Annotated in this window: 51 protein-coding genes (2 of these 51 running past the window's edge); 30 read left to right on the top strand and 21 right to left on the bottom strand. The window is 61.0% G+C overall.

Annotated elements, in window-relative coordinates; translation table 11 throughout:
* Positions 1 to 774 carry the 3' portion of an MFS transporter gene (locus HU730_RS05970; RefSeq protein WP_186526574.1) on the top strand. The gene continues 573 nt to the left of window position 1, outside the view, so only the last 774 of its 1347 coding nucleotides appear in the window; the start codon falls outside the window, past its left edge; it ends in the stop codon at positions 772 to 774.
* Positions 775 to 949: 175 nt separating this feature from the next.
* Here the strand turns inward: HU730_RS05970 and rapA are convergent, their stop codons facing one another.
* A complete protein-coding gene (rapA, locus tag HU730_RS05965; RefSeq protein WP_034125960.1) occupies positions 950 to 3796 on the bottom strand; it encodes an RNA polymerase-associated protein RapA in 2847 nt (948 codons plus the stop codon).
* A gap of 219 nt (positions 3797 to 4015) precedes the next feature.
* Here rapA and HU730_RS05960 point away from each other — a divergent pair, with 219 nt between their 5' ends.
* Entirely contained in the window at positions 4016 to 4357 is a 342-nt protein-coding gene (locus HU730_RS05960; RefSeq protein ID WP_014717286.1) for a hypothetical protein, read from the top strand.
* Here HU730_RS05960 and HU730_RS05955 read toward each other — a convergent pair.
* The 3 genes from HU730_RS05955 to HU730_RS05945 form a co-directional block, all read right to left on the bottom strand.
* Positions 4354 to 5535, bottom strand: coding sequence for an aminotransferase class V-fold PLP-dependent enzyme (locus HU730_RS05955; RefSeq protein WP_186526575.1), 1182 nt, complete (start codon positions 5533 to 5535; stop codon positions 4354 to 4356). The two genes, HU730_RS05960 and HU730_RS05955, sit on opposite strands and share 4 nt — an antisense overlap.
* The gene (locus tag HU730_RS05950; RefSeq protein ID WP_034125962.1) at positions 5532 to 6002 is read right to left on the bottom strand and encodes a RidA family protein; all 471 of its coding nucleotides are present in this window, start codon (positions 6000 to 6002) and stop codon (positions 5532 to 5534) included. Before HU730_RS05950 ends, HU730_RS05955 begins: the two co-directional genes overlap by 4 nt.
* 91 nt (positions 6003 to 6093) lie before the next feature.
* Positions 6094 to 6966 carry a LysR substrate-binding domain-containing protein gene (locus HU730_RS05945; protein WP_057975633.1) on the bottom strand — a complete coding sequence of 291 codons (873 nt, stop codon included), beginning with the start codon at positions 6964 to 6966 and terminating at the stop codon, positions 6094 to 6096.
* A gap of 133 nt (positions 6967 to 7099) precedes the next feature.
* On the opposite strand from HU730_RS05945, the gene HU730_RS05940 reads away from it, so the two are divergent.
* Positions 7100 to 7261: a hypothetical protein gene (locus HU730_RS05940; RefSeq protein WP_005785860.1), complete on the top strand. Its 162-nt coding sequence runs from the start codon at positions 7100 to 7102 to the stop codon at positions 7259 to 7261.
* 143 nt (positions 7262 to 7404) lie between these two features.
* Positions 7405 to 7521 (top strand): cytochrome c oxidase subunit CcoM, encoded by a 117-nt coding sequence (gene ccoM, locus HU730_RS26885; protein ID WP_019817835.1) that lies wholly within the window; start codon positions 7405 to 7407, stop codon positions 7519 to 7521.
* 234 nt (positions 7522 to 7755) lie between these two features.
* Here the strand turns inward: ccoM and HU730_RS05935 are convergent, their stop codons facing one another.
* Both HU730_RS05935 and HU730_RS05930 read right to left on the bottom strand, forming a co-directional pair.
* Positions 7756 to 9231, bottom strand: a complete 1476-nt coding sequence (locus HU730_RS05935) for an inorganic phosphate transporter (RefSeq protein WP_003189291.1) — start codon at positions 9229 to 9231, stop codon at positions 7756 to 7758.
* 315 nt (positions 9232 to 9546) lie between these two features.
* Positions 9547 to 9747 (bottom strand): hypothetical protein, encoded by a 201-nt coding sequence (locus tag HU730_RS05930; RefSeq protein WP_003189295.1) that lies wholly within the window; start codon positions 9745 to 9747, stop codon positions 9547 to 9549.
* A 561-nt stretch (positions 9748 to 10308) separates the two neighbouring features.
* Between HU730_RS05930 and pcaR the strand changes: the two genes are divergently transcribed.
* The 11 genes from pcaR to pcaC all read left to right on the top strand — a co-directional run bounded on the left by pcaR (position 10309) and on the right by pcaC (position 21115).
* On the top strand, positions 10309 to 11151 hold the full coding sequence (gene pcaR / locus HU730_RS05925) for a pca regulon transcriptional regulator PcaR (protein ID WP_003189296.1): 843 nt from the start codon (positions 10309 to 10311) through the stop codon (positions 11149 to 11151).
* A 145-nt stretch (positions 11152 to 11296) separates the two neighbouring features.
* On the top strand, positions 11297 to 12637 hold the full coding sequence (locus HU730_RS05920; protein ID WP_186526576.1) for an MFS transporter: 1341 nt from the start codon (positions 11297 to 11299) through the stop codon (positions 12635 to 12637).
* 248 nt (positions 12638 to 12885) lie between these two features.
* A complete protein-coding gene (locus HU730_RS05915; RefSeq protein ID WP_003189300.1) occupies positions 12886 to 13743 on the top strand; it encodes a CoA transferase subunit A in 858 nt (285 codons plus the stop codon).
* Positions 13743 to 14522: a CoA-transferase subunit beta gene (locus tag HU730_RS05910; RefSeq protein ID WP_034125965.1), complete on the top strand. Its 780-nt coding sequence runs from the start codon at positions 13743 to 13745 to the stop codon at positions 14520 to 14522. Before HU730_RS05915 ends, HU730_RS05910 begins: the two co-directional genes overlap by 1 nt.
* Positions 14519 to 15721 carry a 3-oxoadipyl-CoA thiolase gene (gene pcaF / locus HU730_RS05905; protein WP_173647467.1) on the top strand — a complete coding sequence of 401 codons (1203 nt, stop codon included), beginning with the start codon at positions 14519 to 14521 and terminating at the stop codon, positions 15719 to 15721. The genes HU730_RS05910 and pcaF overlap by 4 nt, the downstream gene beginning before the upstream one ends.
* Before the next feature lie 21 nt (positions 15722 to 15742).
* Positions 15743 to 16447, top strand: a complete 705-nt coding sequence (gene pcaH / locus HU730_RS05900; protein ID WP_019817832.1) for a protocatechuate 3,4-dioxygenase subunit beta — start codon at positions 15743 to 15745, stop codon at positions 16445 to 16447.
* Between the two features lies 1 nt (position 16448).
* Entirely contained in the window at positions 16449 to 17015 is a 567-nt protein-coding gene (gene pcaG, locus HU730_RS05895; protein WP_057975635.1) for a protocatechuate 3,4-dioxygenase subunit alpha, read from the top strand.
* 218 nt (positions 17016 to 17233) lie between these two features.
* On the top strand, positions 17234 to 18529 hold the full coding sequence (locus tag HU730_RS05890) for an MFS family transporter (RefSeq protein WP_032893116.1): 1296 nt from the start codon (positions 17234 to 17236) through the stop codon (positions 18527 to 18529).
* Between the two features lie 10 nt (positions 18530 to 18539).
* A complete protein-coding gene (locus HU730_RS05885) occupies positions 18540 to 19904 on the top strand; it encodes a 3-carboxy-cis,cis-muconate cycloisomerase (protein WP_186526577.1) in 1365 nt (454 codons plus the stop codon).
* A gap of 10 nt (positions 19905 to 19914) precedes the next feature.
* Positions 19915 to 20706, top strand: a complete 792-nt coding sequence (pcaD, locus tag HU730_RS05880; RefSeq protein WP_186526578.1) for a 3-oxoadipate enol-lactonase — start codon at positions 19915 to 19917, stop codon at positions 20704 to 20706.
* Positions 20707 to 20716: 10 nt separating this feature from the next.
* Positions 20717 to 21115 carry a 4-carboxymuconolactone decarboxylase gene (pcaC, locus tag HU730_RS05875; protein WP_034125971.1) on the top strand — a complete coding sequence of 133 codons (399 nt, stop codon included), beginning with the start codon at positions 20717 to 20719 and terminating at the stop codon, positions 21113 to 21115.
* A gap of 18 nt (positions 21116 to 21133) precedes the next feature.
* Here pcaC and HU730_RS05870 read toward each other — a convergent pair whose 3' ends face one another.
* From HU730_RS05870 to HU730_RS05860, 3 genes are all read right to left on the bottom strand, one after another.
* Positions 21134 to 22795, bottom strand: a complete 1662-nt coding sequence (locus HU730_RS05870; protein ID WP_186526579.1) for a M91 family zinc metallopeptidase — start codon at positions 22793 to 22795, stop codon at positions 21134 to 21136.
* 400 nt (positions 22796 to 23195) lie between these two features.
* Positions 23196 to 24095, bottom strand: a complete 900-nt coding sequence (locus HU730_RS05865; protein WP_186526580.1) for a polysaccharide deacetylase family protein — start codon at positions 24093 to 24095, stop codon at positions 23196 to 23198.
* 82 nt (positions 24096 to 24177) lie between these two features.
* Positions 24178 to 25428: an OprD family porin gene (locus tag HU730_RS05860; RefSeq protein WP_186526581.1), complete on the bottom strand. Its 1251-nt coding sequence runs from the start codon at positions 25426 to 25428 to the stop codon at positions 24178 to 24180.
* Positions 25429 to 25677: 249 nt separating this feature from the next.
* On the opposite strand from HU730_RS05860, the gene HU730_RS05855 reads away from it, so the two are divergent.
* Positions 25678 to 26133, top strand: coding sequence for a hypothetical protein (locus tag HU730_RS05855; protein WP_186526582.1), 456 nt, complete (start codon positions 25678 to 25680; stop codon positions 26131 to 26133).
* Between the two features lie 78 nt (positions 26134 to 26211).
* Here the strand turns inward: HU730_RS05855 and adeC are convergent, their stop codons facing one another.
* From adeC to HU730_RS05840, 3 genes are read right to left on the bottom strand one after another with little or no spacing between them, the layout of a single operon-like run.
* On the bottom strand, positions 26212 to 27669 hold the full coding sequence (gene adeC / locus HU730_RS05850) for an AdeC/AdeK/OprM family multidrug efflux complex outer membrane factor (protein ID WP_186526583.1): 1458 nt from the start codon (positions 27667 to 27669) through the stop codon (positions 26212 to 26214).
* Positions 27666 to 30827 (bottom strand): efflux RND transporter permease subunit, encoded by a 3162-nt coding sequence (locus HU730_RS05845; protein ID WP_034125973.1) that lies wholly within the window; start codon positions 30825 to 30827, stop codon positions 27666 to 27668. Before HU730_RS05845 ends, adeC begins: the two co-directional genes overlap by 4 nt.
* A 3-nt stretch (positions 30828 to 30830) precedes the next feature.
* The gene (locus HU730_RS05840; RefSeq protein WP_014717303.1) at positions 30831 to 31979 is read right to left on the bottom strand and encodes an efflux RND transporter periplasmic adaptor subunit; all 1149 of its coding nucleotides are present in this window, start codon (positions 31977 to 31979) and stop codon (positions 30831 to 30833) included.
* Positions 31980 to 32244: 265 nt separating this feature from the next.
* Here HU730_RS05840 and HU730_RS05835 point away from each other — a divergent pair, with 265 nt between their 5' ends.
* Entirely contained in the window at positions 32245 to 32877 is a 633-nt protein-coding gene (locus HU730_RS05835; RefSeq protein WP_034125975.1) for a TetR family transcriptional regulator, read from the top strand.
* A 344-nt stretch (positions 32878 to 33221) separates the two neighbouring features.
* On the opposite strand, the gene HU730_RS05830 is transcribed toward HU730_RS05835, so the two are convergent.
* The 3 genes from HU730_RS05830 to HU730_RS05820 are packed head-to-tail and all read right to left on the bottom strand — an operon-like array spanning position 33222 to position 35801.
* Positions 33222 to 34277 (bottom strand): alkene reductase, encoded by a 1056-nt coding sequence (locus HU730_RS05830; protein WP_034125976.1) that lies wholly within the window; start codon positions 34275 to 34277, stop codon positions 33222 to 33224.
* A gap of 28 nt (positions 34278 to 34305) precedes the next feature.
* The gene (locus HU730_RS05825; protein ID WP_034125977.1) at positions 34306 to 35472 is read right to left on the bottom strand and encodes an MFS transporter; all 1167 of its coding nucleotides are present in this window, start codon (positions 35470 to 35472) and stop codon (positions 34306 to 34308) included.
* Positions 35473 to 35489: 17 nt separating this feature from the next.
* Entirely contained in the window at positions 35490 to 35801 is a 312-nt protein-coding gene (locus tag HU730_RS05820) for a helix-turn-helix transcriptional regulator (RefSeq protein WP_034125978.1), read from the bottom strand.
* A 155-nt stretch (positions 35802 to 35956) separates the two neighbouring features.
* Here HU730_RS05820 and HU730_RS05815 point away from each other — a divergent pair, with 155 nt between their 5' ends.
* On the top strand, positions 35957 to 36541 hold the full coding sequence (locus HU730_RS05815; protein WP_034125979.1) for an ACP phosphodiesterase: 585 nt from the start codon (positions 35957 to 35959) through the stop codon (positions 36539 to 36541).
* A 112-nt stretch (positions 36542 to 36653) separates the two neighbouring features.
* Here HU730_RS05815 and HU730_RS05810 read toward each other — a convergent pair whose 3' ends face one another.
* Both HU730_RS05810 and olsB read right to left on the bottom strand, forming a co-directional pair.
* Positions 36654 to 37445, bottom strand: coding sequence for a lysophospholipid acyltransferase family protein (locus tag HU730_RS05810; protein ID WP_032893104.1), 792 nt, complete (start codon positions 37443 to 37445; stop codon positions 36654 to 36656).
* Positions 37445 to 38200, bottom strand: a complete 756-nt coding sequence (olsB, locus tag HU730_RS05805) for an L-ornithine N(alpha)-acyltransferase (protein ID WP_003189352.1) — start codon at positions 38198 to 38200, stop codon at positions 37445 to 37447. Before olsB ends, HU730_RS05810 begins: the two co-directional genes overlap by 1 nt.
* A 184-nt stretch (positions 38201 to 38384) precedes the next feature.
* On the opposite strand from olsB, the gene HU730_RS05800 reads away from it, so the two are divergent.
* From HU730_RS05800 to HU730_RS05765, 8 genes are all read left to right on the top strand, one after another.
* The gene (locus HU730_RS05800; RefSeq protein ID WP_034125980.1) at positions 38385 to 39458 is read left to right on the top strand and encodes a serine hydrolase; all 1074 of its coding nucleotides are present in this window, start codon (positions 38385 to 38387) and stop codon (positions 39456 to 39458) included.
* Positions 39455 to 39769 carry a hypothetical protein gene (locus HU730_RS05795; RefSeq protein ID WP_034125981.1) on the top strand — a complete coding sequence of 105 codons (315 nt, stop codon included), beginning with the start codon at positions 39455 to 39457 and terminating at the stop codon, positions 39767 to 39769. Before HU730_RS05800 ends, HU730_RS05795 begins: the two co-directional genes overlap by 4 nt.
* A 256-nt stretch (positions 39770 to 40025) precedes the next feature.
* A complete protein-coding gene (locus HU730_RS05790) occupies positions 40026 to 41204 on the top strand; it encodes a M20 aminoacylase family protein (RefSeq protein ID WP_186526584.1) in 1179 nt (392 codons plus the stop codon).
* Between the two features lie 170 nt (positions 41205 to 41374).
* The gene (locus HU730_RS05785; RefSeq protein WP_034125986.1) at positions 41375 to 42685 is read left to right on the top strand and encodes a citrate-proton symporter; all 1311 of its coding nucleotides are present in this window, start codon (positions 41375 to 41377) and stop codon (positions 42683 to 42685) included.
* Positions 42682 to 44124, top strand: a complete 1443-nt coding sequence (locus tag HU730_RS05780) for an amidase (RefSeq protein WP_186526585.1) — start codon at positions 42682 to 42684, stop codon at positions 44122 to 44124. The genes HU730_RS05785 and HU730_RS05780 overlap by 4 nt, the downstream gene beginning before the upstream one ends.
* A 64-nt stretch (positions 44125 to 44188) precedes the next feature.
* Positions 44189 to 44947, top strand: a complete 759-nt coding sequence (locus HU730_RS05775; protein WP_186526586.1) for a helix-turn-helix domain-containing protein — start codon at positions 44189 to 44191, stop codon at positions 44945 to 44947.
* A 212-nt stretch (positions 44948 to 45159) separates the two neighbouring features.
* Positions 45160 to 45741, top strand: coding sequence for a YceI family protein (locus tag HU730_RS05770; RefSeq protein WP_054898725.1), 582 nt, complete (start codon positions 45160 to 45162; stop codon positions 45739 to 45741).
* Between the two features lies 1 nt (position 45742).
* Complete coding sequence (locus HU730_RS05765) at positions 45743 to 46900, top strand: phosphatidylserine/phosphatidylglycerophosphate/cardiolipin synthase family protein (RefSeq protein WP_034126534.1); 1158 nt, start codon at positions 45743 to 45745, stop codon at positions 46898 to 46900.
* Positions 46901 to 47045: 145 nt separating this feature from the next.
* On the opposite strand, the gene bglX is transcribed toward HU730_RS05765, so the two are convergent.
* Positions 47046 to 49337 (bottom strand): beta-glucosidase BglX, encoded by a 2292-nt coding sequence (bglX, locus tag HU730_RS05760; RefSeq protein ID WP_186526587.1) that lies wholly within the window; start codon positions 49335 to 49337, stop codon positions 47046 to 47048.
* A gap of 241 nt (positions 49338 to 49578) precedes the next feature.
* Here bglX and HU730_RS05755 point away from each other — a divergent pair, with 241 nt between their 5' ends.
* The 4 genes from HU730_RS05755 (at position 49579) to HU730_RS05740 (ending at position 53024) form a co-directional block, all read left to right on the top strand.
* On the top strand, positions 49579 to 50190 hold the full coding sequence (locus HU730_RS05755) for a LemA family protein (RefSeq protein ID WP_014717327.1): 612 nt from the start codon (positions 49579 to 49581) through the stop codon (positions 50188 to 50190).
* Between the two features lie 18 nt (positions 50191 to 50208).
* Positions 50209 to 50937, top strand: coding sequence for a TPM domain-containing protein (locus tag HU730_RS26880; RefSeq protein WP_034126536.1), 729 nt, complete (start codon positions 50209 to 50211; stop codon positions 50935 to 50937).
* Positions 50938 to 50968: 31 nt separating this feature from the next.
* A complete protein-coding gene (locus tag HU730_RS05745) occupies positions 50969 to 51586 on the top strand; it encodes a TPM domain-containing protein (protein WP_034126537.1) in 618 nt (205 codons plus the stop codon).
* Between the two features lie 220 nt (positions 51587 to 51806).
* The gene (locus HU730_RS05740) at positions 51807 to 53024 is read left to right on the top strand and encodes an SAM-dependent methyltransferase (RefSeq protein ID WP_186526588.1); all 1218 of its coding nucleotides are present in this window, start codon (positions 51807 to 51809) and stop codon (positions 53022 to 53024) included.
* A gap of 106 nt (positions 53025 to 53130) precedes the next feature.
* Here HU730_RS05740 and HU730_RS05735 read toward each other — a convergent pair whose 3' ends face one another.
* The 3 genes from HU730_RS05735 to HU730_RS05725 all read right to left on the bottom strand — a co-directional run.
* Positions 53131 to 55689: a TonB-dependent receptor gene (locus tag HU730_RS05735; protein WP_186526589.1), complete on the bottom strand. Its 2559-nt coding sequence runs from the start codon at positions 55687 to 55689 to the stop codon at positions 53131 to 53133.
* Positions 55690 to 55816: 127 nt separating this feature from the next.
* Positions 55817 to 56785, bottom strand: coding sequence for a FecR domain-containing protein (locus HU730_RS05730; protein ID WP_186526590.1), 969 nt, complete (start codon positions 56783 to 56785; stop codon positions 55817 to 55819).
* Positions 56782 to 57065: the 3' portion of an RNA polymerase sigma factor gene (locus HU730_RS05725; RefSeq protein WP_034126541.1), read on the bottom strand. It continues 256 nt past the right edge of the window; 284 of the gene's 540 nt are visible here — the last part of the coding sequence; the start codon falls outside the window, past its right edge — the gene reads right to left on this strand; the stop codon is at positions 56782 to 56784. Before HU730_RS05725 ends, HU730_RS05730 begins: the two co-directional genes overlap by 4 nt.

Below are 57065 nucleotides of genomic sequence, written 5' to 3'. Positions count from 1 at the left end.
CGTGGTGCGGCGGAAACCGTGCAAGTCTCCCAAGAGCGCGTCGACCGCCCGATCCGTCGCGTGCTGGCTGTGCCGACCTTTCTGTGGCTGGTGCTGGCCGGGTTGTGCTTTAACTTTGCCACCTATGCGTGCAACTCGTTCCTGGTGCCGATGCTGCAGCGCTATTTCCTCATGCCGTTGCAGGACGCGGCCGTCGCGACGGGTGTCATCGTCGGCCTGACCGGTTTGGTGGGCTTGACGCTGGGGGGCTGGATTGCCGACAAGATTCATCAGCGGGTCGCCAATGGCCGACTGTTGTTCGCCGCCTTCAGCTTGATCATCTCCACGGTCACCACCGCCTGGGCATTGCATGCCGGGCGTGTCGAAATCGGGGTGTTTGTCGCGCTGTTCAGTGTGGGCTGGCTGTTTGCCTACAACTTCTATACCTGCGTGTATACCGCGATCCAGGACGTGGTCGAACCACGCTTGCGCGCAACGGCGATGGCGCTGTTCTTTGCCGGGCTGTATCTGCTCGGCGGTGGCATGGGGCCGGTGGTGGTCGGGGCGTTGTCCGATCACTTTGCCCATTCAGCGATGTATGCGGCTGGGGTGCAGCAGATGACAGAGGCTTATAAAGCGGTAGGCTTGCATGACGCCATGTACCTGATTCCAGTGGCGTTGTTCTTGACCATGCTGTTTCTGTTCCAGGCCTCGCGCAGTTTTGTGCGTGATGCCAAGCGGATGAAGGAAGGGTTGAGTGCGGTTGAGGTGCCGGCAGCGGCGGCAACGGCGTGAGACCGAGTGATCGTTCCCATGCTCTGCGTGGGAACGCCGCTCTGGACGCTCTGCGTCCGCTTAAAAGTCGTGACGCAGAGCGTCACATGATGCATTCCCACGCCGAGCGGGGGAACGATCTCTAAGGCTAATAAAAAGGCCCGCATTGCGCGGGCCTTTTACGTTCAGCGGATTATCAACCCGCCACCAACACCCGAATCGCTTCCAGTCGCAGTGCCGCTTTATCAAGCATGGCCAGGCCTTGCTCGCGCTGGTTGCGCAAGGCAACCAGCTCGCTGTCACGTACGGTCGGGTTGACCGCTTGCAGCGCGGTCAGGCGCGCCAGCTCTTCGTCGGTGTCTGCCGCCAGGCGACGCTTGGCTTCGGCTACACGCTCGGCGTGACGCGGGGCGATCTTCTCTTCACCGGCGTTGATGCGCGGTGTGAGTTGGTCGCGCTGCGCCTGTACGAATTTGTTCGCGCTGGCCCGTGGCACGCTTTCCAGCTGGTCATTCAAGGTTACGAACGACACGCGGCCCGACAGGTCATTACCGTTGGCATCCAGCAGGCAGCGCAAGGCGGCCGGTGGCAGGTAGCGACCCAGTTGCAGGGAGCGCGGGGCGACCACTTCGCTGACATACAGCAGTTCAAGCAATACGGTGCCTGGCTTGAGCGCCTTGTTCTTGATCAGTGCCACGGCGGTGTTGCCCATGGAACCGGACAGCACCAGGTCCATGCCGCCTTGCACCATCGGGTGCTCCCAGGTGATGAACTGCATGTCTTCGCGCGACAGCGCCTGGTTACGGTCGTAGGTGATGGTTACACCCTCGTCGTCGCCCAGGGGGAAGCTGGCGTCGAGCATTTTTTCGCTGGGCTTGAGGATCAGCGCGTTTTCCGAATGGTCTTCGCTGTCGATGCCGAATGCGTCGAACAGGGTTTCCATATAGATCGGCAGGGCGAACTGGTCGTCTTGTTCGAGGATGTCCTCGACCAGTGCATCGCCTTCGCCAGCGCCGCCTGAATTGAGTTCGAGCAAGCGGTCGCGACCGGTGTGCAGCTCCTGCTCCAGGCGCTCGCGCTCGGCACGGGCTTCGTCGATCAGGGCTTGCCACTCGCCGTCGTCGGCGGCTTCCAGCAAGGGCAGCAGGCGTGGGCCGAACTGATGCTGCAAGGCGTTGCCGGTCGGGCAGGTGTTGAGGAAGGCATTGAGCGCCTCGTGGTACCACTGGAACAGGCGCTCTTGCGGGCTGGTTTCCAGGTAGGGCACGTGCAGTTCGATCACGTGTTTCTGGCCGATCCGGTCCAGGCGCCCGATGCGCTGTTCCAGCAGGTCGGGGTGGGACGGCAGGTCGAACAGCACCAGGTGATGGGAGAACTGGAAGTTGCGGCCTTCACTGCCGATTTCCGAGCAGATCAGCACCTGGGCACCGAACTCTTCATCGGCAAAATAGGCAGCGGCGCGGTCACGCTCCAGAATATTCATGCCTTCGTGGAACACCGTGGCCGGGATGCCGGAGCGCACACGCAGGGCGTCTTCCAGGTCCATGGCGGTTTCGGCGTGGGCGCAGATCACCAGGACCTTGGTGCGCTTGAGCATTTTCAACTGGTCGATCAGCCACTCGACCCGAGGGTCGAAACGCCACCAGCGGTTCTCTTCCTCGATGTCCGGTTGCGCCTGGAAGCTGACTTCCGGGTACAGCTCGGCGTGTTCGCCCAGGGGCAGTTCGAGGTATTCGTCCGGGTTCGGTAGCGGGTAGGCGTGCAGCTTGCGCTCGGGGAAGCCTTGCACCGCAGCACGGGTGTTGCGAAACAGCACGCGGCCGGTGCCGTGGCGGTCCAGCAGTTCACGCACCAGGCGTGCGCTGGCCTCGGTGTCGCCATCGTTGACGGCGGTGAGCAGGGCTTCACCTTCGTCACCGAGGAAGCCTTGAATGGTCTTGTGCGCGGTCGGCGACAGGCGGCCCTTGTCCAGCAGCTCCTGCACGGCTTCGGCCACCGGGCGATAGTTTTCGCTCTCGGCGCGGAAGGCTTGCAGGTCGTGGAAGCGGTTCGGGTCCAGCAGGCGCAGGCGCGCAAAATGGCTGTCCTGGCCCAGTTGTTCTGGAGTGGCGGTCAGCAGCAGCACGCCAGGAATCACTTCGGCCAGTTGTTCGACCAGCGAGTATTCGGCGCTGGCCTTGTCTTCGTGCCACACCAGGTGGTGGGCTTCGTCGACTACCAGCAAGTCCCAGCCGGCGGCGAACAGCGCGTCCTGGGCCTTCTCGTCGTCCACCAGCCATTCCAGCGCAACGAGTGCAAGCTGGGTGTCTTCGAACGGGTTGGTGGCATCGCTTTCGATAAAGCGCTCTTCATCGAACAGCGCAACCTGCAGGTTGAAGCGGCGGCGCATTTCCACCAGCCATTGGTGCTGCAGGTTTTCCGGGACCAGGATCAGTACGCGGTTGGCACGGCCCGAGAGCAGTTGGCGATGGATCACCAGGCCTGCTTCGATGGTCTTGCCCAACCCCACTTCGTCCGCCAGCAACACGCGTGGCGCGATACGGTCAGCGACTTCGCGGGCGATGTGCAGTTGGTGGGCAATCGGTTGGGCGCGTACGCCACCCAGGCCCCACAGCGAGGACTGCAACTGGCGGCTGGTGTGTTCCAGGGTGTGGTAGCGCAGCGAGAACCACGCCAGCGGGTCGATCTGCCCGGCGAACAGACGGTCACTGGCCAGGCGGAACTGGATGAAGTTGGACAGTTGGGTTTCTGGCAGGGTGACCTGCTCGTTCTGCCCATTGAGGCCGTGGTAGACCAGCAGGCCATCGACGTCGTCGACTTCCTGTACGGTCATTTTCCAGCCTTCGAAATGGGTGATGGTGTCACCCGGCGAAAACCTCACGCGAGTGAGGGGCGCATTCCGTAGCGCATACTGGCGAGTGTCGCCAGTGGCCGGATAGAGCACGGTCAACAAGCGGCCGTCCTGTGCCAGAACGGTGCCTAACCCCAGCTCTGCTTCGCTGTCACTAATCCAGCGTTGCCCCGGTTGATACTGCTGCGCCATGCTGCCTGACTCCCGCCGTGAAAAAGCCGACTATGTTAACGGAACACGGCCCGGCGCCCAAGAACTCTGACAAAAACTACGCTGTTTGTACGGGCAGGCGGAAATTGAATCGACGGGTGGCGGGCACTTGAGAGTGTCGACTGAGTCACAGCTTGGCACGCGGGTGCTCAAGTCGCCCTGCCACCCGCCGACAGCCTGTTGATCAGGAGAATAATTATCATGCTGCCACCCATGCTGCCCGTCAGTGTTGTGCCGGTCACGTCGCAACTCGACCCGGCACGCCAGAAACCGGATATTCCGCCGGTGGTGCCCGTTCAACCGGGCTCCAACGAGAGCACGATCGACCTGAAAAAAGGCGATGCCGAGCAATCGACCTTTCTGCTGCGCGAAGAGCAGCGTCGCCAGCAGGAGCAGCAGAAACGCCGGCGTGAAGCCGACGACGACGCGGAGCAGCATTTGCCGATTCCCGGCGACTTGCTCAACGCTGACAACACCGTGCCCGTGGCGCCGCTGATCGAAGACGCGCCGCGCCAGGGCCTGTGGGTGGATATCGAGGTTTAATCGTTCAGTTCGCGCAGCGCCTTCACCAGTAACTCAATCTCGTCATCGGTGTTGAGCGGGCTGACGGAGATGCGCGCAATGCTGTTCAACCCACGTGCTTGCATATCCAGCGGGGTGTAGGCCACGCCATTGGCGCCGATGTTGATGCGCTTGCAGGCCAGGCGTTGCTTGAGTTCAAAGCTGTCCCAGCCGGCCAGGTTGAACGCGATCAAGCCTGAATGCGTTCTACCTAAGTCATGCAAGGTAATTCCCGGTATCTGACGCAGTGCCTCGCGGATTCGCGTGCTGGTCTTCGAGACCCTTTGCCATACTTGCTCAATCCCCAAGTGATTGATTTCTTGCAACGCATTGCCCAGGCCGGCCAGCAGGGCGAAAGAGACTTCGCTGGTTTCAAAGCGCCGGGCGTCGTTGCGCAGGTCGAAGCCTTCGGCGGTCCAGGGCGCTGAAAACACGTCGCGTTGGGCCGGGTTCAGATGCGGCAGAAAATCCGGCCTGATATACAGCAGCGCGGTACCGCGAGGCCCGCGCAGGTGTTTGCGGCCGGCGGACTTGAGCACATCGCACTGCAACGCTTGCACATCCACCGGCACCTGGCCGACGGCTTGGCCCGCGTCGATGAAGTAGGGAATGGTATGCCGCCTGGCCACATCGCCGATGGCCTGGGCCGGGTTGATCAAGCCACCGTTGGCCGGCAGCCAGGTGAGGTCGATCAGCTTCACCTTGGCATCCAGCATTGCCTCCAACGCCACCGGGCAGGCCGCGCCGCTGGCATCGCACGGGATGACCTCCACCCGCGCCCCGGCTTGAACGGCCAGTTCCATGCTCGCCAGGTTACCGCCCCATTCGTGGCGCCCCACTAGAATACGATCGCCCGGCTGCCATGGCCCCAGCGCCTGGAAGGCCATGCTCCAGGCCGTCGAGCCACTGCTGGCGAAGGCAATCGATGAGGCGGGCGCATTGAGCAGTTGGCCGGCGGCTCGGCGGGCATTTTCCACTAAGACGGCACCCTGTTCTCCGGCCTCCATCGGGCCGTCGCGGGCTTCGCGTTGCAGCTGTTCGATGATGGCGTCGAGCGTCGCCTGGCTGGGCAAGGACGCCCCGGCGTGGTTGAAGTGTACGATGCCGGACTGGCAACCGGGCGTGGCTTCTCGCAAGTGCTGGACTTGCAGCGGGGTCATGGCTGCAGCTCGAAAATGGCGTCCACTTCCACGGCGACACCAGCCGGCAGACTGCAGACCCCTACAGCGGTGCGCACGTGCCGGCCCTTGTCGCCGAGGGCATTGACCAGCAGGTTCGAAGCGCCATTGGCGACCAGGCTTTGGCGCTGGAAGTCGGCGCTGCTGGCAATGAACACGCCCAGGCGCATGATGCGCACCACCCGCGACAGGTCATCGCCCAACGCGTCGCTCAATTGCCCCAGCAGGCCCAGCGCCGCCAATTCCGCCGCTTGGGCGCCATCTTCATCGCTGAGAGAATCGCCCAGCCGGCCAATGTAGGCGGGTTTGCCATCGGTCATGGGAATTTGTCCCGAGATGAACAGCTGGTGTTGGCTGATCACATGATTGACGTAGTTGGCAGCGGGTTGGCTGGGCGTGGGCAGTGTCAGGCCGAGGGCGTGTACACGCTGGCGGATTGAATCGGTCATGGTGAAATCCTCTGGTGTCAGAAGGTTCCAGCATGTTGGCGGTGGCGAGGGGCGACAAACGGATAGATCTCAACCGACGTATCGAAAAACCTCACGCGTCGGCACACGCCTGCTTCAACCACTGGCTGAAGCATTCAGCCGCCTCACTGAGCGGGCGCTGAGGTGCGATCAGCCAATAGCCGATATCGCTGTGATAGGGCGGCCAGTCAAAGGCCTCTACCAGGCTGCCGTCCTGGAGCCTGCGTTCGATCAGGCGATGGCGGCCCATGGCGATCCCCTGGCCGGCCACGGTCGCTTCGACCACGATGTTGTAGTCATGCAGCATCACGCGGGGGTGGTGATCTAGGTTGACCTGGTAATGGGCCGACCAATCGGTCCACTCGAAAGGGCGGTGGGAGGTCGCCATCAACAGCGCGCCCCTGGCGATCTGCCTGGCTTTGAACCCAGGGCTGCATACCGGTGACAGGGTTTCGGCCATCAGGCGTGTGGCGCGCACGTCGGGCCAGTCGCCCTTGCCGTAGCGGATGGCCAGGTCAACCTCGGCCGTGGCGACGTTGGCCAGTTGAATGGCGGGCAGCAACTCCACCTGGATATGCGGGTAGCACCGTAGAAACTCGGCCAGGCGCGGCGCCAGCCATAACGTGGCAAAGGATGCCAGCAAGCCGATACGCAACACACTGGCGCTGGGCGCACCCCGTTGGTTGCGCGTCGCAGCGGCGATGGCGTCCAGGGCAGGGCGGATTTGCGCGTAGTAATCTTGCCCGGCCAACGTCAGGTCAATCGCACGAGTGCGCCGGATAAACAACGGTTTGCCCAGGTGGTGTTCGAGCTTATGTACCTGGTGGCTCAGCGCGCTTTGGGTCACCGACAACTCGTTGGCCGCCTTGATAAAACTCAAGTGCCGCGCCACGGCCTCGAAGGCGCGCAGGGCCAGCAGCGGTGGAAGGTCGTTGTGCAAGGCCACCTGGATGCGCCTCCTGGGCAGGGTAGAAAGTGCCGATTTTGGTCGATGGCCTGCATTTTGTCGCCCGCTTAATTGCCGTCGGGCGGGGCAGGCCGCATTATTGAGGCATTCCCGCCACGACGTAAGCCAAGCCATGAGTGATGACGACAAGCTGATCGACCTGAACGCCGAACGTGCCAAGCGCGTGCACGACCTCAATGACAAACGCTTGAATGAAGTGCGCCAAGCCTTTGAACAAGCCATGCCCTTGGGCAAGCCCAAGAAAAAGTCCAAGAACAAGCCGAAAAAGCGTTGAAACGCCCTGTATCCATTGATGCAGGTCAGTTATTCCCCTTCTTTACGCCCCGTTGTGGGCGACATTGATCCTGGTCAATTTCCCACTGCGCCTTCTCCATTAACTTAGCCCTATCGCAACAGGGCAAGTGCAGGAGGCCGGTCATGTTTTTCGATAATGTGGTTTTCGCCGGAGTGCTGACTGTTAGCCTCATGGTGCTGTTTTTTGTAGGGTTTGGATTTTTTATCTGGAAAGACGCGAACAAGCGTAAAAAACCTTAAGTCTTTCCGGGTTACATGAGCACGCAAGGCATTTTGGGCGACTTCGGTCGCCCTTTTTTTTGGCTTGATCGTTCCCACGCTCCGCGTGGGAATGCATCCCGTGGCGCTGCGCGTCACCCGTGCGCGAGTGGGACGCGGAGCGTCCGTGGCGGCATTCCCACGCAGAGCGTGGGAACGAGCATAAAAAAAGGTGCGATCCTCGCGGATCGCACCTTTTTTATTGCCGGCTGGCTATCAGTTGCCCAAAGCCTTGGACGCCAACCAGAACAACCCGGCCGAAAGGCCTACGGTCGCTGGCAAGGTCAATACCCAGGCCATCAGGATGGTCTTGACGGTGCCACCTTGCAGGCCGCTTTTGTTGGCAACCATGGTGCCCGCCACGCCAGAAGACAGGACGTGGGTGGTGGACACTGGCAGGGCGAAGATATTGGCAAAGCCGATCATGGTGGCCGTGGTGATTTGCGCCGACATGCCCTGGGCATAGGTCATGCCTTGCTTGCCGATCTTCTCACCGATGGTCAGTACCACGCGCTTCCAGCCCACCATGGTGCCCAGGCCCAGAGCCAGTGCGACCGCGAGAATCACCCAGAACGGAGCATACTCGGTGGTGGCGGTCAGGTCTTTGCGCAGCTTGTCGAGGTCTGACTTCTCACGGGAGTCCAAGCCTGGCAGCTTGCCGACCTTTTTCGCGGTGTCATCCAGGCAAAGCAGGTAGCGACGCACTTCGATGCGGTGGTCGGCCGTCAGCGAGTGGTAGTCCGAGACGCCCTTGAGGGTGCCCAGCAGCGCGTTGATCGTCGGTTCGGTCTGCTGCGGGTTGCAGCGGAACTTGCCCGGCAGGTCATCCTTCACGCTTTTGCCCAGGGCCAGGAACTCACCGAGGGTCTCGTGGTTGCGCTGGTAGAACTGGTTCAGGTGCAGGGTGGCGTCGCGGGTACGTTCGATCTGGTAAGTGGTGCTGCCCAGGTCCAATACGAACTGCGCCGGCACGATACCGATCAGTACCAGCATGATCAGGCCGATGCCTTTCTGGCCATCGTTGGAGCCGTGCACGAAGCTTACTGCCATGGCCGAAATCACCAGGACCAGGCGGTTCCAGAACGGCGGGTGCTTCTTGTCGTCGAGCTTGCGGCGCTGGTCCGGGGTCTTGTGCATCTTAGACAGCGGGCGCCACCACTTCAGGCCGATCAGCACCAGGGCGGCGACCAGGAAGCCCGCCATCGGCGAGAACACCAGGGAGGCGCCGATATCCACGGCCTTCTGCCAGTTCACACCGTCAGCCAGGGGGATGTCGTTGATCAATGCATTGGCCAGGCCGACACCGAGGATCGAGCCGATCAGGGTGTGGGAGCTGGAGGCGGGGATACCGAAGTACCAGGTGCCCAGGTTCCAGGTGATCGCCGCCGCCAACAACGAGAAGACCATTGCCAAGCCGTGGCCGGTGTTCACATTGATCAGTAACTCCACCGGCAGCAAGTGCACGATGGCGTAGGCGACACCGACACCGCCGAGCAATACGCCGAGGAAATTGAACACCCCGGAGAAGAACACGGCCAGGTGTGGCGGCATGGCTTTGGTATAGATGACTGTGGCCACCGCGTTAGCGGTGTCATGAAAGCCATTGATGAACTCGAAGGCGAGGACAAAGGCCAGGGCGAGCAACAGGCTCACGAGAACCCAAGCATCCAGTCCGCTGAATAAATCGATCATGAAGGTTTTCTGACCCGGTCGTAAGGGGGCGCGATTATGCCAGAAAACATCAGTAATCGATGCATTAGCTGCTCATCGGTAACAATCTTCCTGGAAAAAAAACCGGCAAGACACACGTATCCCAGGGTTTTCGGGGCTTTGGCAAGTCTTTGATTTATAAAGCGCGGGCCGCGGAAGGCGGGCTTTTGTCATGAAAATGCCATGCCTGAAACATTTGTATGAAATTTCGTGGGTGGCTGTAGGTTACTGACCAGCGGCCGCTGAACCAGTGGTTGACCGGCAGCGACTGCAAGGCGCTGAACTCGACCAAAGTGCTCAGGGCTCCTCGGTCTTGAGTTCCTGCTCGATTTTTTGGATTTCCTGGGCAAATGCCTGATCCAGCAGGCTGGCTCGTTTGCGCCATGGTTTGCGTTCCGGCTCAGGTTGCGCGGCGTAGGTGGTGACTTCCCCGCCGTAGACGTCCTTGTAACGTTGCTCCTGGCGCTCAAGTTCCGCGCGCAGTTCATCTTTCGTCACAGTATTACCTAATTGAGTTGAGTTATTGATTGCGCAGTGTCATGCCTGAAAGTCGTGCTCGGGGCGATTCCAAATAGAACAGTAGAACCGTTCAAGTTGGTATACGGGCCTGAGGGCCGTTCTTTTAAGCGAGTACTTGTGGCCGGCGTTGCGTGCAGCCTGCAATGCCTGGTGAGCTCCCCTCCCGATAGTGATACCGGGCTGACCTCTGCACAGGTTGCATTATAGCGGCGCATTTGAAGAACACTATCATCATGAAGTTAAAAAGCGTCAACGGCGTGCTTGGGTTTTGTTACATATCGCCGACGTATTTGTGAACAGCGTCATCTTCATATCTGTATTCATACTGATAGAAGGGTAAATGCCTACACTTTTCGGCGACATCAGCTAAATCTCGAACGTTATCTGCAGGGTCTGCACCCATGCCGGCCAAATTGCGATAATCGCATGGTTGTCCGATAATCGCCCAATGTTACCGGCGTTGACTTGTGCAGGGCGGCCGGCACGGCTTGTAATAGCCGCCAACCCTCCCGTGGTGATAACAAGAGAAGGCCCGTTGAAATGAACGATCAATTGCGCAACTCCTTTGCATCAGTGGCGCCGCCGATCGTGGCTTCACCGGCCAAGCGCATCCAGGCATTCACCGGTGATCCGGATTTCATGACGTCCCTGGCCCGTGGCCTGGCCGTGGTGCAGGCGTTCCAGGAGCGCAAGCGTCACCTGACCATCGCCCAGATCAGCCACCGCACCGAAATTCCCCGCGCCGCCGTGCGCCGTTGCCTGCACACCTTGATCAAGCTCGGCTACGCCACCACGGATGGGCGCACCTACTCGCTGTTGCCCAAGGTGCTGACCCTCGGTCACGCCTATCTGTCGTCCACACCGCTGGCCGTTTCGGCACAGCCTTATCTGGACCGCATGAGCGAGCAGCTCCATGAAGCCTGCAACATGGCTACCCTGGAAGGCGATGACATCCTCTATATCGCCCGTTCCGCCACCACCCAGCGCCTGATCTCGGTTGACCTGTCGGTGGGCGGGCGCCTGCCTGCGTATTGCACGTCCATGGGTCGCATTCTGCTGGCCGCCCTCGACGATGCCTCGCTGCAGGATTATCTCGACCATGCCGACCTGCAAACCAAGACCAGCCGCACACTGACAACACCGCAAGCGTTATTCGAATGCCTGCAACAGGTGCGTCAGCAGGGCTGGTGCATTGTCGACCAGGAACTGGAGCAGGGCCTGCGCTCCATCGCGGTGCCGGTGTATGACGCGTCCGGCCAGGTATTGGCCGCGCTGAATGTCAGCACCCACGCCGGTCGGGTCAGCCGCAGTGAGTTGGAGCAGCGCTTTCTACCGAGCATGCTCAGCGCCAGCCGTGAGCTGAGTGCGCAGCTGTTTGCCTAAGCTGTTCGGTGACCGCACAGATCCCGACTGGCTCGATTGACGGTGTTTCCCTTGGCTTATTAATGTGCGGCAGCGCTCTGAGGAGCTGCCCAATAAGAATGACGGCCCCAGGTCGTCAGCCCGCCATCGGTGTGGAATAAAAATAATGAATCAGCCTTCTGTCGGTACCACCCTGGACGTACAGTCCTTTATCAACACCCAGCCACTTTCGCGCTATCAGTGGCGCGTGGTGATCCTGTGTTTCCTGATTGTCTTTCTCGACGGCCTCGATACAGCCGCCATGGGCTTTATCGCGCCGGCACTGTCCCAGGACTGGGGCATCGACCGCGCCAGCCTCGGCCCGGTGATGAGCGCCGCGTTGATCGGCATGGTGTTTGGCGCACTCGGTTCCGGCCCGCTGGCCGACCGCTTTGGCCGCAAAGTCGTGCTGGTCGGCGCGGTGTTGGTGTTTGGTGCGTTCAGCCTGGCGTCGGCCTACAGCACCAATGTCGACCAATTGCTGGTGCTGCGCTTTCTCACCGGCCTGGGCCTGGGCGCCGGCATGCCGAATGCCACCACCTTGTTGTCTGAATACACCCCCGAGCGGCATAAATCCTTGTTGGTGACCAGCATGTTCTGTGGTTTCAACCTCGGCATGGCCGGTGGTGGGTTTATTTCGGCCAAGCTGATCCCGGCCTTCGGCTGGCACAGCCTGTTGCTGATCGGCGGCATCCTGCCGTTGATCCTGGCGGTGGTGCTGTTGGTGTGGCTACCGGAGTCTGCCCGCTACCTAGTGGTACGCAATCGCGGCACCGACAAGGTACGCAAGACCCTGGCCCCTATCGAGCCAAACATCGTTGCCCAGGCCACTCACTTCAGCGTACCGGAGCAAAAAACCGTCAAGGCCCGCAATGTGTTCGCGGTGATCTTCTCGGGCACCTACAGCGCTGGCACGTTGCTGTTGTGGCTCGCGTACTTCATGGGCCTGGTGATCGTTTACCTGCTGACCAGTTGGCTCCCCACCTTGATGCGCGACAGTGGCGCGAGCATGGAGCAGGCCGCGTTTATCGGCGCGCTGTTCCAGTTTGGTGGGGTATTGAGCGCGGTGGGCGTGGGCTGGGCGATGGACCGGTTCAACCCGCACAAAGTGATCGGCACTTTCTATTTGCTGGCCGGGGTGTTTGCCTACGCGGTGGGGCAGAGTCTGGGCAACATCACGTTGTTGGCCACCTTGGTGCTGGTCGCCGGGATGTGCGTCAACGGTGCGCAATCGGCAATGCCGTCGCTGGCGGCGCGTTTCTATCCCACCCAGGGCCGTGCCACCGGGGTGTCGTGGATGCTTGGCATCGGCCGCTTCGGCGCGATTCTGGGGGCGTGGATGGGCGCTACCTTGCTGGGCCTGGGCTGGAACTTCGAGCAGGTGCTCACCGCATTGGTGATACCGGCGGCATTGGCCACGGCAGCGGTGGTGATCAAGGGTATGGTCAGCCATGCCGATGCCACCTGAAACCGATCACTACCCCTGTGGGAGCTGGCTTGCCTGCGATAGCGGTGCTGAATCCACTCGCGCCATCGCAGGCAAGCCAGCTCCCACATTGACCCTGTTCCTTACGATGGTTAGTTAAGTAACAATCGGTTCGATAATCGAACACTCAGTCGATTATCGGATTGTTCGGCCCATTTCCCCGGCTTAATCTTCAAGCACTTCGGCGCCACTTCAGCGCCTTTTTCGATCAACACCGGGAGCCCAACCCCATGGCTGAAATCCTCACCCTGCGTGATGCGGTCAAGCGCTTCGTGAACGACGGCGATACCGTCGCCCTCGAAGGCTTCACCCACCTGATCCCTACGGCCGCAGGCCATGAAATCATTCGTCAGGGCAAGAAAGACCTGACGTTGGTGCGCATGACGCCTGACCTGATCTACGACCAGTTGATCGGTGCCGGCTGTGCGCGCAAGTTGATTTTCTCCTGGGGCGGCAACCCGGGCGTGGGTTCCCTGCATCGGCTGCGCGACGCGGTAGAGAAACAATGGCCGCAAGCGCTGGAGATCGAAGAGCACAGCCACGCCGACCTGGCCAATGCCTACGTCGCCGGTGCCTCCGGCCTGCCGTTCGCGGTGTTGCGTGCCTACGCCGGTTCCGACTTGCCCAAGGTCAACCCGCTGATCAAGACCGTCACCTGCCCCTTCACCGGCGAAGTGCTGGCGGCGGTGCCGTCGGTGCGTCCGGACATTACCGTGATTCATGCGCAGAAAGCCGACCGCAAAGGCAACGTGCTGCTCTGGGGCATTCTCGGGGTGCAGAAGGAAGCGGCCCTGGCGGCCAAGCGCTGCATCGTCACCGTCGAGGAAATCGTCGACGACCTGAATGCGCCGATGAACAGCTGCGTGCTGCCGACCTGGGCGCTGACGGCGGTGTGTCACGTACCCGGTGGTGCCCATCCGTCCTACGCGCACGGCTACAACGAGCGGGATAACCGTTTCTACCAGGCTTGGGACCCGATTGCCCGCGACCGTGGCACCTTTACCGCCTGGATCGACGAATACATCCACGGCACTGCCGACTTCAGTGAATTCCAGGCCAAGCTGGCCACCGCGCAGGAGGCTAAGTAATGGCTTACTCCACCAATGAAATGATGACCGTCGCCGCCGCACGCCGCCTCAAGAACGGCTCGGTGTGCTTTGTCGGCATCGGCCTGCCATCGAAGGCCGCCAACCTGGCGCGCCTGACATCGTCGCCGGATGTGGTGCTGATCTACGAGTCGGGCCCGATTGGGGCCAAGCCCAGTGTGTTGCCGCTGTCCATCGGTGATGGCGAGCTGGCGGAGACCGCCGACACTGTGGTGCCCACCGGTGAGATCTTTCGCTACTGGCTGCAGGGCGGGCGCATTGATGTCGGTTTTCTCGGCGCGGCCCAGGTCGACCGTTTCGGCAATATCAACACCACCGTGGTCGGTGATTATCACCAGCCCAAAGTGCGTTTGCCGGGTGCCGGTGGCGCGCCGGAAATCGCAGGTTCGGCCAAGAGCGTGTTGATCATCCTTAAGCAGTCGTCCCGTTCGTTTGTCGACAAACTCGATTTCATCACCTCTGTGGGGCACGGCGAAGGTGGCGACTCACGCAAGCGTCTGGGCCTGCCCGGCGCCGGCCCGGTAGGCATCATTACCGACCTATGCATCATGGAGCCGGAGGAGGGCAGTCATGAGTTCGTGGTCACTGCGCTGCATCCGGGCGTAACCCGCGAGCAAGTGATCGCCGCCACCGGCTGGGCGATTCGCTTTGCCGACCAGGTGAGCACCACCGCTGAACCCACCGAGACCGAACTGACCGCCCTGCGTGACCTCGAAGCGCGCACCGCGGCTGCCCACGGCCAAGCACCGGGAGAAGCCTGATGCGCGAGGTTTTTATCTGTGATGCCATTCGCACACCTATCGGCCGTTTCGGCGGTGGCCTGTCCACGGTGCGTGCCGACGACCTGGCGGCGCTGCCGATCAAGGCGCTGATCGAGCGCAACCCGTCGGTGGACTGGAGCGCCGTAGACGAAGTCTTCCTCGGCTGCGCCAACCAGGCAGGTGAAGATAACCGCAACGTGGCACGCATGGCGTTGCTGCTGGCGGGGCTGCCGGAAAGTATTCCTGGAGTGACCCTCAACCGCCTGTGCGCCTCGGGCATGGATGCCATCGGCACCGCTTTTCGTGCGATTGCCAGTGGTGAAATGGAGCTGGCGATTGCCGGTGGCGTCGAATCGATGTCCCGCGCTCCGTTTGTGATGGGCAAGGCCGACGCGGCGTTCTCGCGCAACATGAAGTTGGAAGACACCACCATTGGCTGGCGCTTTATCAACCCGCTGATGAAGGCCCAGTACGGCGTGGATGCCATGCCGCAGACGGCCGATAACGTGGCCGATGACTATCAGGTTTCCCGCGTCGACCAGGACGCTTTCGCCCTGCGCAGCCAGCAACGCACCGCCGCTGCCCAGGCCGCCGGGTTCTTTGCCGAGGAAATCGTTCCGGTGCGGGTCGCCCATAAAAAAGGCGAAACCCTGGTGGAACACGATGAACACCCACGGGACACCACGTTGGAAGCCCTGGCCAAGCTCAAGCCGGTCAACGGCGCGGACAAGACCGTCACTGCTGGCAATGCCTCGGGCGTCAACGATGGCGCCGCCGCGCTGATCCTCGCCAGCGCCGAGGCCGTCAAGCAACACGGCCTCACCGCCCGCGCCCGTGTGCTGGGCATGGCCAGTGCTGGTGTAGCCCCGCGCGTGATGGGCATCGGCCCGGTGCCGGCGGTGCGCAAACTGGTGGAGCGCCTTGGGTTGGCTGTCACCGACTTTGATGTGATCGAACTCAACGAAGCCTTCGCCAGCCAAGGCCTGGCGGTGCTGCGCGAGCTGGGTATTGCGGACGATGCGCCCCAGGTCAACCCCAACGGCGGCGCCATTGCCCTCGGCCATCCCTTGGGGATGAGTGGTGCGCGGTTGGTGATGACGGCCCTGCACCAATTGGAAAAAACCGGCGGCAGCAAAGGCCTGGCGACCATGTGCGTGGGCGTCGGCCAAGGCTTGGCCCTGGCGATTGAACGCGTCTGATCAATAAAAGAGGATTGCTCCATGAGTGACAAGCCCGGTTACCGGCGCCCGCAAGCGGGCACTCAACCTGATTACCTGCACCCGGCCTACCAGTCGACGAACCTGCGTTCGCCGTCCCAGCCTTTGGTGTTCCTGCCCCATTCCTTGTCGGAAATCACCGGCCCGACCATCGGCGCCGAACGTATCAATGAGAAGGACAACGACCTGACAGCCCAGCATGAGGGCGAGCCGCAAGGCGAGCGCATCATCATTCATGGCCGTGTGCTGGACGAAAACGGCCTGCCAGTGCCGGGCATCCTCGTGGAGATCTGGCAGGCCAATGCCGCCGGCCGCTACAACCACAAGCGCGACCTGCACGATGCACCCCTGGACCCGAACTTCACCGGCACCGGGCGCACCGTCACCGACGCCGATGGCTGGTACCAGTTCCAGACCATCAAGCCCGGCGCCTACCCGTGGGGCAACCACCACAACGCCTGGCGCCCGGCGCATATCCACTTTTCGCTGTTCGGCCCCAGCGTGCTGACGCGCCTTGTGACGCAAATGTATTTCCCGGGTGACCCGTTGCTGGAGTACGACCCGATCTACAACTGCGTGCCGGATACCAGCGCCAAGCAACGCTTGATCGCTAGCTTCGACCTGGAAAAAACCATTCCTTCCTATGCCCTCGGCTACCGCTGGGACATCGTCCTGCGCGGCCGCGACGCCACGCCGATGGAGAAATGAGATGACACTCAACGCGACCACGTCCCACACCGTCGGGCCGTATTACCACATTGGCCTGACCTGGCTGAACCGTGAAGACCTGACCGTCACCGCCACCCTTGGCGAACGCGTGGCGATCAGCGGGCAAGTGGTGGACGGCAACGGTGATGTCGTCAACGACGCCATGCTGGAAGTCTGGCAGGCCAACGCCGTCGGCAAATATGCTCACCCCGAAGACGAGCAGGACAAAGCGCTCGACCCGAACTTCGAAGGCTTCGGCCGCGTGCCGGTGGATGCCGAAGGGCGTTTTCGTTTTACCACCATCAAGCCGGGCAGTGTGCCGGGGCTCAAGGGCACCACCCAGGCGCCGCATTTGGTGGTGCTGGTGTTTGCCCGTGGGTTGGTGAAGCACTTGCTGACGCGGATTTATTTTGACGGTGAGGCCTTGAACGGCGATGACCCGTTGCTGGCGTGTGTGCCGGCAGAACGTCGTGGCACCTTGATTGCCCAGGCGGATGCGGCAGGGGTATATCAGTGGAATGTGATTTTGCAGGGCACAGATAAGGAAACGGTGTTCTTCGACTATTGAGTTGGCTGTTGACGATCGTTCCCACGCTCTGCGTGGTAATGCATCCCGTGACGCTGCGCGTCACCCGCGAACGGCAGGACGCGGAGCGTCCCATACGGCATTCCCACGCAGAGCGTGGGAACGATCATCCAGGCTCCACCTATCCAAAAGTCTGCTTGCGGAACAGGGTTGTTGCAAAGTATGTCTAGGCTATAACCGTTCCCACTGAGTAAAAAAACATGACAACAAAAACCAGCCACTACACCGGAGAAGAACGCAGCAAACGGATCTTTGCGATTGTCGGTGCGTCCTCCGGCAACCTGGTCGAATGGTTCGACTTCTACGTCTATGCCTTCTGCGCGATTTATTTTGCCCCGGCGTTTTTCCCCTCGGATGACCCCACGGTGCAGTTGCTCAACACCGCCGGTGTGTTTGCCGCCGGGTTCCTGATGCGACCGATCGGTGGTTGGTTGTTTGGCCGGGTGGCCGACAAGCACGGGCGCAAGAACTCGATGATGATCTCGGTGCTGATGATGTGCGGCGGCTCTCTGGTCATCGCCTTCCTGCCCACTTATAACGACATCGGTGCCTGGGCCCCGGCGCTGCTGTTGGTGGCACGACTGTTCCAGGGCTTGTCGGTGGGCGGCGAATACGGCACCACGGCCACCTACATGAGTGAAGTCGCGCTCAAGGGCCAGCGTGGCTTCTTTGCTTCGTTCCAGTACGTGACCCTGATCGGCGGCCAGTTGCTGGCGGTGCTGGTGGTGGTGATCCTGCAACAGATCCTCACCGAAGAAGAACTGCGTGCCTGGGGCTGGCGCATCCCGTTTGTGATCGGCGCCATAGCCGCCGTGATCTCCCTGCTGCTGCGTCGCACCCTGAAAGAAACCACCAGCAAGGAAATGCGCGAAGACAAGGACGCCGGCAGTATCGTCGCGCTGTTTCGCGACCACGGCAAAGCTTTCATTACGGTGCTGGGCTACACCGCCGGCGGCTCGCTGATTTTCTATACCTTCACCACCTACATGCAGAAGTACCTGGTGAACACCGTCGGCATGCACGCCAAGACCTCGAGCTACATCATGACCGGCGCGCTGTTCCTGTACATGTGCATGCAGCCGTTGTTCGGCATGTTGGCCGACAAGATCGGCCGGCGTAATTCGATGCTCTGGTTTGCCGGCCTTGGCACGCTGTTCACTGTGCCGATCCTGTTGACCTTGAAAACCGTGACCAGCCCGTTTTTGGCATTTGTGCTGATCACCCTGGCCTTGGCGATTGTCAGCTTCTACACCTCCATCAGCGGCCTGGTCAAAGCGGAGATGTTTCCGCCGCAGGTGCGTGCCTTGGGCGTAGGCCTGGCCTATGCGGTGGCTAACGCGGTGTTTGGCGGTTCGGCAGAAGTGGTTGCGCTGAGCCTCAAATCCATCGGCATGGAAAACACCTTTTATTGGTACGTCACCGCGATGATGGCGGTGGCCTTCCTGTTCAGCTTGCGCCTGCCGAAACAGGCGGCGTACCTGCATCACGATCTGTAAGGGATGAGTTATGACGTTGCGCACGAGCAATCAACTGTTCGACGCTTATTTCACTGCTGACAGCATGGCCGAGGTGTTCTGTGACCAGGGGCGCTTGCAGGGCATGCTGGATTTCGAAGCCGCACTGGCCCGGGCGCAGGCCCGCGTAGGGTTGATTCCCCAGGCCGCCGTCGCACCGATTGCCCAGGCGTGCCTGGCGTCGCTGTATGACGTGGATGCCCTTGGCAGCGCAATTGCCACGGCGGGCAACTCAGCGATTCCTTTGGTGAAGGCGTTGGGCAAGTTGATCGCCAGTGAGGACGCTGACGCCGAGCGTTATGTGCACCTGGGCGCAACCAGTCAGGATGTGATGGACACCGGCCTGGTGCTGCAACTGCGCCGTGGGGTGGAATTGATCGAGGCCGACCTGGCTCGCCTGGGGGAGGTGTTGGCCGCCCAGGCCCAGCGTTACGCCACCGTGCCGTTGGCCGGGCGCACCTGGTTGCAGCACGCGACGCCGGTCACCCTGGGGATGAAAATCGCCGGTTGGCTGGGCGCGGTGACGCGCAGTCGCCAGCGCCTGGCCGAGTTGAAGCCGCGCCTGCTGGTGATGCAATTTGGCGGCGCCTCGGGCACCTTGGCCGCCCTCGGCGAACACGCCATGCCTGTGGCCGAGGCCTTGGCCGCCGAGTTGCAACTGGGCTTGCCGGAGCAACCCTGGCACACCCAGCGTGACCGCCTGGTGGAGTTTGCCAGCCTGCTCGGTCTGATTGCCGGTAGCCTCGGCAAGTTGGGCCGCGATATCAGCCTGTTGATGCAGACCGAAGCGGCGGAGGTGTTCGAGCCTTCGGCGCCGGGCAAGGGCGGTTCGTCCACCATGCCGCACAAGCGTAACCCGGTGGGCGCCGCGGTGCTGATCAGCGCAGCCACCCGCGTACCCGGCCTGGTGGCGACAATGTTCAGCGCCATGCCCCAGGAGCACGAACGCAGCCTGGGCTTGTGGCACGCCGAATGGGAAACCTTGCCAGAGATTTGCCGCTTGGTGTCCGGTGCCTTGCATCAGGCAATTCTGGTCAGTGAAGGGCTGGAGGTGAATGCCGAACGCATGGCACAGAACCTCGACCTGACCCAAGGCCTGGTACTGGCCGAAGCGGTGAGTATCGTGCTCGCCCAACGCTTGGGCCGTGACACCGCACACCATCTGCTGGAGCAGTGCTGCAAACGTGCGGTCGCCGAGCAGCGCCATTTGCGCGCGGTACTGGCGGATGAGCCGCACGTCACCGCCGAGTTGTCGGCGGCTGAACTGGATCGGCTGCTCGACCCTGCCCACTACCTGGGCCAGGCGTCTACCTGGGTCACGCGTGCGGTGACCGAACATTTTGCTTTGACTGCCTGAGGAGAACGCTGTGGCTTTTGTACAACTCGCCGAGGGCGAACTGCATTACCAACTCGAGGGGCCCGCCGACGCACCGGTATTGGTGCTGTCCAATTCCCTGGGTACCGACCTGCATATGTGGGACCTCCAGATACCGGCCTTCACCGAGCATTTTCGTGTGCTGCGATTCGACACCCGTGGCCACGGCCAATCCCTGGTGACCGAGGGGCCTTACAGCATCGAGCAACTGGGCCGAGACGTGATCGCGCTGCTGGATGCGCTGGATATCCAGAAGGCGCATTTTTGCGGACTGTCCATGGGCGGCTTGATCGGCCAATGGCTGGGCATTCATGCCGGCGAGCGCCTGCAACGCCTGGTGGTGTGTAATACCGCGGCCAAGATCGGCACGCCCGAGGTGTGGAACCCGCGTATCGAAATGGTCCTGCGTGATGGCGCAGCCGCGATGGTGGCGCTGCGCGATGCGTCGATTGCGCGCTGGTTCACCGCGGATTTCGCCGCTGCCAACCCGCATCAGGCCAAGCAGATCACCGACATGCTCGCGGCCACGTCACCCGAGGGGTATGCCGCCAACTGCGGCGCCGTGCGCGATGCGGATTTTCGTGAGCAATTGTCCTCGATCAAGGTGCCGACCCTGGTGATTGCTGGCACCGAAGACGCGGTGACGCCGCCAGCCGGCGGCCACTTTATCCAGAGCCATGTGCAGGGTGCCGAGTATGCCGAGTTCTATGCGGCGCACCTGTCCAACGTGCAGACCGGTGCTGCGTTCAGCGACCGGGTGATCGAATTTCTGCTGGCCCGCTGAGGAGCTATTTGTGGACGAAAAACAACGTTACGCCGAGGGCCTGCAGGTGCGCCGTGAAGTACTGGGCGATGCCCATGTCGACCGCAGCCTCAATGCCCTGACTGAGTTCAACAGCGAGTTCCAGGAAATGATCACCCGCCATGCCTGGGGTGACATCTGGACCCGCCCCGGCCTGCCTCGGCATACCCGCAGCCTGATCACCATCGCGATGCTGATCGGCATGAACCGCAGTGAAGAACTGAAACTGCACCTGCGTGCCGCCGCCAGCAACGGCGTGACCCGCGCCGAGATCAAGGAGGTGTTGATGCAGAGTGCGATCTATTGCGGGATCCCGGCGGCGAATGCGACGTTTCATTTGGCTGAGTCAGTGTGGGATGAGTTGGGCGTGGAGTCCCGAGGTTCGGCCTGATAGACGCTGGCCCTGTTTCTAATAATCCTCTCTGAGTGGCAGTTGGAATTCTTCTCTGAGTGTGTTTTCAGTGAACGGCTTCGGGTTGGTTGTGGTGGGTTTCGCAAATGGACTGTTGATGAAGTTGAACGGCCGTGCGTCGGTGGGTAATCCAACCGCTTGGTGTTCTTCATCGCGTTCCCCGCGGGGCTTATGCTCCCGATTTGTTCTCCCGGGTAGCACGGTGCCGTTGGCTCCGTTATACGCATGAGCCATCTCATGGTAAAGAGCCACAATGGGACCACTTCCATCAAACATGGAAAAGGAGGGGTTGTAATGTATTTCGCCTGCGTTCGCGACGTCCCCGGGTTGGTTGGAAATAATTTTTCCGTAGTCGGATGGTGTTAATCCTACTAAGTCGTCTGTTATTGAAATGCCCCCGAAGTCTTGCCCTCTCGAATGGTCTTTAGATGCTAAGTCCTTAGGCCTGTTTGTGGAAAAGTGTTTTTTTAGTTTTGAATTGTTGTAGTAGTAGTAAGCGTTTTCGTCGGCGGTTTCTTTAATTAGCGTAGGGGCATCATTACGTTTTGCTGCCGAGTCACCCTCAGCTAACATCTGCTTGCCTACCGGCGAGAGGCGTAATAGGTCAATATCATCGTTTACGTTTTGTACGAAATCTTGAGAGCCGTCAACAAGATACCCGCTGTGTCCCAGTTCCTTGTAGGCGGTGTGAGTCAATGTCGAGCCCGAGGTACGATGAATTTCATCCGTTGGTTTGGCGTAGATTACGGTGTCGTCACTGTGCGTGCGAACGATGTTTTTATCGCGACCGGTATATACGGTCGCCTTGCCGTGAGTGACGATGAGGTTTTCGCCTTTACCTCCGTGCAAAATAGTCGGGTTATCAAGAGTGTTTTTTGTGACAATCATAAAGTCGTGACCCTCCCCCCCGTCCATGTACAAAACTCGTCCTTCAACGCCCTCGCCAGCTTGCATGCGGTCATTGCCATTATTGCCTCTGAGCATGCCATGACCGGTACCGGCGATCATCAGATCGTCGCCGTCCCCTCCGAATGCTTTACCATCGCCTCTGCCGAGTTTGAGCGTGTCGTTGCCTGACCCTCCGCGCATGAGGGTGTATCCTGAACCCGCCTGGGCGTAATCATTGCCTTCCCCTAAGTCGATATCGACAGGGAATTCAACATCCGAGTCGACAAGCACACAGTCGTCGCCCCCGTTTGTTTTGATCCGCAAGCAGAAGATTGGGGTATTTATGAACGCCATGTTATTTAGTTGGTAGGGTATTTCATTGATGAGTACAGTTAAACTTTCGCCGGGTCCTTTTTTTATTCTGATGCGGTCATGGGTGTTACCTGTTTCAATTACCAAGTGGCTGTCTGCGATAGTGGCAGGCTTTCGATCCGGGCTATTGATGGTTACCTCATGAGTTATTTTTACATTCTTGTCGTGTCGTAATGTTTCAGAGTTGATGTATTTTTCTTTGCCTGCGAGTTGGTCTGGTGTAAAACGTGAGAATGCGTTTAACCTGTGGCGACGGTACTTGTCGTAGCGAGGGTCGCTGAAACCGGGGATTTCAATAATAGTCGCCGTTGCAATGCTGGAAGGCCCAGAGGCAAGTGAGGGCGATGAAAGTATCGGGGCAGCGTTTGGTATTTGGGTGAAGGAAGACTGAGTGATCATTGGTTACCTGTAGATGAAGGATTGCGTGCCTCTTTATTGGCGAACTTTGAGGGTTGGTTCCTTATGTCTGTATCTACCGGTAAGTCCAATTGTTGCGGAACGCTTAGTTTGCGTCGGCGCCCCACAGCCAGTGCCATAGCCCCCGGCAGAAGTACCGCTTCGTTTGCAATTTTCACCGAGCGGGCGAGGGTTGCGCGTTGTAGTTGGGTGTGACCCGTAGCGAGATCAAGGAGGTGCTCGAGCCGTGTTGGCGGCGTTCAATGCCTGCTGACGACAACGATCGTCGACAACTCTATGCGCTCGGTATTGGCGGGGGGCGCTGTTATAAATGACAGTTTTATAGTGTTTTTAGAATGATCATTTTTGCAAATAGATATATAGGTCGGTACGACTTTCCCTCTTAGTGAGTATCTGCATCCCACACCCAATTCCACACCCCCGGCAGATTCACAGGCTCGTTCACTTCCTTGATCGTACGTGCCATCGCCGCGCGTTGCAGCTGGGCCGTGTCGGTGTAGAACGGCTCGGCAGCGGTCGTCAACCCGTTGACCCGAGCGCTGTCCATCAGGATCTGCAAGTACTCCTGCATATGCCGCGCGGTGTAGCGATTGATGTCATGGAAGGTCACCACCACCGGGATCACCCCCTCCACCGTTGGCAGCTCACCCAAGGCGATGCGTTCGCGTACCACCGACAGTTGCCGATACAGGTTGGCCCGCCGACGCGGGCTGGCGTTGAAGCCCCAGATCTTGCCGTCATTGGCACTCAAGTCCGTCAGCAGTACGTGCATGCCGTGGCGTTGGTAGGCGGCGAAGGTGCGCTTGTCGTAGTTCCAGAAGGGGGGGCGTACCAGCACGGGGCGCGCCCCCGTGATGGCGGCAATGTCTGCGGCCCCTTCGGTAAGGGTGTGTTCCAGGGTGGCGTCGTTCAGCCAGCGATGATTGGTGTGAAACGCCGTGGCGGTGTGAAAGGCCAGGACATGGCCAGCGGCGAATTCGCGTTCCATGGTCTTGCGCCCCCGGGCACTGCCGCCGGAGCGAGCGGCTTCGGTCTGCAGGAAGAACACCGCCTTGATCCCCGGCAGCACCGGGTTGTTGGCCAGGTCCGCCACTACCGAACGGCTCGGATTGTTGTAGCCCGAGGCGCTTGGGCCGTCATCGAAAGTCAGCAAAAAGCGGATCGGCGCCTGGGCCAGCAGGCGCTGTTCGGTCTGTGGCGTCAGGGCGATGGGGGCGCTGATGCAGCCCCCCAGGCTCAAGGCCAGGGCAAACAGTGCGATTGCTGTAGCGAAGGATTTCATGCCGTGCGGCGCCCGAGTAAAGGCCGCTGCTGGGGGGATCAGCAGCGGCAGGCGCGCACCATACAGTAAGTGCTATGCCGGTTTACAGCAGACTGATCGGATAGCTGACGATCAACCGGTTCTCATCGAACTCGTTGTTGCTGTAGTCCCTGCGCATGCTCGAATTGCGCCAGCGCACGTTGAGGTTTTTCAGCGTGCCGCTTTGCACCGTATAGCCTACTTCGGTCTCGCGGCCCCATTCCTTGCCGTCGGTGATGGTGCCGGTGTGCACGTTGCTGCCGCTGATATAGCGGTTCATCAGGGTCAGGCCCGGTACACCGAGGGCGGCGAAGTTGTAGTCGTGGCGAACCTGCCAGGATTTTTCCTGTGCGTTGTCATAGCTGGAGTTGTAGCTGTCGTTGGCCAGGGTGCCGCCGCTGGTGCCGTTGACGCGCATCCAGGCACTGTCGCCGGTGAGTGTTTGCAAACCGACGTAGAAGGTGTTGCCGCCGTACCTGGCCGAGAACAAACCGGACCAGGTTTTGTTGTCCAGGTCGCCGGCGCGGGCGCTGCCGTCGTCCTTGCCGTAGAAGAAGCCCAGGTTGGCGCCCAGGGTCCAGTCGCCCACAGGCTGGCTGTGGATCAGATTGACGAACTGCTGGCTGTAGATGTCCTTGAGCTGGGCATTCCACACGCCGACTTGGGTGCGTTTGTCGTTGAACGCGTATTCGGCGCCCTGGAAATTGAAACGGTCGGAGGTGAAGGCGGTTTTGCCGAACATCGACATGTCGCTCATGCTGCCGTCGTCCCGCGGGCTGTTGGCGCGGAATTGGCCGCCATAGAGGGTCAGACCGTCGATTTCCTTCGAGGTGATCTGCCCACCACGCAGGGTCTGTGGCAGGGAGCGGCCATCGTCGGAACGCAGGATCGGCAGCACCGGCATCCATTCGCCCACCTTCAGCTCGGTCTTGGAAAAGCGCGCCTTGAATGCCACGCCCAGCCGACCAAATTCATCGGCTGGCCGACCGTCATGGTCCAGCGGCAGCAACTGCGTGCCGCCCGTGCCACGCCCGCCATCAAGCTTGAGCGAGTACAAGCCCAGCACATCCACACCAAAACCGACTGTGCCTTGGGTGAACCCGGACTTGGCGTCGAGAATGAAACTTTGCGTCCACTCCTGCGCGCCACCCTGAGCCTTCGTAGGATTGGTGTAGTTGCGGTTGAAGAAGAAATTACGCAGGTTGAGGTTGGCGCTGGCGTCTTCGAGAAAGCCGTGATCCTGGGCGAGAACGGGCAGGGCAGAACTGGCGACAGCAGCCGCCAGCAACAGCTGGCGCGGTTGGAAAGTGCTCATGGTGTGGACCTGTTGTTATTGGGTTTATGCAGGTGGCGGCCATGGTGCGCGGCGGTGCGGGGGCGATGAAAGTAGGGGAAGGTGGTTTGTGGGCGATGATCGAACGTAATTGAGAGGCGCTCAACTCATCAGCTTCCGGCGCACAGGGGAGCTGTCTACTGTCAGGGTTGACAGTAGATGTTCTGAGTTCATAGGCCTATTTTCGAAAAGGTGGCGGTATCTTTTTTACGTGATCAGGGAGTGAACTCCATGAGCTTTGGAACAGATATGGGTGCATTTTTAACGTCCTCAAATACGTTAAGGGCCGAATTGATCAAGACGGTGCCCATTCAATTCGATAGTTTTGAGTTGAGCTACATCGAAGGGCACCAGTTACGAATTCGCTTGGGGATCAAAGACAACCCTGGCTCGAAAAACGAACTGACACTTGAGGCTGACGGTGATGGAGCCGAGCGTGCGTTCACGCTCAAGGAGAATATGACCTACATCATCGGGCCAGGAGAAGGCCTTATCCATGCCACATTTGGGCTTGAAGGCGATGTCGAGTATTCCCCGCAAGAGTATTGGGGCAACTTGGTCGTCAAAAGCATTTCCAGCGATGGCTCTGGCGAGGCCTCGATCAATGTCAGGTTTTCACTCGGTTGGACAACCGATGACGGTAGGGAGATTGAGGTCAAGTGTTCGACGCTTGAAATCAATGCATGAGCTCTCTTTGATGATTTGAAAGTCATGGCATAAAAAAACCGCTTCCGGTGAGGGAAGCGGTTTTTCACACCCGCGCTATCAGAACAACTTCAACGGCGGTGCTTGTTCTTTCAACGGCTCGTTCTTCGCAGTCTGCTCGTTCCAGCCACCGCCGAGGGCCTTGTACAGGTTGACCTCGCTGGTGAGCTGCGCCAGGCGATCGGTGATCAGCGATTGCTGGGCACTGAACAGTTGGCGCTGGGCGTCGAGGAAGGTCAGGTTGCTGTCGACACCAATGCGGTAGCGACGCTCGGCCAGGCGGTAGTAATTCTGGTTAGCCTCGACGAAGCCGCGCTGGGCATCCAGTTGCTGCTTGTAGGTCGCACGCGCGGCCAAGCCGTCGGAGACTTCCTGGAAGCCGGTCTGGATGGCCTTCTCATAGTTGGCCACGTTGATCTCTTTCTGGATCTTCGAGTAGTCCAGGCTTGCGCGCAGGCTACCGGCGTTGAAGATCGGGATGTTGATCTGCGGGGCAAACGCCCAGGTACCCGAACCGCCTTTGAACAGGCCACCCAGGGTAGGGCTGGCAGTACCGGCGCTGGCGGTCAGGCTGATGCTCGGGAAGAACGCCGCACGGGCCGCGCCGATGTTGGCGTTGGCGGCCTTGAGGTTGTACTCGGCTTGCACGATGTCTGGGCGACGTTGCAGCAAGTCCGAGGGCAACCCGGCAGGCACTTCGCTGAGCAGGTCATCGGACAGCGGCTTGCTGGCGATATTCGCCGGCAGGCCGGTGCCCAGCAGCAGGGTCAGGCTGTTTTCGTCCTGGGCCACCTGGCGGGTGTAACGCGCCAGTTGCACACGGGCGTTTTCCACCGAGGTGCGTGCCTGGCTGAGGTCGAGGGCCGAGGCCACGCCGACTTCATTGCTGCGCGAGGTGAGCTTGTAGCTTTGCTCGAACGCGGCCAGGGTGTCCTGGGTCAGCTTGAGCAGCTCCTTGTCGGCCTGCCAGGTCAGGTAGGCATTCGCCACGCTGGCCACCAGGCTGATTTGGGTGCTGCGGCGCGCTTCTTCAGTGGCGAAGTACTTTTGCAGCGCTTCTTCACTGAGGCTGCGCACGCGGCCGAACAGGTCCAGCTCATACGAACTGATGCCAAGGCCCGCCGAGTACTGGCTGGCGATGGTCGATTCGCCGGTCTGCGACAGCTTGGCCGGGGTGCGCGAACGGCTGCCGTTACCGGTGGCCGATACCGCCGGGAACAGGTCGGCACGCTGGATCTGGTATTGCGCTGCATAGGCGTCGATGTTCAGCGCCGCGACACGCAGGTCACGGTTGTTCACCAACGCGGTCTGGATCAATTGCTGCAGGGCAGGGTCATGGAAAAACTGCTTCCAGCCTTGCTCGGCAGCGGCCTGGCTCGGCGCCTGGGCCGACGAATACGCCGGCCCCTGCGGGAACTGCGCGGCCACCGGCGCGTCGGGACGCTGATAGTCAGGTATCAGCGAGCAGCCACTGAGCACGAATGCGGTGACGGCTAGGGAAAGTAGCGACTTGCTCATTGGCCAGCCTCTTTAGGAGTTTCAGTAGTGTCTTTCTTTTTGCGTTCGCCAGCGGCGGACACGGTTGCGTAGAACAGTGGCACCCAGAAGATCGCCAGCACAGTGGCCGTGATCATACCGCCGATAACGCCGGTACCGATTGCGTGCTGGCTGCCTGAACCGGCGCCGGTGGAGATTGCCAGCGGCAATACGCCGAGCATGAACGCCAACGAGGTCATGATGATCGGGCGCAGACGCATGCGGGATGCTTCGATAGCCGCCTCGACGATGCCTTTGCCTTGCTCATGCAGTTCCTTGGCGAATTCCACGATGAGGATGGCGTTTTTCGCCGCCAGGCCCACCGTCACCAACAGGCCCACCTGGAAGAACACGTCGTTGGACAAACCGCGCATGCTGGTGGCGATCAGTGCACCGATCACACCCAGAGGTACAACCAAAATCACCGCGATCGGGATCGACCAGCTTTCGTACAGTGCCGCCAGGCACAAGAACACGACCAGCAGCGACAGTGCGTACAGTGCTGGCGCCTGGGAACCGGAAAGGCGTTCTTCGTACGACAGGCCTGTCCAGGCGTAACCGACACCGGCCGGCAGTTCTTTGGCGATGCGTTCGACTTCGGCCATCGCATCACCGGTACTGTAGCCCGGTGCCGGGGTACCGAGGATTTCCATCGCCGCTACACCGTTGTATCGCGAAAGCTTGGGCGAACCGTAGATCCACTTGCCCGACGAGATGGCCGACAGCGGCACCATTTTCCCGTCGTTGCTGCGCACGTACCATTTGTCCAGGTCTTCGGGCGACATCCGGCTGGCGGCGTCGCCTTGTACATACACCTTCTTCACGCGACCACGGTCGATGAAGTCGTTGATGTAGCTACCACCCAAGGCAATGGCCAGGGTCTGCTGGATATCCGCCAGGCTGATGCCTTGGGCACTGGCTTTCTCGTCGTCAACGGTCAGTTCGTACTGCGGCTCGTCGTTCACGCCGTTAGGACGCACGCCGGCCAGCACCTTGCTTTGTGCCGCCGCACCCAGGAACTGGTTACGTGCAGCCATCAGCTTGTCGTGGCCGACGCCACCCTGGTCTTGCAGGAACACGTCGAAACCCGTGGCGTTACCCAACTCCAGCACCGAAGGCGGCACGATGGCGAAAACCATGGCGTCCTTGAAGGCCCCGAAGAAGTAACCCTGGGCACGCTTGGCCACTTCGAACACCGACTGGCTCGAATCACGCTCATCCCACGGTTTGAGCATCACGAAGGCAAGCCCGGAGCTCTGGCCACGACCGGCGAAGTTGAAGCCGTTCACGGTAAACACCGACTTCACCGCCTTGCCTTCGCCTGGCTCGCCTTCCTTGTCGTTCAGCAGGAAGGCGCGCATGTCGTCGACGACTTTCTGCGTGCGCTCAGCCGAAGCACCGACCGGTGTCTGCACCTGGGCGAAGATCACACCCTGGTCTTCCTCAGGCAGGAACGCGCTTGGAATACGGGTGAACATCCAGATCATGCCGGCCAGGATCAGCGCATACACCAGGAATGCCGGGATCTTGTGCTTGATCATGCCGCCCACGCCGCGCTCGTACTTGAGTACGCCACGGTCGAAGGTGCGGTTGAACCAGCCGAAGAAGCCGCGCTTGGGCTGGCCGTGTTTTTCCGGATCAATCGGCTTGAGCATGGTGGCGCACAAAGCCGGGGTGAAGATCAGGGCAACCAGCACCGACAACGCCATCGCCGAAACGATGGTGATGGAGAACTGCCGGTAGATCACACCGGTGGAACCACCGAAGAACGCCATCGGCAGCAGTACCGCCGACAGTACCAGGGCAATACCCACCAGGGCACCCTGGATCTGGCCCATGGACTTGATCGTTGCTTCCTTGGGCGACAGGTGCTCCTCGGCCATTACCCGTTCGACGTTTTCCACCACGACGATGGCATCGTCCACCAGCAAGCCGATGGCCAGGATCATGCCGAACATGGTCAAGGTGTTGATGGTGAAGCCGCACGCCGCCAGGATCCCGAAGGTACCCAGCAATACCACCGGTACGGTCATGGTGGTGATGATGGTGGCACGGAAGTTCTGCAGGAACAGGAACATCACCAGGAACACCAGCACGATCGCTTCGACCAGAGTGTGAACCACACCGGAGATCGATTCGGTCACGACCGGGGTGGTGTCATAGGGCACCACCGCCTTCATGCCAGGCGGGAAGAACGGCTCCAGGGACTTCACTGTTTCGCGGATGGCCTTGCCGGTGTCCAGTGCGTTGGCACCGGCCGCCAGCTTGATCGCCATACCCGAGGCCGGCTTGCCGTTGAACTGTGCACTGATGCTGTAGTTCTGGCCGCCCAGTTCGATGCGCGCGACGTCACCCAGGCGAACCTGGGAGCCGTCGGTGTTCACCTTCATCAGAATCTTGGCGAATTCTTCGGTGCTTTGCAGGCGCGTCTTGCCGATGATCGTGGCGTTCAGCTGGGTGCCGGGCAGGGCAGGCAGACCGCCCAGTTGACCGGTGGCCACCTGCACGTTCTGGGCCTTGATGGCATTGCTGACGTCCACTGGCGTGAGCTGGTAATTGTTCAGTTTGGCCGGGTCGAGCCAGATACGCATGGCGTACTGCGAACCGAACACCTGGAAGTCACCCACCCCCGCGGTACGGGAGATCGGGTCCTGGATGTTGGACACGATGTAGTTGGAGAGGTCGTCCTTGGTCATGCTGCCGTCTTCCGACACCAGACCGATCACCATCAGGAAGTTCTTCACCGACTTGGTCACGCGGATACCCTGTTGCTGCACTTCTTGCGGCAGCAGTGGGGTGGCCAGGTTGAGCTTGTTCTGTACCTGGACCTGAGCGATATCCGGGTTGGTACCCTGGTTGAAGGTCACGGTGATGGTCATGCTGCCGTCGGAGTTACTGTCCGAGGAGACATAACGCAGGTTGTCGATACCGTTGAGCTGTTGCTCGATGACCTGCACCACGGTGTCCTGCACGGTTTGTGCGGAAGCGCCTGGGTAGGTCACCTGGATATCAATGGCCGTTGGCGCAATGGCCGGGTATTGGTTGATGGGCAACTTCAGGATCGAGAGTGCCCCGACCAGCATGATCACCAGGGCAATTACCCAGGCGAAAATGGGACGGTCGATAAAAAATTTCGACATGGATTACTCCCCTTGACCAGCAGCGGCAGCAGGCGCTGCGGCAGTACCGGCGGGTTTAGCGTTGGAGGCTTCCGTGACCTTCACCTCGGCGCCTGGCTTGACGTACTGCAAGCCTTCGGTGATGACGCGATCACCGGCATTGAGGCCTTTTTCCACCAGCCAGTAGGCACCGGCGGTACGGTTGGCAACCAGTTCGCGTTGCTCGACCTTGTTGTCCTTGTTCACAATCAGCGCGGTCGGAATGCCGCGCAGGTCACGGGTCACGCCTTGTTGCGGAGCCAGGATGGCTTTGCTGTTCACACCGGCCAGCAACTGGGCGTGTACGAACATGCCCGGCAGCAGCACGTGATCAGGGTTGGGGAACACGGCGCGCAGGGTCACGGAACCGGTGGTCTGGTCGACCGACACTTCGGAGAACTCCAGCTTGCCGTCCTGGGCGTAGGCCGTGCCGTCTTCCAGGGTCAGCTTGACCTTGGCAGCGTTGTCGCCGGCTTTTTCCAGTTGGCCGCTGGCCAGGTCGCGACGCAGCTTGAGCATTTCAGCTGAAGATTGCGTGACGTCGACGTAGATCGGGTCCAGTTGCTGGATCACCGCCATGGCGTCGGCCTGGCCATTGCTGACCAGTGCGCCTTCGGTTACCGAAGAACGGCCAATACGCCCGGAGATCGGCGCGTACACCTTGGTGTAGCGCACGTTGATCTGGGCGGTTTGAACGTTTGCCTCGGCAGTCATGCGGTTGGCAACGGCGGTGTCGTATTCCTGACGGCTGACGGCTTGCTCCTCGACCAATTGCTTGTAGCGATCGGTGATGGATTTGGTCTGGGTCAGGCTCGCTTGTGCGCTTTTGAGCGTGGCTTCATACACCGACGGGTCGATCTGGTAGAGCTGTTGCCCTTCCTTCACGTCGGCGCCTTCCTTGAACAGGCGCTTGAGAATGATGCCGTTGACCTGAGGCCGGACTTCCGCGATGCGAAAGGCCGTGGTGCGGCCTGGCAGCTCGGTAGTCAGGGTATAGGCTTGCGGTTGAATGGTGACCACGCCGACCTGAGGGGTTTGAGCGGGCGGTGCCGCTTCTTCCTTTTTACATCCGCTGAGCAGCGATGCCAGGGCGACGGCAGTGACCAGAGCGGTAACAGCTGGCTTAAGTTGCATGAAGATCCTCGGGTCAGGCGCGCAGAGTGCGCACAAGAAGTGTGGAAGGGTAAAAAACAAGCCGTGAGTGGATAAGTAGCTTGCTACGCAATATACTTACGTTCATGGTTGTTTGTAAACTCTTGACAGGCTTGGCGCAATGTTGACAAAGCACTGCCGCAAGCCTCGATTCTAGTACGTTCGGCGCCCATGACGGCGTCGTCCCACAATTATTCAGATGACGGTCAAGTACCGTCCACAGTGTCCCGATTGAGGTTTTACTGCCATGGTTCGTCGCACCAAAGAGGAAGCTCAGGAAACGCGCAGCCAGATTCTCCAAGCCGCCGAGCAAGCCTTTTATGAGCGTGGCGTAGCGCGTACCACCCTGGCGGACATCGCCGCGTTGGCGGGCGTGACGCGTGGGGCTATCTATTGGCATTTCAGCAATAAGTCCGATTTGCTCCAGGCCTTGCTCGATACGCTGCACGAACCCCTGGACGAATTGGCCCGGGCGAGTGAAAGCGAGGATGAAGTCGACCCGCTGGGCTGTATGCGCAAGCTGCTGATTCATCTCTACCATGAAGTGGCCCTGGACCCGAAAACCCGGCGCATCAACGAGATTCTGTTTCATAAGTGCGAGTTCACCGATGAAATGTGTGACATGCGCCGCCAACGCCAGACCCACAGCCTGGAATGCAACCTGCGTATCAGCCTGACGTTGCGTAACGCGGTTCATCGCGGGCAACTGCCTGAAAATCTCGACACCACCCGTGGGGCTGTCTGCATACATGCCTTCATCCACGGTTTGATCGGCCAGTGGCTGCTGGTCCCCGATAGCTTTGAACTGCACCAGGACGCCGAGCGCTGGGCTGATATAGGGCTGGACATGCTGCGCCTGAGCCCCAGCCTGCGCAATTGAAACAAAATGCGTAATTGCAACCCGTTGTGTCAACAGTAAAGCCTAAGGACGGTCAATCGTCCTTCTGGCTGATTTGTGGGGTGACTTTATATACGGCCTGGCGGGCGGTTGATAGGTAGCCGGCTAAGTATTTTGTAGCGATATTGTTGCCGTTCTGTGAAGCGATGTTTCCAGGGGGGGCTACAGACAGGCACAAATGTGGGAGGGGACTTGCTCCTGACACTGTAGGAGCGAGCTTGCTCGCGAAAAACTTCAACGATAACGCGTGCTTCCTGAGTGAACGCGGCGCCTGTTAGTTTCTCGCGAGCAAGCTCGCTCCTACCGCATTGGGTTTGCGGGTTAGGTTAGATCGGCAGCGTCGGGTAGTCGATGTAACCCACCGGGCCTTTGCCATAGAAAGTTTCGGGGTGCGGCTCGTTCAACGGCGCATCGGCCTTCAGTCGCGCCGGCAGGTCCGGGTTGGCGATAAAAGGAATACCAAAGGCCACTGCATCCGCCTTGCCCGCCGCCAGCCAGGCGTTGGCGCTGTCTTTGGTGAAACGTTCGTTGGCGATGTATACGCCGCCGAAGGCTTTTTTCAGCTGTGGACCAAGGCTGTCTGCGCCTTCTTTTTCGCGGGAGCAGATGAAGGCGATGCCGCGCTTGCCCAGTTCGCTGGCGACGTAGGTGAAGGTCTCGGCGAGGTTGTCGTCACCCATGTCATGCGCGTCAGCACGCGGTGCCAGGTGCACGCCCACGCGGCCGGCGCCCCAGACTTCGATGGCGGCGTCGGTGACTTCCAGCAACAGGCGCGCACGGTTTTCCAGGGAACCACCGTACTGGTCGGTGCGCTGGTTGGTGCTGCTCTGCAGGAACTGGTCAAGCAGGTAGCCGTTGGCGCCGTGGATTTCCACGCCGTCGAAACCGGCGGCCTTGGCGTTCTCGGCGCCGGTGCGATAAGCGTCGACGATGTCGGCGATTTCAGCGGTTTCCAGGGCGCGCGGGGTTGGGTAGTCGGCCAATGGGCGAACCAGGCTGACGTGGCCTTTAGCCTGGACCGCACTCGGAGCCACCGGGGTTTCGCCGTTCAGGTAGGACTCGTGGGAGATGCGGCCAACGTGCCACAACTGCAGGAAGATCTTGCCGCCCGCGCCATGCACGGCCTTGGTGATGTTGGCCCAGCCGCGCACCTGATCGTTGGACCAGATGCCGGGGGTGTCCGGGTAGCCCACGCCCATCGGTGCCACGGAAGTGGCTTCGCTGAGGATCAGCCCCGCGGACGCGCGTTGCACGTAGTACTCGGCCATCAGCGCGTTGGGCACGCGCCCGGCGTCTGCGCGGCAGCGGGTCAGCGGCGCCATGATGATGCGGTTCGACAGTTGCACGTCGCCCAGTGTGATCGGATCGAAAATAGTCGTCATGGAAAAAACACCTTCTCTTTCAAGTTGATCAGTTGGTCGCGGGGGCCAGGTCGGCGTTGCCGCCCTGACGGAAAGTGATAAGGGTCACCAGCAGCGCGAGAATCGCCAGTGCTGCAGCGGCCAGGGGCACGCTGGTCAGGCCGAAACCGTGGGCAATCACGCTGCCGCCGACCCAGGCGCCGAGGGCGTTGCCGATGTTGAAGGCACCGATATTCAGGGTGGATACTAGGTTCGGCGCGGCCTTGCCGAAGGTCACCACGTTGATTTGCAGCGCCGGCACGGCGGCGAACGAGGCGGTGGCCCACAGGAACAGGGTGATTTCAGTCGGTATCACCGCAACGCTGGTCCAGCTCAACACCGTGGAAACCACCGCCATGCTGATGAACACGCCGATCAAGGTGGCCGCCAGGCGCTTGTCCGCCAGTTTGCCGCCGATGATGTTGCCCACGGTGAGCCCCAGGCCGATCAGCAGCAGGGTCCAGGTCACGCCCTTGGGCGACACGCCGGTGACATCGCCGAGCAGCGGTGCGACGTAGGTAAAGAGGGTAAACATAGACGCGGCAAACAGCGCGGTCATGCTCAGCGACAGCCAGATACCGGCACCCTTGAGGGCGGCCAGTTCGGCGCGCATGTCGAGTTTTTCTTCGTCACGCTTGGCGGGCAGGAAGCGAATAAGGCCGATCAAGGCGATTACGCCAATCACGGTCACGGCCCAGAAGGTCGAGCGCCAGCCGGCTTCCTGGCCCAGCGCCGTACCCAGGGGCACGCCCAGCACGTTCGCCAGGGTCAACCCAGTGAACATCAACGCGACGGCCGACGCACGTTTGTTGGCCGGCACCAGGTTGGCCGCCACCACCGAGCCAATGCCGAAGAACGCACCGTGGCACAACGCTGTGACCACACGGGCAAACATCAGCACGTTGTAGTCGCTTGCCAGGGCACAGAGCAGATTGCCGATAATGAAAATACCCATCAGCGCTACCAGCGCCGCCTTGCGTGGCAGCCTGGCGGTGGCCAGTGCCATGAACGGCGCGCCGATGGCCACGCCCAGGGCGTAGCCGGTGACCAGCCAGCCGGCGCCGGGAATCGACACACCCAGGTCCGTCGCCACATCGGGCAGCAAGCCCATGATGACGAACTCGGTGGTGCCGATGGCGAAGGCGCTCAGGGCCAGTATGAGTAGCGAGAGGGGCATGGGCGTGTCCTTGATGATTACGGTGCGCTGAGTTCGGTAATGAGCGCAGCGAGAAAGGCTTGGATCACTTCCTCGTTGCGCTTGAAAAAGTGCCACTGCCCGGCCTTCTGGCTGGTGATCAACCCCGCCCGTTGCAAGGTGGCCAGGTGCGCCGACACGGTCGACTGGGACAAGCCGCAGCGCTGGTCGATCTGCCCGGCGCAGATGCCGTATTCGTGGTTGTGCAATTGCTCGGGGAACTGCACTTTCGGGTCTTTGAGCCAGGTGAGGATGTCTCGTCGTACTGGGTGCGCCAGGGCTTTTATTATTTCGTCGAGGTCGATGGACATGGCAGGGTGCTCGGTGTCGTAAAGCGTTATATCGCGATGAGGCGAACTTTAAATCGCAATATCCCGATATACCAATATGATTTTGATATGAGACCAAAGCGAATCGGTATATCGGGTTATAACGATATGTGGGTGGCAGTGGTAGACTGCGCGGCATGAATTATCTCGCACATCTGCACCTGGGCGGCCAACTTCCGGCGCAATTGCTGGGCAGCCTCTATGGCGACTTCGTCAAAGGCCGCCTGCAGGGCCAGTTCAGCCCGCAAATCGAAGCGGCGATCCAGCTGCATCGCTCCATCGACCGGTTCACCGACAGCCACCCCTTGGTGGGGGAGGCGTTGTCGCGTTTCAGCCAGACCCGCAGGCGCTATGCCGGCATCGTGCTCGATGTGTTTTTTGACCATTGTCTGGCGCGGGATTGGGCGCTGTATGCCGACCAGCCTCTGGAGCGTTTCACGTCGCAGGTGTATCGGGTGTTGGCGGCTGAACCCGCACTACCGGGGCGGCTGGCGCAGATTGCGCCGTATATGGCCGCGGATGATTGGTTGGGCTCGTACCGCGAGTTTGCGGTGATGGAGCAGGTGCTGCGCGGGATTTCGCGGCGGCTGACACAACCTGAGGAACTGGGGTATGCGATGCAGGAGTTGCGGGTTTTGTATGAGCCGTTGAGTGAGGACTTTCGACTGTTCTACCCAGAGTTGCAGAAATTTGCGCAATCTCAACTGACTATTGAGATCTGAATGTGGGAGCTGACTTGCCGGCGATAGCGGCCTACCGGTTGAGAATGTTATGGCTGACCCACCGCCATCGCAGGCAAGCCAGCTCCCACATTTGGATTGAGTTCACATTGCTTCAGGCTGCGAATGCAGGCCGAGCGGCCACTTGCTCGGTTTCCGGCACCGGGCCGAACAATGCCTTCTGCACCGCCTGCTGCGCCTGATACGCCAATGCCGCACGTTCCTGCCCGGCGCAGGCAATCGGCTTGAGCACATGAATCTCCACATCGCCGCGGTCATTGGAAAACAAGCGCATCAGGTGCGAGAGCAAATCATCATCGCCAATAAAGGGTGCCAGCGGGTCGACTTGGCCGTCGCGCAGATACCGAATCGCTACCGGCTGCAGTGATACATCCGCATCGATCGCGCTGGCCAGCAAGCGCCCGTGGAACGTGCGCAGGCCGCGCCCGTCGGTGGTGGTGCCCTCGGGGAACATCAGCAAGGGGTGCTGTTGCTCCAGATGACGGGTCATTTGCTTGCGGATCAGTTGGCTGTCACCTGATCCGCGGCGAATAAACAGGCTGCCAGCCTTGGCCGCTAGCCAGCCGGCCACCGGCCAGGTGCGCACCTCGGCCTTGGACAAAAACGACATCGGCGCCACCATGCCCAGCAACGGGATATCCGTCCAGGACACGTGATTGCTCACCCACAGCATCGGCGTTTGCGGCAACTCGCCATGCACCGTTACGCGAAAGGGCAGGGCGTTGGTCAGTCGCGCCATAAAGAAGCGCGACCAACGCTGGCGCCGCACCATCGAGTTAGCCACGCCCAGGCGCTCGAACAAGCCAAACACACTGGCCATGCTCAGCCCCAGCCCCACCACCAACAACACGCGGGCGATGCGCCCGTAGATGCGCAGGCGGTTCATCACATGGCCGCCTTGAAGTGGCGCGCGTAGCGCGGGCACAACTCGTCGCGCTTGAGCAGGATAAACACGTCTGCTACCTGGAAGTCTTCATCCCAGCACGGCTCGCCGCAGATCTTCGCGCCCAGGCGCATGTAGGCCTTGAGCAGCGGCGGCATTTCGGCGATGACGTTGGACGGCAAGTCCAGGGCCGGCAGTGGTTTTTTCGGTTCGGCGCGCAGGTGTTCGTTGCACAGGTAGCGCTCGCGCAAGCGCTGCATGATCGCGTGGGCCTGGATGCCGCCATCGTGCATCGGAATGCTCGCGCAGCCCATCAGGTAGCTGTAGCCGCCCTGGTTGAGCACTTCGGCCAACTCGCCCCACAACACCGCGATGGTGCCGCCATTGCGATAGGCCGGGTCGACGCAGGTGCGGCCAATCTCCAGGATCGGGCCCTGCAAGTGCAGCAGGCCATGCAGGCTGAATTCTTCTTCACTGTAGAACCGGCCCAGGGTGCTGGCGGCCTGGTGGTCGAGCAGACGGGTAGTCGCGACGAGTCGACCGCTGTTCAAATCCCGCACGCCGATATGGCTGCAGTGAACATCATAGTCATCCATGTCCAGACCCAATTCCGCGCCTTTCAGCTTGGCGTTGAACTCGCCGCTGAACACGTTGAACCGCAGGGCCTGGGCTTCCTGCAATGCCTGTGCGCCTACCAGGCGTTCGGCTTGCAGACGGCGTTCATTGCCTTTGTCGCTGATGCGGGCGATCTGAGTCATAGCGAGTCTCCGGGTGCCGGCCAGGTTGCGGCCAGTCGACTTTGTTGTCCAAAGTCAGGCTATGTAGCCTCGGTGTCAGCTCCATGAAGTTACGGTGACGGTTGGATGACAGCCCCCTTGTCGCAAATCTGTCACTGGCGTGAGCTAGGCTCGCGGGCTTGAATGCCCCCTTGAGTTTGCGTCCATGGTCCGAGGCCTGTTGTGCGTTGCCCTGCTGTTTGTCACCGTGAATGCCCGCGCTGAAATCTGGCCTGATAAGGAGTGGGCCGTGGGCACATCTCTCGCCGGCCCCGCTGTCGATGCCCTGGACGCCTACGCTTTCCCACCCCGCGACGATGCCACCCGCAACGGTATTCGCACCGACGCGTTGCTGGTCATTCGTGACGGCGAAATCATTTATGAACGCTACGCCGCGCCCACCACTGCCAGCACGCCGCACCTGACCTGGTCTGTCAGCAAAAGCCTGATGGCTACCGTGCTGGGCGTGGCCTATGGGCAAGGCCGCTTCAAACTCAACGACCCCGCCGCACGTTTCTACCCGCCGATGAAGCAGCACCCCAAGGTGAGCATGGCTGACCTGCTGCACTGGGCCTCCGGGTTGGACTGGCAGGAAGACTACGAGTACGCCCCGTTGAAATCTTCGGTGGTGGCGATGCTCTACACCCGTGGCCACACCGACATGGCGCAATTCGCAGCGGATGCCGAGGCGGTCGCCGCCCCTGGCCAGGCTTTCCGTTATTCCAGTGGCGACAGCACTATCCTGTCCGCCGCGCTCAAGGGCATGCTCGGCCACAAGGCCTACATCACCTACCCGTGGGACGCGCTGTTCCAGCCCTTGGGCATTCGCGACGCAACCTGGGAAACCGACGCCGATGAGACGTTTGTCTCGTCGTCCTATGCCTACCTCACGGCCCGGGATCTGGCACGAGTAGGGTTACTGATGGCCCGGGATGGGCGCTGGGGCGTGCGGCAACTGCTGCCCAAGGACTGGGTCGCCTTCAACCGCCGGCCCTTCGACCGCTACAAAGCCGGCCAGGATGAAGCTGTGCCGGGCGGCCATTGGTGGCTCAATACCGGCGCCCCCCAACCCTGGCCCGACGCACCGGCCACTACCTTCGCCGCTCTGGGGCACTGGGGCCAGGCGCTGTTTGTGCTGCCCGACGAACACCTGGTGATCGTGCGTTACGGCGATGATCGGGATGGCAGTTACCGGCATAACGAACTGCTCAAACGCGTGCTGGCGGCGGTGCGCTCATGATCCGTCGTCATCCGTTCATCAGCGTTTTACTGGTGTTGCTTTTCGCATTGTTCGGCTGGGTTTGGCACGAGCGCGTCAACCTGCAAGCCTTCCCCGACATCATCGCGGCGTACACCGCCAAGGAGTACTGCTCGTGCCGGTACGTGGCCAACAACCCGGCGCAGTATTGCCTGGGGTATGTGAAGCAGTACGTGCCCATCAGTGCGTTTATCGACACGCCTGAGCGCAGTGAAGTGACAGCGAGCGGGTTGGGGCGTACGCATACAGCGCGATGGATGGGCAACCGCCAAGGCTGCCGCCTGACTCCCTGACACACTCATTCCTCTGTGGGAGCTGGCTTGCCTGCGATAGCGCCAGGTCAGCCAACATCACTGGTGCCTGTGCCGCCGCCATCGCAGGCAAGCCAGCTCCCACATTTAGATTATCTGCGTGGGTTCTCGGAAAAAGAACCGGCCCTGAGGTTCCACAGGGTGGAACCACCTTTGATTGTCCTCACGCGCACATCGCGCTTAGCTGTCGATGTATCGCCAACAAGAACGGGACCACCCGCCTGTGAGGAGAATCACCATGCGCCCGCACCAGCACATCCTGGATTGGCTCAGCGACGTTGCCAGCGACTTGCACGCTGTGCGTCACGATATCCACGCCCACCCCGAACTCGGCTTTGAAGAGAACCGCACCTCAGCGCTGGTCGCACAGTCACTCAAGGAGTGGGGTTACGAGGTGCACACCGGCATCGGCAAGACCGGTGTGGTCGGTGTGTTGCGCAATGGCAACAGCTCGCGCACGTTGGGGATTCGCGCCGACATGGACGCCTTGCCCATCATCGAAAACACCGGCGCGGCCTACACCAGCCAACATGCCGGCTGCATGCACGCCTGCGGCCATGACGGCCACACCACCATGTTGCTCGGTGCCGCGCGTTACTTGGCGGCGACGCGGCAATTCGACGGTACTTTGAACCTGATTTTCCAACCCGCCGAAGAAGGCCAGGGCGGCGCCGAGGCGATGCTTGCAGATGGGTTGCTGGAGCGCTTCCCCTGCGACGGGTTGTTCGGCATGCACAATATGCCAGGCTTGCCGGCTGGGCATCTGGGCTTGAGAGTGGGGCCGATGATGGCCTCCCAGGACCTGCTCACCGTGACGCTCGAAGGCGTAGGTGGCCATGGCTCGATGCCGCATTTGACCGTGGACCCGCTGGTGGCGGCGGCGAGCATGGTCATGGCCTTGCAAACGGTGGTAGCACGCAATATCGACACCCAGGAAGCTGCCGTGGTCACGGTCGGCGCCCTTCAAGCAGGGCAAGCCGCCAATGTGATTCCCCAGCAAGCCCTGTTGCGCCTGAGCTTGCGCGCACTTAACCCCAAGGTACGTGAACAGATGCTGGAACGGGTCAACGCGATCATCCAGACCCAGGCCGCCAGCTTCGGCTGCACCGTGCAGATCGAACACCGGCCGGCCTACCCGGTGCTTGTCAACCACGCCGAAGAAACCGAATTCGCCCGCCAGGTCGGTGTGGCCTTGCTCGGTGCCGACGCTGTGGATGGCAACACCCGCACGCTGATGGGCAGCGAAGACTTCGCCTGGATGCTGCAACGCTGCCCCGGCAGTTACCTGTTTATCGGCAACGGTGTGTCGCGACCGATGGTGCACAACCCCGCCTATGACTTCAACGACGACATCCTGCTGACCGGCGCAGCCTACTGGGGTGCGCTAGCCGAGAGCTGGCTCAAGCCAGCCGGATAACCCAACCCCTTGTAGGAGCGAGCTTGCTCGCGAAAATCGTCAACGCTGACGCAGCGCTTTGAGGTAGCCCGTGTTGCCTGCGCGTTTTTCGCGAGCAAGCTCGCTCCTACAGCAACGCCTTTTTCTGCCGCTGGACCCTTTCCCTGTATCGGTTGAATGGAGTGTTCCTCATGCAGACTGCAAAACTCGGCGTTTCCCGCACCCGCCAAGTGGTGGCGGCGGTGATCGGCAACGCGTTGGAATGGTATGACTTCATCGTTTACGGTTTCCTGGCCAGCATCATCGCCCGGCAGTTCTTCCCCTCCGAAGACGAATACGCGTCGCTGCTGATGGCCCTGGCCACCTTTGGCGTGGGCTTTTTCATGCGTCCGGTGGGCGGCATCCTGTTGGGCATCTATGCCGACCGCAAAGGCCGCAAAGCCGCGATGCAGTTGATTATCCGGCTAATGACCGTGTCCATTGCGCTGATCGCCTTCGCGCCGAGCTACGCCGCCATTGGCATGGGTGCGCCGTTGCTGATTGTGGTGGCGCGGATGCTTCAGGGGTTTGCCACCGGCGGTGAATATGCCAGCGCCACGGCATTTCTGGTGGAGAGCGCACCTGCCCATCGCAAGGGCTTGTATGGCTCCTGGCAATTGGTAGGGCAATGCCTGGCGGTGTTCGGCGGGGCGGCGATGGTGGCGTTGGTCACGCATTTCTTTTCGCCCGAAACCCTCGACCTGTGGGGCTGGCGCCTGCCGTTTGTGCTGGGCTTGTTGATCGGCCCGGTGGGGTTGTGGATTCGTCGGCACATGGAAGACCCGGAAGAGTTTATCCAGGCGCGTAAAAACGCCACCGGCCCGGCGCCGAGCCTCATGCAAGTGCTGCGTGACCATCGGCGCAGCATCCTGGTGTCCATGGGCTTGGCCTGCGGGGCGACGGTGTCGTTCTACGTGGTGCTGGTGAACATGCCGACCTTCGCCCACAAGAACCTCGGCCTGCCGCTGGACCAGGTGCTGATGGTGCAGATGTTTGCGGTGGCGCTGATGACCGTGGTGATCCCCTTGTCCGGCCTGCTCTCGGATCGGTTGGGACGGCGACCGGTGTTGATGGCCTTCACCCTGGCGTTCTTCGTGATGGTCTACCCGTTGTATGTGTGGGTGGCCGCCGCGCCGTCCATCGAGCGCCTGCTGGTGATGCAGGTGATGTTGTGCACGGCGATTGGCGGGTTCTTCGGGCCAGCGCCGACGGCATTGGCCGAACAGTTCCCTATCGAGGTGCGCTCGACCGGCGTGTCGGTGGCCTATAACGTGGCCGTAATGGTGTTCGGTGGTTTCGCGCCGTTGATCGTGACCTGGCTGAGCAAGGTGCTGGGCACGCCGGTGGCGCCGTCGTTCTATGTATTGTTTGCGTGTGTGCTGACGCTGCTGGGCACTTACTGCATGCGCGAGGCGCCCCGGGCGAGCAAGCCGCTGCCGTTTTCCAGAGAGGTGAAGCCTTGAGTATTGTTGATTGGGATGCCACTGAGCTGTCGCGGGCCATTCATGGGCGGCAGGTGTCGTGCGAAGAGGTGATGCAGGCGTACCTGGCGCAGATCCAGCGCTTTAACCCTGGCGTGAATGCGCTGGTGTCGTTGCGCGAAAGCGAGGCCGTGCTGGCCGAGGCGAGAGCCTGTGATCGTGAGTTGGACCGGGGCCATTCCCGTGGCTGGATGCATGGCATGCCCCAGGCCATCAAGGACCTGGCGGCCACCCAGGGTTTGCGCACCACCCTGGGCTCACCGCTGTTCGCCGAGCATGTACCGAACGAAGACGCCATCAGCGTGGCGCGGGTGCGGGCCAGTGGTGCGATCATCATTGGCAAGACCAACGTGCCGGAGTTCGGCCTGGGCTCCCACACCTACAACACGCTGTTCGGTACCACCGGCAACGCCTATGACCCGCGCCTGGCGGCCGGCGGTAGCAGTGGCGGAGCGGCGGTGGCCCTGGCGCTACGCATGCTGCCGGTGGCCGACGGCAGCGACATGATGGGCTCGCTGCGCAACCCGGCGGCGTTCAACAACGTGTTCGGCTTGCGCCCCTCCCAAGGACGGGTGCCCCACGGGCCGATGCCGGAGTTGTTCGTGCAGCAACTGGGCACCGAAGGCCCGATGGGGCGCAGCGTGACGGATGTGGCGCGGTTGCTGAGCATCCAGGCCGGTTACGACCCCCGCACGCCGCTGTCATCCTCGGCCGATCCGGCGGTGCTGGGCCAGCCGTTGCTGCGCGACTTCAAGGGCGTGCGCCTCGGTTGGCTGGGGGACTACAACGGTTATCTGCCGATGGATGATGGCGTGATGAGCCTGTGCGAAGCGGCGCTGGATGATTTCGCCAGGTTGGGCTGTGAAGTGCACAGCTGCCAACCGGACTTTTCCATGGCGCGCCTGTGGCGCTGCTGGTTGGTACACCGCCATTGGCTGGTGCACGGCAACCTCGGCGCGGCCTACGCCAACCCGCAAAAACGCGCGTTGCTCAAGCCCGAAGCGCAATGGGAAGTGGAGGGCGGCCAGGGCTTGAGTGCCCAGCAGGTTTACCAGGCGTCGGTGGACCGCAGTGAGTGGTACCGCGCTTTGGGCAAGCTGTTCGAACGTTACGATTTCCTGCTGTTGCCCACCGCCCAGGTGTTCCCTTTCGATGCACAACAGCCTTGGCCACGCCTCGTTGGCGGGCGTGAAATGGACACTTATCACCGTTGGATGGAGGCGGTGATCGGCCCGACCCTCGCCGGTTTGCCGAGCATGAGCATTCCGGTGGGCTTCAACCCCCAGGGCTTGCCCATGGGCCTGCAAATCATTGGCCCGGCCCAGGCCGACAGGGCCGTGCTGCAATTGGCCTACGCCCATGAGCAACTGACCCAATGGGTACAACGCCGGCCACCGGCGTGCCTTGCAACGACCCGCTGAGCGCTGACCAGGCCTGTATCTTGCTGTGAAAAAAGATCATCCACCGGCAACAGGGAGATCGAACATGGAGACAGGCACTGTACGCTCGGTTGAGCGCGCTCTGGCAATCGTCGAGTTGCTGGGCGAGCACCAGGCCCTGGGGCTGGAAGAACTGCACTACCTCACGCAGCTGCCCAAGGCCACGGTGTCGCGCATGTTGCTGACCTTGCAGGAACAGGGGTGGGTCTACCGCGGCCTGAGCGATCGGCGTTACCGCCTGCGTGCCCGGCGTTTGTTCGGCGATACCCAGCAACGCTTCAAGCGCCAGGTGGTGGAGAGCGCCGCCCCTTGGTTGCTGGAGCTCAGCGAGCGCACTGGGCTGGTGGTGGACTTGTCGTGCTTCGATGGCGAGCGCCTGGAGGTCATGGAAAGCGCGATCCCCAGCGTGTTGCGCAAGCTGTACCCGAACAACTGCCAGATCGTCGGCCAGTACGCCAGCCTGTTCCACTCGGCGATGGGCAAGGCTTGCCTGACGCAATTGCCGGCTGACGAAGTACAGCGCCTGGCAGGCCGCAATCATGTGGCGGCAGACGAGCACTATCGCGCATGCGAGCAAACCCAGCACCAGGGCTTCGGACAGCGTACCGAGGGCTATTGGGAATACCCGGTGCGTTTGCCGTTCCTGATCCGGGCGGTGGCCTTGCCGGTGCGCGCCAATGGCCGATTGGTGGGGAGCATGGCGCTGCATTGGCCGATGCATCAGGCGCCGGTGGAGCGGGTGTTGAATTTGCACATGGGCAGCCTTGAAGAAGCGATCTGCGAAGTGCAGCGAACGCTGGTTTGAAAACACAGCAAAAACCCTGTGGCAGCTGGCTTTTGTGGCGAGGGAGCTTGCTCCCGCTGGGGTGCGTAGCGCCCCCAAAAAGCCGGCTCCAGCTGCGCTGTCGAACGGGAGCAAGCTCCCTCGCCACAGCAAGCCAGCTCCCACATTGAATTTGCGCCGGTTGTGAGATTGCGCTTAAGGTTCGCCCAGGTTTTTTTGCCCCATGAGTCTTTATGTTCAATGTCAAACCTCTGGTCTTCGCGCTGCTGGCCTTTGCTGCCGTGCCCGCCCACGCCGATTGGTACCTGGATAACGAATCCTCGCGCCTGTCTTTCGTCACCACCAAAAACACCGAGATTGCCGAAGTCCAGCGCTTCCTGGTGCTGCACGGCAAAGTCGACGCCAAAGGCGCGGCTCGGCTGGAAGTGGAGCTGGACTCAATCAACAGCGGTATTCCGTTGCGCGACGAGCGCATGCGTAAAGAGCTGTTCGAGATCAAGACCTTCCCCGAAGCGCAGATCAGCGCACAGATCAATCTGCAGCCCATCAATGACCTGGCGTCCGGCGCGCAGTTGGAATTGCGCCTGCCCTTGAGCGTCACGCTGCACGGCAAGACCCAGACCTACAGCGCCGAACTGCTGGCCACGCGCCTGGATGAGCGGCGTTTCCAGGTGGTAACTCTGGAGCCCGTGGTGCTGCATGCCGAAGATTTCGACCTGGCGCCCGGTGTGGCTACCTTGCGTAAGGCGGCAGGGCTCAAGTCGATCAGTTTGTCGGTGCCGGTGGGTGCGGTGCTGATTTTCACGGCGCGCTGACATGAGCGGCGCGGTGTTCCCGTGGCGCAGCGCCAATCAGTTCGAATTGCTGATCGACGGGCCGAATTTCTTCCCGCAGATGCTGGTGGGCATCGCCCGGGCCGAGCAGCAGGTTGACCTTGAGTTGTACCTGGTCGAAGCCGGGGCCTGCGCCGAGGCCATGGTGCAGGCGCTGGTACTGGCCGCCGAACGCGGCGTGCAGGTGCGTTGCCTGTTTGACGATTACGGCAGCCTGGCGTTTACCCTGGGGCTGCGCAAGCGCTTGACCGATGCCGGCGTGGCGCTGCGCTTTTACAACCGCCTGAATTGGCGGCGCTGGATGCGCAACCTGTACCGCGACCATCGAAAGCTACTGCTGATCGACCAGCGCATTGCGGTGGTCGGCGGCACCGGTGTCACCGACGAGTTCTGGACGCCGGGGCAAGACACCGCCGACTGGCATGAAGTGATGGTGCAGATCAGCGGCCCGCTGGTGCTGGACTGGCAGGCCCTGTTCGACCGGCAATGGCACGCTAACGCCGCGCGCCGTGAATGGAAACCGGCTACCCACTTTGGTTTGCCTCGCTTGCCCAAGGTGCCCGCGACCGGGCCGGGGCTGGGCCGCGTGGCGTATGCCGATGCGCGTCAGCACCGTGACATCCTGCAATCGTTGATTCGTGCTTTGAACAGCAGCAAGGGGCGTATCTGGCTGGCGACCCCGTACTTCCTGCCAACCTGGAGCGTGCGCCGTGCCTTGCGCCGGGCGGCAGGGCGCGGTGTGGACGTACGTTTGCTGCTCACCGGCCCGCGCACCGATCACCCGTCGGTGCGTTACGCCGGGCACCGTTATTACCCGCGCCTGCTGCGCTCAGGCGTGCAGATCTTCGAATACCAGCCGTGTTTCCTGCACCTGAAGATGGTGCTGGTGGATGATTGGGTGAGCATTGGCTCGTGCAATTTCGACCACTGGAATCTGCGCTTCAACCTGGAAGCCAACCTCGAAGCGCTGGACCCGCAGTTGACGGCAGCGGTGGTGGGCAGTTTCGAAGCGGACTTTGCCCAAAGCCAGGCGGTGAGCCTGGAGGCATGGAAGGCGCGGCCATTGTGGCGGCGGGTGAAGCAGCGGGTGTGGGGCTGGATTGATCGGTTGGTGGTGAACCTGCTGGATCGACGCGGTTAGTCGGGCCACCTCAATCAACTGTGGGAGCTGGCTTGCCTGCGATAGCATCACCTCGGTACACCTGACAAACCGAGGTGCCTGTATCGCAGGCAAGCCAGCTCCCACAAAAGCCAGCTCCCACAGCGACCGTGTTTACAGCTTCAGATCAGAGCAGTTCGAAGGTTTGCTGCTGCACATCCTGGGAATCCAAGCCGATCTGCACATTGAACTCACCCGGTTCCGCCGCGAACTTGAGTTGGGCGTTGTAGAACTTCAAGTCGTCCTCGGTGATGGTGAAGTGCAGCGTGCGCGCTTCGCCGGCCTTGAGCATGATCTTCTGGAAGTTCTTCAGCTCCTTGATCGGGCGGATCATCGAACCGGCCACGTCCTGGATATACAACTGCACAACCGTTTCGCCATCGACCTTGCCAGTGTTCTTCACGGTGACGCTGGCATCGAGCTTGCCGGTCTTGTTCAGCGTGGTGGACGACAGTGCCATGTCCGACAGGCTGAACGTGGTGTAGCTCAGGCCATAGCCAAACGGAAACAGGGGGCCGGTGGTGTCATCGAAGTACTGCGAGGTGTAGTTGCCCGGCTTGCCTGGGGTGAATGGCCGGCCGATGGTCAGGTGGTTGTAGTAGGTCGGAATCTGCCCGACCGAACGAGGGAAGGTGATCGGCAGCTTGCCCGATGGGTTGTAGTCACCGAACAGCACGTCGGCGATGGCGTTGCCGCCTTCGGTACCTGCGAACCAGGTTTCCAGGATCGCGTCGGCCTGTTGGTTCTCTTCGAGAATCGACAGCGGACGGCCGTTCATCAACACCAGCACCAGCGGTTTGCCGGTGGCTTTGAGGGCCTTGATCAAGTCGCGCTGGCTTTGCGGGATGTTCAGATCGGTACGGCTCGACGATTCGTGGGACATGCCACGGGACTCGCCCACCGCGGCGACGATAACGTCGGCGTTGTTCGCCGCCTTCACCGCTTCATCAATCAGCACCTGGGCAGGGCGCGGGTCGTCCACCACTTCCGGGGCATCGAAGTTGAGGAAGTTGAGGTAGTCGAGCACCGCTTTGTCGCCGGTGATGTTGGCGCCACGGGCATAGATCACTTTGCCTTTTTCACCGATCACGGCGTTCATGCCGTCGAGCAGGGTCACCGATTGTGCAGGCCGGCCGGCAGCAGCCCAACTGCCCACCATGTCGATGGGTGCCTTGGCCAGCGGGCCGACAAGGGCAATGGTCGCGGATTTTTTCAGCGGCAGGGTGTCGTTGTGGTTTTTCAGCAACACCAGGCTGCGGCGCGCAATGTCGCGGGCCTCGGCACGGTGCAGGCGGCTGTCGGCGTAGGTGTCGGCCGGGTCATCCTCGGCCTTGCCGATGCGCAGGTACGGGTCCTTGAACAGGCCCATGTCGTACTTGGCGCCGAGCACTTCGCGCACGGCGTTGTCGATGTCGCTCTGCTGGATCTCGCCGGACTTGAGCAGCCCCGGCAATTCCTTGCCGTACAGCGAGTCGTTCATGCTCATGTCGATGCCGGCCTTGATCGCCAGCTTGGCGGCTTCACGCCCGTCCTTGGCCACGCCGTGCTTGATCAGCTCGACGATCGCACCGTGGTCGCTGACGGTCAGGCCCTTGAAGCCCCAGTCCTTGCGCAGCAGGTCGTTCATCAGCCAGGTGTTGGCGGTGGCAGGCACGCCGTTGATCGAGTTGAGCGCGACCATCACGCCGCCGGAGCCAGCCTTGATCGCCGCGTGGTAGGGCGGCAGGTAGTCTTGGTACATCTTGACCGGGCTCATGTCGACCACGTTGTAGTCGCGCCCGCCTTCCACCGCGCCGTAGAGGGCGAAGTGCTTGACGCTGGCCATGAGGCTGTCGGCATTCGCGGGGCTGGTGCCCTGGAACGCCTTGACCATCACTTCGGCAATGCGTGACACCAGGTAGGTGTCTTCACCGAAACCTTCGGAAGTGCGGCCCCAGCGCGGGTCGCGCGAGATATCCACCATCGGTGCGAAGGTGATGTCGAGGCTGTCGGCGGCGGCTTCCTGGGCGGCGATGCGCCCGGAGCGGCCAATGGCGTCCATGTCCCAGCTGGAGGCCAGGGCCAGGCTGATCGGGAAAATGGTGCGGTGGCCGTGGATCACGTCGTAGGCGAAGAACATCGGGATCTTCAAGCGGCTGCGCATGGCCGCGTCCTGCATCGGACGGTTTTCCGGGCGGGTGATGGAGTTGAACGTGCCACCGATGCGGCCGGCGGCGATTTCCTTGCGGATCAGCTCGCGGGGCATTTCCGGGCCGATGCTGATCAGGCGCAATTGGCCGATCTTCTCATCCAGGGTCATTTGCTTGAGCAGGTCGCTGACGAAGGCGTCCTTGTCGTTAAGCGCAGCAGGCTTTGTTTCTGCCCATACGGGGTGGCTGGCCAGAGTGGCAACAAGGCCGAGCAAACACAGCTTTTTCATGAATATCCTTTTTCGGCGACTGCGCAGCATTCAGAGAGATGCTGTCGGCCAAAATGTGGGGAACGTCTATTGTTGTTCGGGTGTTGTTCAGATAAATGCAGCACACTCTGAACTCTTTTTCGCGCTGGGCATCTTTGTAGCTGATTGGCTCGAAGCATTCCAGTGGTGGCGGATTATGCCCCAAGCGCGTGGTTTATAGGGTTAGTCGTCACATTCCATCAGATCGGGCAGGAGAAACACTATGCAAGCAGCACACACTTATCGCTGGGGCTTCAAGGCTGCGGCGCTGTTACTGATCAGCAGCGTGCTGAGCGGTTGCGGCATCAACAACATCCCGACCCTGGACGAACAGGCCAAGGCCGCCTGGGGCCAGGTGCAGAACCAGTACCAGCGCCGTGCTGACCTGATCCCCAACCTGGTGGAAACGGTGAAGGCGTATGCCGCCCACGAACAGGAAACCCTTACCGCGGTGATTGAAGCGCGGGCCAAGGCCACCTCGATCCAGGTGGATGCCAGCACCCTGGACAACCCCGAAAAACTCAAGCAGTTCCAGCAAGCCCAGGATGGCCTGAGCGGCGCACTCAGCCGTTTGATGGTGGTGTCCGAGCGTTACCCGGACCTGAAGGCCAACCAGAACTTCCTGGCCTTGCAATCGCAACTTGAAGGCACCGAGAACCGTATCGCTGTGTCTCGCCGTGACTTTATACAGGCCGTACAGGCTTACAACACTGAGATCCGCACCTTCCCGGGCCGCCTGTGGCACAGCGTGATGTACAGCGACTTGCCGATCCGCGCCACGTTTGAAGCCACCAGCGCCGATGCCGATAAAGCGCCGCAAGTGAAGTTCAAATAAGGCTGCACTGAGGTGTCGATGCGTTTATTACGGATAGGCCTGGCGCTGTGGCTGTTGGCCTGCGTGGGCGTGGCCCAGGCGGCACCGAGCTTCCCGGCGCTGACCGGGCGGGTGGTGGACAGCGCGCAGATGATCGACCCGGCGGTGCGCGAGCAACTGACCCAGCAACTGCAGGCGCTGGAGCAGACCTCGGGCGACCAGTTGGTGGTGGTCACCGTGCCCGACCTGCAAGGCGTGCCTATTGAGGACTACGGTTATCAATTGGGCCGCCAGTGGGGCATTGGCCAAAAGGGCAAGGACAACGGCGCGCTGTTGATCGTCTCCCGTGATGACCGCCAATTGCGCATCGAAGTCGGGTATGGCCTGGAAGGCGTGCTGACGGATGCGCAATCCTGGGTGATCATCAACCAGGTGATCCTGCCCAAGTTCAAGGCCGGCAATTTCAGCCAGGGCATCAGCGACGGCGTGGCCGCGATGATCCAGGTGGTGGGCGGTGAGCCCTTGGCGGTGCCGGCCCATGTGGCGGATGCGAACTTCGCCATGGATAATCCCGGGTTTTCCATCGGCCTGTTTATTCTGCTGATCGGCGTGCTGTGGCTGTGCAATCGCATGGGCTTGCCAGTGGGCGCTATCCTGCTGGCGATTCTCAACAGCAGCGGGCGCGGCGGCGGTGGGGGCGGCGGTGGTGGTGGTTTCCGCGGCGGCGGCGGTGGTTTTGGCGGTGGCGGGGCTTCGGGCAGCTGGTAATGACAATAACGAGAATAGAGCATCTACAACCATGGCATTACTGACTGAACACGAGCAGCGCCAAGTCGCCGAAGCGATCGCCCGGGTCGAGAAAACCACCGACGCGGAGTTGGTCACCGTGCTGGCGGCGCGCGCCGACGACTACGCCTACATTCCGTTGCTGTGGGCGAGCTTGATCGCGTTGGTGGTGCCGGGTGTGGTGCATTACCTGTCGGGCTACCTGACCATGTACACCTTGCTGGTGGCGCAGTGGGCGACGTTCATTGTGCTGTGCCTGGTGTTCCGCTTGCCCAAGGTCACTACTCGGCTGATCCCGCGTTCGGTACGCCACTGGCGTGCGTCCAACCTGGCGCGGCGGCAGTTTCTGGAGCAGAACCTGCACCACACGGTGGGCAGCACCGGGGTGCTGATTTTTGTCAGCGAGGCCGAGCGTTATGTGGAGATCCTGGTGGATGACGGGATTTCCAAGCGCCTGGATGACAGCAATTGGGACGCTATTGTCCAGGCGTTTACCCAGCAAGTTAAACAGGGGCAGACGCTGGCCGGGTTCATCGCCTGCGTTGAAGCCTGTGGCGAGTTGCTCAAGGTGCATGTGCCCGTTACCCAAACCCGCAACGAACTGCCCAATCGCCTGGTTGTACTCGAATAACTGCTTTTTTGTAGGAGCGAGCTTGCTCGCGAAAAACTCATCGACGCCGCGTTCATTCAGGACACCCGCGTTATCGTTGACGTTTTTCGCGAGCAAGCTCGCTCCTACACAAGGCAGCATCCTTATTCGGGTTGATTGACCGTTGATCAAATAACCCCGTGCCCTGAACCCCCATCCCGCCTAAAATGCCCGGCATTCTTTACCCGAGGCGTTTTTGTTCATGTCCGTCACCGCTCAACCTACCCGCCCTGCGCCGGATCATCATGCCCAGTTCATCGAACTGTTGAGCGCAAGCTTGGCCCAGAACGCTTTTATCAAGCTGGTGCTGGCCAAGTACGTCGGTGAGGAAGCCGAGTTGCAGCGGCTGATCATCAAGCCGGTGGTGGTCAAGGAGCAGCCTTGCCTGTCGTTCGTCTATCGCTACAAGACCCGCGACATCACCAAGAACTTCCCCTTGGCCGACGGCGTGGCGGCGATCGCCGAGCTGTTGCCCAGCTCGTTCAAGAACGCGCACTTGCTGGCGCTGACCGACGAAGCCCAGTTGGAATACAGCAAGAAGAACAAAAGTTCGCTGTTCAAAAGCAAACCGCAGCAACTGCGCGAAGCGCCTTCAGCCGAGCATAACCGTGAAAAAAATCGCTTCCTCGACCTGAGCCGGCCGTTCCTCTCCGACCTGGGCGTGACCGACGCCAAGCAGGCGCTGATCCCCTCGATGTCGCGCAAGTGGAAGCAGATCAACAAGTTCATCGAAGTGTTCAGCCATGCGCTGACGTCGTCGCCGTTGCAACTCGACCGCCCGGTGCGTGTCGCCGATTTCGGCTCGGGCAAGGGTTACCTGACCTTCGCTATTCACGATTACCTGCGCAATACCCTCAAGGCCGAGGGCGAGGTCACCGGTGTCGAGTTGCGTGAAGACATGGTCACCCTCTGCAACAGCGCCGCCGCACGCCTGGAACACCCGGGGCTGGTGTTCAAATGTGGCGATGTACGCAGCGTGGCGCCCAGTGAGCTGGACGTGATGATTGCCTTGCATGCCTGCGACATCGCCACCGACTACGCGATCCACACCGGCATCCGTTCCGGTGCGTCGATCATCATGTGCTCGCCGTGCTGCCACAAACAGATCCGCCTGCAGATCCAGAGCCCGGCGTTGCTCAAGCCGATGCTGCAATACGGCCTGCACCTGGGCCAGCAGGCGGAAATGGTCACCGACAGCCTGCGCGCATTGTTCCTTGAAGCCTGTGGCTATGAGACCAAGGTGTTCGAGTTCATCTCGCTGGAACACACCAACAAGAACAAGATGATCCTGGCGGTCAAACGTGCCGAGCCTGTGGACAACGCGCAGCTATTGGCAAAAATCCAGGAGCTCAAGGCGTTTTATCACATCACCGAACACTGCCTGGAAACCCTGTTGCGCGGGGATGGCTACCTGGCCTGAAATGGGCGCGGTTCCCTGTGGGAGCTGGCTTGCCTGCGATGACCATGGTGGCTGCACCGCCGCTATCGCAGGCAAGCCAGCTCCCACATTTGGAATGCGTGTGTGGTTAGAAGAAGCGTGTGACGCTGATCTTCGCATCACGCCCCTTGGTATAGGCACGGTCGCCGCTCAAGGCCGGGCGGAAGTTTTTGTTGAACAGGTTGTCCACCGTGAAGTTCACCTCGGTGCCTTTGAGGTATGCCTGCTGCGGCGCCCATTTGGCGAACAGGCCCTGGGTGTTGTAGCGCTTGTTGCCGTACTGGTCGTAGAACACATCGCCGATGCTGGAGCCCGGGCCGCCCGAGTATTTGTCGCTGGGCAGGCGGTCGGTGGCGCCGATGAATTGGCCCATCCAGCCCACCTGGGCATCCCAGGCCGGGATGTGAGTGCCCAGTACCAGCACCCATTTGGTCGGCGGAATATCCCGCGCGGCTACGTCCGGGCCCCAGGGATTGGTGTAGGCGCCTTGGTGCTGGCCCTTGGCATAGGCGAACGACACCGAGCCAAACAGGTAGGTGGAGTTGTAGATCGATTCGAGCTCAACGCCCTTGATGGTCAGGCTGCCGATATTGCGGTAGTTGGACATCGGCCCAGGCGGGCAAGCTGAAGCGATGCTGCCGCCATTGACAGCCTGGTTCTGGCAACCCACGCCGGTGGCCTTGAAGATCTCGTCTTCGACTTTGTTGTGAAACAGGGTGGTGCGCAGTTGCAGGTTGTCGTCCTGGGCGAGCAGGTTATCGAAGCTGGTGATGTTGCCCACGGTGATCGAGGTGATGCGCTCCGGGTCCAGGTCGACGCTGGTGGCGGTGCGACTGCCCACGCCCTGCACTTCGTATTGTTCGTCGATCACCGGGGCGCGCCAGGTCTGGCTCCAGTTGGCGAACAGCCCCACATTCGGCGTCACGGTCCAGAATAGCGCCAGGCGTGGCGACCAGCCGGTGTAGGTGCGGTCGCTGTAGTCGTGACCCACTGCCGGGTTGGGGTTGTTGTAGTAGGGCGCATCGTTGCCTTCGCCGCGGTTGCGCACATGGTCGTAGCGCAGCGACGGCGTGATCGTCACGTCGCCCAACGTCACCGCGTCCTGGATAAAGAAGCTGTTGGTATCGACTTTGCCGTGGGGCATGAAGCCCGGCTGAAAGTGCCCGTAGTTGTAGCGCGGCGTGTTGTAGGTGGCGCCAGGCATCCACATCTCGGTTTCGCGGGTGTGCTTGCGGATTTGCCCGCCGACCGTCACGGCATGCTGCAAGGGGCCGGTGTCAAACAGGCTGACGTTACGGATATCCAGGAGCTTGTCGGTGTAGGCGGTGTCCATCTTGCGCCCGCCGGTGGCCAACTGGAAAAACGCCGTGGCGTCACGCTCATCGGTCTGCTCGGTGTTGGACTGGGAGTACTTGATGGTCAAGTCCACCAGCGGGTTGTCCAGCGGCTGGTATTCATACTTGCCCGACCAGGTGGTGTCGACCGTGTCACGGTGGGCGAGGAAGCGCTTCAACGCGCCTTCGTAGCCGTAGCGGTCGATGTTGAACTGGGTCGGTGGCGTGGGGTAACTGGCGGCGGAAAACGGGGTCCAGCGGTTGCTGTGGGAGCGCGAGTACGACAGCCCGACACTGTGCTCATCGGTAAAGTGTGCGTTGACCTTGAACAGCTTGCCGTCCACATCCTGGGCGCTGTTGGGCAGGCGCTGAGGGTTGATCGGGTACTCATTGTTGTCGTTGGGCAACTTGGCGGCCACTTTCATATCGCCGCCGTCGCGTTGGGTCAGGTAGGCCAGCGCATCGAAACGGCCGTCGTCGGTACGGCCATACACGGCACTGCTGTAGACCTGCTCATGGTCGTTGCTGGAGTAGCCATATTTGAGCATCGCACCGCTGTTGCGGCCGTCCTTGAGCAGGTCCGGGGCGTCCTTGGTGACCATGTTGACCGTGCCGCCGAAGCCGCCATTACCGGTGAACGGCGAGTTGGGACCTTTTTCCACTTCAATGCGCTTGATCAGCTCGGGCTCGATAAACACCGTGCCTTGCTGGTAACGCTCAAAGCCTGTCTTGGTGGCACCGTCAACGGTCAGCGGCACGTCTTCGGCATCGCCGAAACCGCGGATGTTGATGGTCTGGCCGCCGGGTTTCAGCGAGCCGCCCTGGCTGACACCGGGCAAGGTCTGCAACAGGCTGGGAATGTTATTGGACTGGTAACGGTCGATGTCGGCCTGGGTCAGGGTGGAGCGGTTGACGGTGCTGGCGTTTACCTCATTGCCGGTACCGATCACGCTCAGGGTGTCCAACTGGATTGCGCCACCGGTGGTGGTTTTGCCCTCGTCGGGGCGCACCACATAGGTACTGCCGACCTTGATCAGGTTGAGCTCACCGTTTTTGAGCAGGGAACGGATGGCCACTTCCGGGGTGTAGTTACCGTCAAGCGCTGGGGCCTGCACGTTCTTGAGCAGGGTTTCATCGAACAGCAGCTGGATTTTCGCTTGCTGGGCCACCTGGCTCAGGGACGTGGCCAGCGACTGGGCCGGCAGGTGCAGCTTGAGCGACTCGGCTTCGGCGCTGAGGCTCAAGGCCAGGCACGTAGCCATGAGTGTCGGTCGAAGAAACAGGTGCGAAGCGTGGCAAGGCGCGCGAAACATGAAATCCCCCGGAGCGGCTAAATAGCCAAAAAGGTGTGCGTATCAAACACAGACAGGAGGAAGACGGGGCAGGCAAAAAAAACCACACATGCGAATGCAAAATATTCTCATGTGTGGTTTCTGCCGTTTAGTTGCTCGGCTCGATTCTCATGATGCCATCCGCCGAGAGCACGGTTTTCACTGGCAACAGCGCGGGCAAGGCGTTGAGCAGGGCGTCCGGGTCGCTCACATCAAGGTTGCCCGACACCTTGAGCAGCGCGACGGCCTTGCTGACCTGCAACGGCGTCTGTGGACGGTAGAGGCTAAGTTCGTCGATCAGGCTGGCCAGCTCTCGATTGCGAAACGACAAATGCCCGCTGCGCCAATCGGCGATCTCTTCGGCGCTGAGGCTTTGCGATTGCACGGTGCCTTTGGCGTAGTTGTATGAGGCCCGTTGCTGGGCGTCGAGCAGGGTGACGGGGCTTTCGCCATTTGGCGCGAAAGCGACCTGGCCATGGGCAACGCTGACCACCAATTGCTGCTGCCCACGGCGCACATCGAAAGCCGTGCCCACCACCCGTACGCTCGACTCGCCGGCCTGCACGTAGAGGGGGCGTTCCTTGTCGGCGGCCACTTCGATGTACAGCTGGCCTTTGTCCAGATGCAGCACCCGTTGATGGGCGCTGAAGTCCACGCGGATATGGGTGTTGGCATTCACATACAAGGTACTGCCATCTGGCAGATTCAAAGTGCGCACGCCCTTGGCATGGGTGGCAACCTGGTTGTGATACAGCTCGCGCGGTGCGCCGATAGAGGTCGCCAGCACGGCGCAGAGCAGAGCAGCCGCCATCGCCAGGGCAGGGCGCCAAAGGCTGGGCTTGCGCTTGGGCAGTGCCAACGGTTTGTTCAGTTGTTGCAACTGGGCGAGGTCGGCCCACAGCTGTTCGAATTCGGCATAGGCGCGCGCATGCGCGGGCACCGCCTGCCAGTCTGCAAAGGCTTTACGGTCGGCGCGGCTTGCTTCGTTGCGGTTGCGTGCAAACCAACTGGCGGCTTGGGCGTCGATGCAATCGCTCGCTTGGCTGTCCAGCGCGTCTGTGTCGCTCGGGCGGTTCATTCTGGCTGCTCCGTGCCGGGGGCGGGTTGAAGGCGGCGCTTGCAGTGCAGCAGGGCAAAGGCGATGTGCTTTTCCACCATGCTGGTGGAGATGCCCATGCGCGTTGCTATCTGCGCCTGGCTCAAGCCTTCGAAGCGGTGCAGCATAAGGGCTTCTCGTCGGCGCGGCGAGAGTTCGGCAAGGACTTCTTTCAACTGTTCCAGGCGTTGCAGGCGAAGGGCGGCGGCCATGGGGTCGTTGTGCTCGTCGGTGACCGGCTCGGCATCCATTTCGGCGTGAT

Source organism: Pseudomonas sp. SWRI22 (assembly GCF_014268395.2).
In the GTDB taxonomy this organism is placed as follows: Bacteria; Pseudomonadota; Gammaproteobacteria; order Pseudomonadales; family Pseudomonadaceae; genus Aquipseudomonas; species Aquipseudomonas paracarnis.
This window is presented reverse-complemented; position numbering and strand designations above follow the sequence as displayed.

What these genes read in the sequence shown, in the direction of transcription:
- HU730_RS05730 (WP_186526590.1), bottom strand. Translation starts at nt 56,785, where the DNA reads ATGAACCGCCCGAGCGACACAGACGCGCTGGACAGCCAAGCGAGCGAT.
- HU730_RS05820 (WP_034125978.1), bottom strand. Translation starts at nt 35,801, where the DNA reads ATGTCCATCGACCTCGACGAAATAATAAAAGCCCTGGCGCACCCAGTA.
- HU730_RS05870 (WP_186526579.1), bottom strand. Translation starts at nt 22,795, where the DNA reads ATGATCACTCAGTCTTCCTTCACCCAAATACCAAACGCTGCCCCGATA.
- adeC (WP_186526583.1), bottom strand. Translation starts at nt 27,669, where the DNA reads ATGAGCAAGTCGCTACTTTCCCTAGCCGTCACCGCATTCGTGCTCAGT.
- HU730_RS05815 (WP_034125979.1), top strand. Translation starts at nt 35,957, where the DNA reads ATGAATTATCTCGCACATCTGCACCTGGGCGGCCAACTTCCGGCGCAA.
- HU730_RS05950 (WP_034125962.1), bottom strand. Translation starts at nt 6,002, where the DNA reads ATGACCGATTCAATCCGCCAGCGTGTACACGCCCTCGGCCTGACACTG.
- HU730_RS05745 (WP_034126537.1), top strand. Translation starts at nt 50,969, where the DNA reads ATGGCATTACTGACTGAACACGAGCAGCGCCAAGTCGCCGAAGCGATC.
- HU730_RS05840 (WP_014717303.1), bottom strand. Translation starts at nt 31,979, where the DNA reads ATGCAACTTAAGCCAGCTGTTACCGCTCTGGTCACTGCCGTCGCCCTG.
- bglX (WP_186526587.1), bottom strand. Translation starts at nt 49,337, where the DNA reads ATGAAAAAGCTGTGTTTGCTCGGCCTTGTTGCCACTCTGGCCAGCCAC.
- olsB (WP_003189352.1), bottom strand. Translation starts at nt 38,200, where the DNA reads ATGACTCAGATCGCCCGCATCAGCGACAAAGGCAATGAACGCCGTCTG.
- HU730_RS05785 (WP_034125986.1), top strand. Translation starts at nt 41,375, where the DNA reads ATGCAGACTGCAAAACTCGGCGTTTCCCGCACCCGCCAAGTGGTGGCG.
- HU730_RS05955 (WP_186526575.1), bottom strand. Translation starts at nt 5,535, where the DNA reads ATGACCCCGCTGCAAGTCCAGCACTTGCGAGAAGCCACGCCCGGTTGC.
- HU730_RS05740 (WP_186526588.1), top strand. Translation starts at nt 51,807, where the DNA reads ATGTCCGTCACCGCTCAACCTACCCGCCCTGCGCCGGATCATCATGCC.
- HU730_RS05845 (WP_034125973.1), bottom strand. Translation starts at nt 30,827, where the DNA reads ATGTCGAAATTTTTTATCGACCGTCCCATTTTCGCCTGGGTAATTGCC.
- rapA (WP_034125960.1), bottom strand. Translation starts at nt 3,796, where the DNA reads ATGGCGCAGCAGTATCAACCGGGGCAACGCTGGATTAGTGACAGCGAA.
- HU730_RS05795 (WP_034125981.1), top strand. Translation starts at nt 39,455, where the DNA reads ATGATCCGTCGTCATCCGTTCATCAGCGTTTTACTGGTGTTGCTTTTC.
- HU730_RS05830 (WP_034125976.1), bottom strand. Translation starts at nt 34,277, where the DNA reads ATGACGACTATTTTCGATCCGATCACACTGGGCGACGTGCAACTGTCG.
- HU730_RS05755 (WP_014717327.1), top strand. Translation starts at nt 49,579, where the DNA reads ATGCAAGCAGCACACACTTATCGCTGGGGCTTCAAGGCTGCGGCGCTG.
- HU730_RS05940 (WP_005785860.1), top strand. Translation starts at nt 7,100, where the DNA reads ATGAGTGATGACGACAAGCTGATCGACCTGAACGCCGAACGTGCCAAG.
- HU730_RS05800 (WP_034125980.1), top strand. Translation starts at nt 38,385, where the DNA reads ATGGTCCGAGGCCTGTTGTGCGTTGCCCTGCTGTTTGTCACCGTGAAT.
- HU730_RS05910 (WP_034125965.1), top strand. Translation starts at nt 13,743, where the DNA reads ATGGCTTACTCCACCAATGAAATGATGACCGTCGCCGCCGCACGCCGC.
- ccoM (WP_019817835.1), top strand. Translation starts at nt 7,405, where the DNA reads ATGTTTTTCGATAATGTGGTTTTCGCCGGAGTGCTGACTGTTAGCCTC.
- HU730_RS05935 (WP_003189291.1), bottom strand. Translation starts at nt 9,231, where the DNA reads ATGATCGATTTATTCAGCGGACTGGATGCTTGGGTTCTCGTGAGCCTG.
- HU730_RS05885 (WP_186526577.1), top strand. Translation starts at nt 18,540, where the DNA reads ATGACGTTGCGCACGAGCAATCAACTGTTCGACGCTTATTTCACTGCT.
- HU730_RS05890 (WP_032893116.1), top strand. Translation starts at nt 17,234, where the DNA reads ATGACAACAAAAACCAGCCACTACACCGGAGAAGAACGCAGCAAACGG.
- HU730_RS05960 (WP_014717286.1), top strand. Translation starts at nt 4,016, where the DNA reads ATGCTGCCACCCATGCTGCCCGTCAGTGTTGTGCCGGTCACGTCGCAA.
- pcaH (WP_019817832.1), top strand. Translation starts at nt 15,743, where the DNA reads ATGAGTGACAAGCCCGGTTACCGGCGCCCGCAAGCGGGCACTCAACCT.
- HU730_RS05790 (WP_186526584.1), top strand. Translation starts at nt 40,026, where the DNA reads ATGCGCCCGCACCAGCACATCCTGGATTGGCTCAGCGACGTTGCCAGC.
- HU730_RS05835 (WP_034125975.1), top strand. Translation starts at nt 32,245, where the DNA reads ATGGTTCGTCGCACCAAAGAGGAAGCTCAGGAAACGCGCAGCCAGATT.
- HU730_RS05810 (WP_032893104.1), bottom strand. Translation starts at nt 37,445, where the DNA reads ATGAACCGCCTGCGCATCTACGGGCGCATCGCCCGCGTGTTGTTGGTG.
- pcaG (WP_057975635.1), top strand. Translation starts at nt 16,449, where the DNA reads ATGACACTCAACGCGACCACGTCCCACACCGTCGGGCCGTATTACCAC.
- HU730_RS05775 (WP_186526586.1), top strand. Translation starts at nt 44,189, where the DNA reads ATGGAGACAGGCACTGTACGCTCGGTTGAGCGCGCTCTGGCAATCGTC.
- HU730_RS05865 (WP_186526580.1), bottom strand. Translation starts at nt 24,095, where the DNA reads ATGAAATCCTTCGCTACAGCAATCGCACTGTTTGCCCTGGCCTTGAGC.
- HU730_RS05860 (WP_186526581.1), bottom strand. Translation starts at nt 25,428, where the DNA reads ATGAGCACTTTCCAACCGCGCCAGCTGTTGCTGGCGGCTGCTGTCGCC.
- HU730_RS05855 (WP_186526582.1), top strand. Translation starts at nt 25,678, where the DNA reads ATGAGCTTTGGAACAGATATGGGTGCATTTTTAACGTCCTCAAATACG.
- HU730_RS05735 (WP_186526589.1), bottom strand. Translation starts at nt 55,689, where the DNA reads ATGTTTCGCGCGCCTTGCCACGCTTCGCACCTGTTTCTTCGACCGACA.
- HU730_RS05770 (WP_054898725.1), top strand. Translation starts at nt 45,160, where the DNA reads ATGTTCAATGTCAAACCTCTGGTCTTCGCGCTGCTGGCCTTTGCTGCC.
- pcaR (WP_003189296.1), top strand. Translation starts at nt 10,309, where the DNA reads ATGAACGATCAATTGCGCAACTCCTTTGCATCAGTGGCGCCGCCGATC.
- HU730_RS26880 (WP_034126536.1), top strand. Translation starts at nt 50,209, where the DNA reads ATGCGTTTATTACGGATAGGCCTGGCGCTGTGGCTGTTGGCCTGCGTG.
- HU730_RS05920 (WP_186526576.1), top strand. Translation starts at nt 11,297, where the DNA reads ATGAATCAGCCTTCTGTCGGTACCACCCTGGACGTACAGTCCTTTATC.
- HU730_RS05915 (WP_003189300.1), top strand. Translation starts at nt 12,886, where the DNA reads ATGGCTGAAATCCTCACCCTGCGTGATGCGGTCAAGCGCTTCGTGAAC.
- HU730_RS05765 (WP_034126534.1), top strand. Translation starts at nt 45,743, where the DNA reads ATGAGCGGCGCGGTGTTCCCGTGGCGCAGCGCCAATCAGTTCGAATTG.
- HU730_RS05825 (WP_034125977.1), bottom strand. Translation starts at nt 35,472, where the DNA reads ATGCCCCTCTCGCTACTCATACTGGCCCTGAGCGCCTTCGCCATCGGC.